Below are 57,671 nucleotides of genomic sequence, written 5' to 3'. Positions count from 1 at the left end.
CCAGTCACCTCAACATACTTACCCACTCTTTTAGCATTATGCGTATGATTAATGATCCAACAACCGAGTATGCTCGTCGGACTATTCGGTGGGCAAAGCTTCACAGTATCCTCAGTTCTCTTCTTCCCTTTGGCAATAATCGTCTTAGCCACAACTTGACGTAAATTTTTCAGTTTCCTTCCTCCTCCATTCGCTTCAACTTATCCTATGCGACAGGAGCCCAGAGAGTGAAAAAAATCTGCAGAAAATTTTTCTGCAGATTAGTCATATTTAACAACTTTCGTATGTTGTGTTTTTTACGTATGAACCTGTTTCGCCACGAAGCAAGTCTCCGCCCGTGGATTTAATGACATCATTCGTTACACCATTAGCAATTGTCATAGACACAAGTTGCAAAAGTGTGTTGACATCCGCTTGCGATTGTTGGAATTCTTGTACAATAGGAACTTCATCAATTTCACTTTGAATAGCTTGAATTTTTCCTTCAATAATTTTAAGCGCTTTTTCTTTGCCGTATTGTTGGAAATTAACAGCCTGCTTTTGTAAAGATTTTAAACTAGCAATATTTTCTCGAATTTTATTATTATTATTAATCTGTTCCTCAGCACGCTTGAAAAAATCAACTTGCTCTGTATTCGCAATCATAAGAGCAATTTCTTTTGCTTTTTCTACAATTTCATCTTTAGTATACTTTTTCTCCATTATACCATGACCTCTTTCTTTTCTACGACGCCGATAAATTCACCGTCGAGCGACCAAGTTTTTGCCGCTGTTATTTTAACATTAACAAGCTTTCCAACTACTGATTTAGGTGCTTTAAAATTAACTAACTTACTCTTTCTCGTATAACCAGAAAGAACTTCAGCGTTTTTCTTACTTTCACCTTCAACAAGTACTTCTAAAACTTGTCCTTCGAATTGTTTCATTGCCTTTGCTGAATATTCATTTACTAAATCATTTAGTCTTTGAAGACGTTCTTTCTTCACATCCATCGGGATATTATCCGCCATTTTAGCTGCCGGTGTGCCATCGCGCGGTGAATAAATATATGTGAAAGCCGTTTCAAAACCAACCTCTTCATATAAAGAAAGTGTATCTTCAAATTGTTGCTCTGTTTCATTCGGGAATCCTACGATGATATCCGTCGTTAAGGATACGTCGGGAATTGCAACTTTAATTTTACGAACCAGTTCAAGAAAATCTTCTCGCGTATAAATTCTACCCATGATTTTCAACATTTCTGTGGAACCAGACTGAACAGGTAAATGAATATGCTCCACTAGATTACCACCTTTGGCAAGCACTTCGATAAGATGATCATCAAAGTCACGTGGATGACTTGTCGTAAAGCGTACTCTAGGAATATCTATTTTACGAAGATCATTCATCAAATCGCCTAATTGATAATCCACATCATCTAAATCTTTACCATAGGCATTCACATTTTGTCCAAGGAGTGTAATTTCTTGATAACCTTCTGCGGCAAGCTGTCTAATTTCTTGTATAATATCAGCTGGTCTACGACTTCTTTCTTTCCCACGTGTGTATGGAACGATACAGTATGTACAAAACTTATCGCAACCGTACATAATATTGACCCATGCTTTTATTTTACCGTGTCGTACTTTCGGTAGGTTCTCGATAATATCGCCTTCTTTAGACCACACTTCGATGACCATTTCCTTCGACATATAAGCTTCGTGTATGATGTTCGGAAGTCTGTGAATATTATGTGTACCGAAAATCATGTCCACTTGGTCATAAGTTTGAAGTATTTTATTAACGACAGATTCTTCTTGTGACATACAACCACATACACCAATTAATATATCTGGATTTCGCTGTTTCAAAGGTTTTAAATGACCAAGTTCACCAAACACCTTGTTTTCCGCGTTTTCGCGAATTGCACAAGTATTTAATAAAATAATATTTGCGTCTTCAACAACATCGGTGGGCTCATAACCGAGACCAGTGAAAATTCCAGCCATAACTTCTGTATCATGTTCGTTCATTTGGCAACCGTAAGTTCTAATATAAAACTTCCGTCCATTACCCATGCCTCGAAACCGTTCCTCTATTTTAAAGTCATCAAAATAAGAAACTTCTTCTTTACCACGTTTTCTCGCTTTTTTGAGTGAAGGTGACGTGTTAACTGTTTCAAAGTATTGACTATAATCTTTTTCTTCCTGCTCGCTTGTGTTAGCTAAACTAGGCTTAATTAAACCTGCATTTAGACGCTGCTCTTCATTCATTATCAAAAATCACCTTTCCTTCAGTCTTTCGGGAACTATACCACATATTCTTTTATTATACTTAACCTACGTGCATGTGTACAAGGAGAGACCTTGTTTGTCGTTTGTTTGTCACAGTTTAACTGAATTCAGTAGAAGTCGAGGCGTGCTATAAGTGAAATCGCTGAGAGGGGGAAGTACGAAAAAGTCTGGACCCAATTAGCAACTTTTTTTAAAATTTTTGCAAATAAAAAACTACGAATTTTTATTCATCCGTAGTTTTTTAATTTATTTATCGTTAAATACAGCGCCTCGTGTACGTTTTTCTACAAGTAATTTCAACGCTGTCCGTCCTTCGCCGTTAATCGTAATATCAGTGAAAGCAGGTGAACAGCTAAGGTCTGCGCCACTTGGAGCAACGAAACCTCTTGCAATTGCGATGGCTTTAATCGCTTGGTTCAATGCCCCAGCCCCGACTGCTTGCATTTCCGCGTATCCTTGTTCCCGTATAACTGCAACTAGAGCGCCAGCAACCGAATTTGGATTCGAGCGAGATGATACTTTCAATGGATTCACCATGATTCCTCCTTGTTTTCCGATGTCTATGGAACGGTATAGTCCATAAACCATCCTATGATAAGGAGGTAGTATTTAGACGCGCATTAGCCTGCAAATGGATTATCATCATTGATCATAATGCGTTCGATGTGCAGAGCTTTCCCTGTTATGTCATCAAGTTCAACATACATTCCGTTCAATTGTGCACGACCATTTTTAGGAACCTCAAATCGCACGGGCATATTTGTCTGAAAACGATATATGACATCTTCTTTCTTCATGCCAAGTATTTCATCATACGGCCCTGTCATCCCCGCATCAGTTAAATAGGCTGTTCCACCAGGAAGTATTCGATCATCTGCTGTCTGGACATGTGTATGCGTCCCGACAACCACAGATGCTCTTCCATTTAGATGCCAGCCCATCGCAAGTTTTTCACTCGTTGCTTCAGCATGAAAATCGACAAACACAAGTGGTGAAACCTCAAGAGCTTCCTCAAGTAAATCATCTGCTTTTGCAAATGGGTCACCATGTGGCGGTAGAAAAGTTCTTCCGTGTAAATTAATAACCGACAACGTAACCCCATTTTTAGAGATAGTTGTCATGCCTTTTCCAGGTGCTTCATCTGAAAAGTTGGCAGGTCGAATTAAATAATCGGTTTCGTCAATAAAATCATATATTTCTTTTTGATCCCAAGTATGATTTCCCATCGTCATAACATCTACGCCAGCTCGCAGTAAATCATCAAAAATAGCCTTAGTAATGCCTCTACCCGAAGCAGCATTTTCACCATTTGCGATTACGACATCTGGACTATACTTTCTTTTTAAACGGGGTAAATAACGAGACACCATTTCACGTCCCGGTGAACCAACAATATCACCTATAAATACAATTTTCATAAAAAAACTCCTTTTCAATCTAAAAAGACTTCCGGACCGAAGTTCGCGGAAGTCCTGATATTATTTTGCGTAATCAACCGCACGCGTTTCGCGGATAACTGTTACTTTTATATGACCTGGATAATCTAATTCTTCTTCAATTCGTTTTCGAATATCTCTTGCCAATCGATGCGCAGTAATATCATCAATCACATCAGGACGAACGATAATTCTTACTTCGCGTCCAGCTTGAATAGCAAACGATTTCTCAACGCCTTCATATGATTCCGAAATTTCTTCAAGCTTTTGTAACCTACGAATATAGTTTTCTAACGTCTCGCTTCTTGCACCTGGTCTTGCAGCTGATAATGCATCCGCTGCTGCGACTAGCACCGCAATAACTGATGTTGCTTCTGTATCGCCGTGGTGAGAGGCAATACTATTAATGACAACAGGATGTTCTTTATATTTCGTACCTAGTTCTACACCGATTTCAACGTGGCTTCCTTCTACTTCATGATCAATTGCTTTACCAATATCATGTAGTAATCCGGCACGTCTTGCGAGTGTAACATCTTCTCCAAGTTCAGCAGCTAATAAACCTGTTAAATAAGCTACTTCTATTGAATGTTTAAGTACGTTTTGTCCATAACTAGTCCTGAAATGGAGTCTTCCAAGTATCTTGATTAGGTCTGGGTGAAGATTATGAACACCTATATCAAAAGTTGTTTGTTCTCCCTTTTCACGGATCAGTTCATCAACTTCACGTCTTGATTTATCAACCATTTCTTCGATACGTGCCGGATGTATCCGACCATCTTGCACAAGTTTCTCAAGAGCAAGCCTAGCAATTTCTCGGCGTACAGGATCAAATCCTGACAAAATAACTGCTTCTGGTGTATCGTCAATAATCAGGTCGATACCTGTTAATGTTTCAAGCGTCCGAATATTACGTCCTTCACGGCCAATTATACGGCCTTTCATTTCGTCATTCGGTAAGTTTACTACTGATACTGTCGTTTCGGCAACATGATCTGCTGCAAAACGTTGCACGGCAGTGGACAGGATTTCTCTTGCTTTTTTGTCCGACTCTTCTTTTGCTTGCAACTCTGATTCTTTCGTCATAACAGCAATATCTGTCGCAAGCTCTTTTTCAACTTCACTAAGAATTAACTGTCTAGCATCTTCTCTCGTAAGTAAAGATATTTTCTCAAGTTCCTCTTTTTGAACATTAACTAGTTCTTCCGCTTTGCGTTCCATCTGTTCCATATGCTGTTGTCTTCCGGTTAACGCTTCTTCCTTGCGCTCCAGACTCGCTTCCCTTTTGTTGAGAGCGTTCTCTTTGCGGTCCAAATTCTCTTCCCGCTGTAAATGACGGTTTTCCTGCTTTTGCAGTTCAGCACGTCTATCACGGATTTCAGATTCCGCATCAATTCTAAGTTTGTGAGTTTCATCCTTCGCTTCCAGCAGTACCTCTCTCTTCATAGCCTCCGCTTCTCTTTTCGCCTCTTCGACGATTGTTTCGGCTGAGTATCTGGCACCTGTCACTTTTGAATCGTTCACTTTCCTATTAACAAAATAGATAACAACGGCACCGACGATGAAACCGAGCAAAGCGGAGATGATAATTTCAAACCCTGACATCCTGGTCACCTCCTCCTGCTATTCTTTTCATTTTTTAGTCGGCACGTACATCAGCGTTCAATATACTGCCAAAATAATTTCATATATGGTATGCAATTATACAACTCCAATTGTATCTATGTAAAAATCAACTGTCAAGGTTTCGGAAGCACTGCTTTTCATTTAATTATTTGACAAAATAAAATTGGTTCATCCTCATAAGAGCATGAACCAATTCCTTTTAGCAATTATTTCTCTTTTTCAACGATTAGTTCAGACTCTATATCTTCAAGTTCAACTTTCTCGTCAACTACTAAAGCTTCTCCACCAAGACCAAATGATGCACGAATCTTACCATCAATTTCTGCTTTAATATCTGGATTTTCAATAAGGAATTGTTTCGCATTTTCACGTCCTTGGCCTAGTCGTTCACCTTCATATGAATACCAAGAACCACTTCTTTGAACAACTTCAGCTTCAGTACCTAAATCTACAATTTCACCTTCTTGTGAAATCCCTAAACCATACATAATATCCACTTCTGCTTGTTTAAAAGGAGGAGCTACTTTATTTTTCACGACTTTAATACGTGTTTTATTTCCAACGATGTCATTCCCTAGTTTTATTGCTTCTCCTCTACGTACTTCAAGTCGTACAGAAGCATAGAATTTAAGTGCACGTCCACCAGGGGTAACCTCTGGATTACCAAACATTACGCCAACTTTTTCACGAATTTGGTTAATAAAAATGGCGTTTGTTCTTGATTTATTAATTGCACCTGATAGTTTACGGAGTGCTTGAGACATTAAACGAGCTTGTAACCCTACGTGTGAAGCACCCATCTCGCCTTCTATTTCGGCCTTTGGTACTAACGCTGCAACTGAGTCAATAACAACAATATCAATTGCACCACTTCTAACGAGGGCTTCTGCAATTTCAAGTGCTTGTTCACCTGTATCCGGTTGTGATAATAGAAGCTCATCTATATTAACACCAAGTCTTTTTGCATATTCAGGGTCAAGTGCATGCTCTGCGTCTATAAATGCTGCTTGACCTCCTTCAGCCTGTGCTGCTGCTATTGCATGTAGTGCAACTGTCGTCTTACCAGAACTTTCAGGTCCATAAATCTCAACAACTCTTCCACGTGGATAGCCACCAACACCAAGTGCTATATCTAATGCAAGTGATCCACTTGAAGTTGTTAATATTGCACGATCAGTTTTCTCACCTAGTTTCATAACCGATCCTTTACCAAACTGTCTTTCTATTTGTTTCAATGCCATATCTAATGCCGCTTGACGATCTTTCAAAGATATTGCCTCCCTCGATATAAGTTCCTGTTTTTCTTTCTATCTTTACTATACCTCTTTATAATAAAATACACAACAAAAAAGCGAACGCTTATTCGATTAATTTTATGACTTTTGATTTTTAATTGATAAACGGCTTGATTTATAAGTTTTAAATGAGAATCTAATGTAATTTTTAATTTTCCTTTGTTCAATCAATTTCATAATTGGGTTATATTGCTACACCACCAAAATATATAGTTGAGTTGAAGCGTTCTCAAACTATATATTGCGTGGTTGTAGCAGATTAAGGTCATTATGAAATTGATTCTGTTAAGTATTTAATTAAATAATAAAGTGTAAAGCGAGCAGCTCTTAAACGATTTGTATTACGTGAGCCTGATAAAGCTAATTTATATGTTTTCGGCGACATGCCTTCCGCTACTATACCAATCCAAACTGTTCCAACTGGTTCACCATCATGTGCTGTAGGACCCGCTGCACCCGTAATTCCAACGCCAACAGATGTATGAAACTTTTTTCTGACCTGTACAGCAAGCGCTTCTGCACACTCACTACTAACAATGCCATATTTATCTAGTGTTTCTTTTGAAAGACCAAGCTGCTCGATTTTCGCTTCTTCATTATAGACGACAATCCCGCCCATAAGTGAAGAACCAATCCCCGGTTCATCTGCAAGTTCTGCCATAAAAAGACCTGCCGTCAAACTTTCGGCTGCCGCTAACGTCAAGCCATTTTTACTAAGAAGATCTGCCGTCTTTGATGATAATGTATCATCATCAATGCCGTAAATAAACTCACCAACGATTGAACGTATTTCAGTCTCTATCGGATCTATTAGCTCATTTGCTTCAACGTTACTACTAGCTTTTGCGGTTATTCTTAATGTGACTGCATCTGCAGTAGCAAGGGGCGCAACTGTTGGATTCGTTTGTCTCTCCAATATACTTTGAATACGATGTTCAAGTTCCGCCTCACCAATTCCATAAAACTTGAGTACACGTGAAATAATTACTTCTTCCTTGCCATTTACGCCCATTAGAAATGGTGTAACTTCATTTTCAAACATCGGCTTCAATTCATGAGGGGGGCCTGGAAGAAGAATATAATAAACACTATCCTTTTCTACCGCCATTCCTGGTGCCATTCCCGTAGAATTTTTAAGAACTAATGCATCTTTAAAAACAAGAGCCTGTTTTTTATTATTCTCAGTCATAGTTCTGCCACTACGTTTGAAATATTGCTCTATTTGTTCAAGTGCATCATTATTATAAAGAAGCTCCAAACCTATATGGCTAGCGATTGTTTCCTTCGTCATATCATCTTTCGTTGGCCCTAATCCACCAGAGAATATAAGCACATCAGCACGCTTTTCAGCATTCTTAATTACTTCTTCTAACCTACCTGGATTATCTCCAACAACTGTATGATAATGAACATCTGCGCCAATTTCAGCTAATCTTGAAGAAATAAATGTTGCATTGGTATTAGTTATTTGACCAAGAAGTATTTCAGACCCTACAGCAATAATTTCTACTTTCAAATTTTTCCCTCTCCTTACATGGATACTAATAATACTTTCCTGTTTTTATAAAAGTAATCCACACCTGACCAAATAGTGAAAACAAGTGCAATATAAAGCATAATTGTACCGAATGGAACACCTATTGATTCGAAATAAACATTATTTAATAATAACGAAACAATAGCAATTATTTGAGTTACGGTTTTTATTTTTCCTAGCTGATTAGCGGCAACAACTTCTCCGCCACCTGCTAGAATGAGTCGAAGACCGGTTACGGCAAACTCACGGCTAATTATTACGATGACTATCCACGAAGGCGCCGTTCCAAGTTCGACGAGTATTATAAATGCTGCAGAAACAAGCAATTTGTCCGCCAACGGATCAAGAAACTTCCCCATATTCGTGACAAGTTTATATTTCCTTGCAATATAGCCATCAAGCCAGTCTGTTACAGATGCAAATATGAATATTAAACCGCCAATTAAGTGCTCTATCTTCAGTTCGGTATTAATAAAAACAACATTTCCAAAGCCAAAATCAACGAGCATAAACATTACAAATACTGGTATAAGTAAGACACGAGATATAGTGATTTTATTTGGGAGATTCACTGTAAATACCATTCCTTTCAAAGAAAATAGTCATCTATATAGATGACTATTGCTCTTTCTTGTATTCAATAATAACATTTTGTGGAATACGATCTATAACATATTCAACTAACTCACCATTAACATAGATTTCTGCTGCTTTATAATTACCAACACGAATTCTAACTGAATCAGTATCCGTTGCATCAATTTCCACTTTATCCCCTGCGCCCATTGTATACGCACCAGTAGGAGCTGGCATAATTTCCTGTGAAGCCGAATTTAAAACACTCATCCAAGAAGCATCTGATGTACGAATTTCTATTTTAAACTCTTTTGCACCAGTCAATAAATACATTGAGTTTTGTCCATCTGTACTGCTACTTTGAAGTGCTTGTTCAACTTTTTCAGGTTCAGATTCAGGTTTAATATCTGCATCTGGTTGTTTTTCATTTTCATCTTTTCCAACTTCACTGTCCAATTCAGTATCAAGTTTTTGTTGGTCTTCTACTTTAATTTGTTCCTCGGGATTCGCTTCAGGCAACTTATTACCTGCTTGATTTGCATTCAAAAACCATATTACAACAATTGCCACTATAACAAACAACGCAAAAATAATCTTAGGCATCATTTTTGTAATTTCGCTTGATCTCCTGGCATTACTTCTTCTAAGCGTTGGTGAAGCTAGTTGTCGCTCTTCGTCTTCAGGTAAAATCGCCTCTGGACTTTCTTTATACAATAAAAGCATCTCATCCGAATCAAGACCGACAGCTTCTGAATACTGTTTTATGAAAGCCCGCACATAAAATGATCCTGGCATCATCCCGTATTCTTCATTTTCAATACTAGATAAATATCTTTTTTGTATTTTTGTTATAGACTGCAAATCATCCAACGTAAATCCTTTTGCTATTCTCGCCTCTTTAAGACGATCACCTAATCCGGTCATTTAAAACACCTACCTATCAAAGATTGAAGATATTGAACTCACCCATTGCACCCTGGTTAGCTTGGTTTTTCTCCATCATTTCGTATGTAATCTCTTGATCAGGATCAGTTCTGAGTTCAATGATGTAATCAAAATCTTCAATACTGTATTCTGAATGTTGTACAAATATATCTGGATGTTCGACTACTTTTATAGATGGAAGTCGCATCATTTCACGGACAAGTTGTAGATGTCGCTCATCCGATGCTTTTCTGGAAACAATACCATCAAGAATAAATATATTATTGCTTGAAAATTCATCTCCGGCAAGCGTATTTCTAACCGTTTGTTTAATCATTGTTGAAGAAAGGAATATCCACTTTTTATTTGCACAAACACTAGCTGCAACAACTGACTCAGTCTTCCCAACACGTGGCATTCCACGAATTCCAATTAATTTATGACCTTCTTCTTTAAATAGCTCAGCCATAAAATCGACAAGTATGCCGAGTTCACTACGAAGAAAATGGAAAGTTTTCCTTTCCTCAGCATCACGTAAAATATAACGACCATGTCGTACAGCTAATATATCACTTAATTTTGGTTCACGAATTTTGGTCAACTTAATCATATCCATTGTAGAGGCAATTTGTACAAAACGTTCGATTTGCGCATCATCCTCGGTGGTCAACAGCATTCCACGATGGCCTCCACTATCAGACCTAACAATACCACCATCTACACTGTTAATCATCGTTATATTAACGCGTAACATACCAAGTAAAGAAGCAATATCACCGAGAAGACCAGGTCGATTTATTTGAATTTCATATTCAAGATACCATTTACCCAATAACTTCACTCCTCCCATAAACATTAAGACGATCATAAAAACTACTTAGTTCCATACTATCGGATTAATGTCGTTAAGAAAAGGAATAATGGATGATTTTTCATTTTATATATGCCAACCGCCATTTACTTTCATTATTTCACCTGTCATATAGTCAGCCTTGCCATTTACAAGGAAATTGACTGCTTCGGCAACGTCTTGCGGAGTACCTTCTGTCATAAGTGGAATTTCATCCAGAACAAACTGTCGATCTTCCGGAGATATACTACTATTCATTCTCGTTTCAATCCACCCTGGTGCAACGGCATTCACTCGAATTCCTGAGTATGCGGCTTCTTTTGCATACGCTTTAACAAAAGCATGTTGCGCACCCTTAACAGCGGAATACATTACCTCACCAGCAGCACCAGTACTTCCCCAAATTGAACCTACGAAAACCACATATGAAGTACGATTACTTCGCAATTGCGATGAAACTAATCCAATAAATTCGGCTGGATTTTGCATATGTACTTTCCAAAGTGCATCCATGTCCGCAGATGTTGTTTCTGTTAATAACTTATACATCGATTGACCATTGGCAACGACTACAGCTTGCACAGTCTGAATTTTCTCAGCTAGTTTTGCTGCACCATTTACTTTCGATAAATCAGATTGAAGAATATTAAATTCTAATTCGGGGTAAGTTTTAACTAATTCAGATTGAAGGAGTTCTGCTTGTGCTTCATTTTCGTTAAAATGAATATAAATCGACCATCCGGTCAGGGCAAGTGTTTTACATATAGCTTGCCCTATTTCACCTGATGCACCAAGAACGACGGCTGTTTTATTTTGCTTCATTTTTATCTGCTGGTATAACTGTAAATACCGTATGGCCACAATCATCGCTAAATGTTTTAAAAGCCATTTGCAAGTCAGTCATAACAACCTTTTCTAATGTTGGTACGACATCAAATAAGTTCATATTATTAAACGCATAATGGGTAAATTGATTTGCAATAAACTCTATAGAATTTAATGACCGCATAAAGTGACCAATTTTCCGCTTTCTCAATCGATCAAGACTTTCTTCATTAATGGACCACGATTTTTCAGTATCTTTCATCGTTTGACGAATTGCCGCTTCAAGGGCTTCCGGTTTATCGGTATCAGATGCAATTAAAATAAATCCAAAACCATCTTCTAAAGAATAACTATAAGAAAATGATTCATCAATAAGTCCATCTTTATAGGCAGCAGTAAAGAACTCTGATGATCTTCCGAATAATATATCAAGCACAAGCTCGGATGCCGTTTCCTGCATCAGCATTTCTTCACCTGAAATAAACTCATTTGTACATTTCATTCCGAAGCTAAATTTAGGCTTAGTTACATCCATTTTCAAGAAACGAACTGGTGTTGCTGCCGTTTTCGGTTCATTTGGAAATTTACGTATAATTTCACTAGGTTCATCAAATTCTTTTTGATCTTGATTACTTTTAATAAACGCCATCATTTTTTCTGGATCAACAGAACCTACAACGAAAAGAACCATATTTGATGGATGATAAAATGTATTATAACATTCATATAAATGCTCTGCCGTAATATCAGTAATGGATTCAACGGTTCCCGCAATATCAATTCTTACAGGGTGTTCGTGGAACAAGTTTTCAATTGTTCCAAAATATAAACGCCAATCGGGTAGATCATCATACATTGTGATTTCCTGGGCAATAATTCCCTTTTCTTTCTCAACTGTTTCCTCAGTGAAATAAGGCTGCTGTACGAAATCTAATAGTATTTCCGTGTTTTCATACAATTTATCTGTCGCAGAGAATAGATAAGATGTTCTTGTAAAAGAAGTAAATGCATTTACAGATGCCCCATTAACGCTAAACTTTTGGAATACATCTCCTTCTTCTTTTTCAAACATTTTATGTTCTAGGAAATGAGCAACACCATCCGGTACTATGACAGCTTCTTTTTTACCTAGTGGAACAAATTCGCGGTCAACAGAACCATATTTCGTTGTAAAAGTCACATACGTTTTTGAAAACCCACGTTTCGGTAAAATATATACATCGAGGCCATTTTCAAGTTTTTCATTATATAGTACTTCCTGCAAATTATCGAATTGTACTTTCTTCACTAACAGCAGCCTCCTTTCCAGATAATAAATATACGATTTCCAAATTAATATTAGACGCCATTTCAATAACGTCTTCCTTCGTAACCGCTTCCCATTTCGCAATTATTTTATCCGCAGTGAAATGCTCATCTAATTCTTTATATTGGTCGAATATTTCAATTTGTCCTCTTGCTGAATCAAATGCACTTGTAATACTATTTTTCAACAATGCTATCGTTTGTTGAAGCTCTAAATCGCTTACATCTCCACTTTGCAGCACTTTAAGCTGTTCTTTAATTAAACTAACAGCTTTTTCTTCTAGTTCTGCATCTATACCCGCCATTACATAAATAAAACCGTAATGTGAAGAATAAGAACTAGATGCATAATAAGCCATACTTTCTTTTTCACGAACATTCATAAATAATTTACTATGAGCAAAACCACCAAATATTCCATTCGTTACTTGCATTTTTGAATAATCTGGATGATGAAACGTTATAGGTGTTGTAAAGCCCATATGAAGTTTCCCTTGTTTCATTGCTTGTTGTTCTCGTATTTGTTTAGGCTTAGCCAAAGGTATAGCTAATTCTGGTGTGAAAGCATTATTTTGACGGCTAGTACGCGGTTTAAAATCAAGTGCTTTTTTCATTTTATCTGCAATTTCTTCTTCATCGATATCACCAACAACATAAATATCAATTTCATCTTCGTTAATCATTGATTTATACGCTGCAAGAAGTTTTGCGTTTGTAAGTGCTTTAACATCCTCTTCTGTACCATCCGAGGAAGCTGAAACTGGAGAATTCGGTCGGATAATTTCTAGCATACGTTTTTGCGCATAGCTCGTCTTATCATCATACTGAGAACGAATTCTTTCAGTTACCGATTTCTTTTCACGTTCTACGATTTCAGTATTAAAACTGCCTTCTTCAAAATTCGGATCAAAAATAACAGTCTTAATCAGCTCAATGGTTTCGTCAATAACGCCACCATCTGTTAAATATTCATCGTTTACACTTTCAACATTTAAAGAGACAGTATGCGTATCTGCACGTTTAGATACATCTGTATAAAGCACAGTACCATACATATCATCTAGTTTGTTGCGTAATTTACTTTGTGTACGATACAATGCATTCGAATCTTGTAATATATTTGCCAAGACAGCACGAGCGGATGACTTTCCGTTCTCTAAATCACTTTTCCACTTTACTGAGAAGTTGACTGTCTTGAATTGATTGGACCTACGAACGTATAAATTGACACCTTGCTGTAAACTAATTTTATTGAACATCATATACACCTCTGTTTTTGTTAATATGCTTAATCCTCACTACACTATACATTTTATATCGTAGAACTTGCAAAGAAAAACCGCCTGAAGTATTTTAAAACGACACTTCAGGCAGTTGAAAAATTTATTTTATTAACGTTGTCCCTTAATATAAGGTTGTCCATTCGCTTTTGGTGCATTGGCTCTACCAATAAAACCAGCAAGCGCAAGTATTGTTAAAACGTAAGGTAGAATATGCAAATAAACGGTTGGTATATTTTGGACGAATGGAATTTGCGGAGCACTAATTGCCAACGCTTGAGCAAAGCCAAAGAACAATGCTGCTCCCATAGCACCAATAGGATGCCATTTACCAAAAATCATGGCAGCAAGCGCCATAAAACCTTGACCATTAATTGTAGCACTTCCAAAGTCATTCGTAGTTGTAATTGCATAAACAGCTCCGCCGATTCCTGCCAGCCCACCAGAAATAATTACTGCGATATAGCGGGTCTTTGTAACGTTAATCCCCATTGTATCCGCGGCCATTGGATGTTCTCCAACGGAACGAAGACGCAAACCAAATGGCGTTTTGTAAATAATAAACCAAGCTAACAATGCGACAGCAATCGCTAAAATTGACGTACCATAAACTGTTTTGAAAAACATTGGTCCTATAAAAGGGATGTCTTTTAATATAGGAAAATCAAAGCGTGGAATCTTTCTTTGAATTAAATCAGTTTGCCCTTTTCCATATATCATCTTCACAGAGAATAATGCGATTGCAATACCTAACATATTTATCGCTACACCAGATACAACTTGATCTGCACGAAAAGTAATCGAGGCAACCGCATGCATTATTGAAAAGATCGCCGAGAAAGCCATTGCGGCAAGAATTGCAAACCAAGGTGTCCAAGCTCCGAATGTATCTGAATAAAATAAGGTAAATACAATCCCAACAAATGCGCCCATTACCATAAGTCCTTCAAGCCCGATGTTAACAACTCCGGATCTTTCAGAAAATACGCCCCCGATTGCTGTAAAAATAAGAGGTGCTGCATAAGCGATTGTTACTGGAACGATAAAGTATAATATTTCAAGAAAGCTCATATCATTTCGCCTCCTTTTTCTTACTCATACGGTTTATCGCTACGCGAATGATATAGCCGGATGCGACAAAGAAAATGATGAGTGCAATTACAATTGAAACAATTTCAACAGGAATATTAGCAGCATTCGGCATATTATTTGAACCATATTTTAGTGACCCTAGTAGCGTTGCACCAAAGACAACACCCAGTGGCGTATTTGCCCCTAGTAATGCTACAGCAATTCCATCAAACCCGATGCCTGTAAATCCACCACTAATTGACATATTACCAAATGTCCCTAATGCTTGCATCGCTCCAGCAAGTCCAGCGAAGCCACCTGAAATAACCATTGAGAGAACAATGTTTTTATTGACATTCATACCAGCATATTGTGAAGCATGATCATTAAATCCTACTGATTTTAATTCATAACCTGTTTTCGTTTTCTCAAGTATAAACCACATAACAATTACCATCGCAAGCGCAACGAGTATACCGTAATGTAGTGTTGAATAATCGGTTAAGTTAGACAGAAATTCTGAACGAAGTGAAGCAGTTTGATGAACTTTTTCAGTTTTAAAACTTCCGCCTGAAACCGTTTTTATAAGTGCATTAACTACATGGAGTGCAATATAATTCATCATAATTGTGACGATAACTTCGTGGACACGCAATGTTGCTTTCAAAATCCCCGGTACAAGTCCCCATAAAGCACCTGCAACTGCAGCAGCAATTAAAGCCAACGGTAGATGTATAATTTTTGGTAATTCAACAATCATTCCTACATAGGCTGCAGCAAACCATCCAACCATTAATTGTCCTTCTACACCAATATTAAATAGACCTGTTCGAAATGCAAAAGCAACAGCAAGACCAGCAAGGATATAAGGACTAATCTGTCTAATTGTTTCGCCTATTGAATAAACATCACCAAATATTCCATTCCATAGCGCAATATATCCTTTTACTGGGTCATATCCACTAACTACCATAACGATAGCTCCTACTAGTAAACCTAATATTATAGAAATAACTGGAACTAGTAAATTAACAAATCTATTAGACATCCTTACTGTCACCTTCTTTCAAAACAACTTCTTCACCAACAACAATCATTTCATCTTTCGTATGACCCGCCATTAGTAGACCAAGTTCTGATTCCGTCGTTAGGGTCGGATCAACAATATCAATGATTTTTCCATCATAAATAACTGCCACTCGGTCAGAAACATTCATGACCTCGTCAAGTTCATAAGAGATTAGAAGAACTGCTTTTCCTTGATCTCTTTGTTCAATTAGTTTTTTGTGAATAAATTCAATTGCGCCAACATCTAACCCACGCGTTGGTAAGGCAGCAATCAATAATTCTGGATTGCGGTCTATTTCACGACCAATAATTAACTTTTGCTGATTACCACCAGACAGTGAACGTGCAAAGGCATGCTCTCCTTGTGTTCGTACGTCATACATCTCAATAATTTCATTCGCTTTTTTTGAAACAAGTGGATAATTCATAATGCCTCTTTTTGATATTGGTTCTTGATAATAAGTCTGTAATACTGCATTATAACCAACAGTGAAATCCAAAACAAGGCCGTGTTTATGCCTATCTTGTGGAATATGTCCGATACCAGTTTCCGTAATATAACGCGGAGATTTGCCCGTAACATCTTTATCATTAATCATGATTTTACCGTTTTTAATTTTTCGAAGTCCCGTAATCGCTTCTATTAGCTCTGATTGGCCGTTCCCGCTAATACCTGCAATACCTACAATTTCACCTCTCTTTACAGAAAGATTTAATTCTTTGACTTTATTAATGCCGCGGTTATCGTTAACGACTAAATTCTCAACTCTCAACACTTCTGTAGTTGGATGGGCTGGTCCTTTTTCTGTTTTAAAAGTAACTTGACGTCCAACCATTAGTGTCGCTAGTTCTTCAGGATTTGTTTCAGCTGTGGTAACTGTTCCAATTCCTTTTCCTTTTCTAATGACAGTAACGCGATCCGATACATCCATAATCTCTTGCAATTTATGAGTAATTAATATGATTGATTTTCCTTCTTTGATAAGCTTTTTCATTATTGATATCAGTTCTTTTATTTCTTGTGGTGTTAAAGAGGCTGTTGGTTCATCAAAAATCAGTATTTCTGCTCCTCGATAAAGCGTTTTCAAAATTTCTACACGTTGCTGCATACCAACTGAAATATCTTCAATCTTAGCATTCGGATCAACGTTTAATCCATATAACTTAGATATCTCCGCTACCTTTTTAGATGCACTTTTAATATTAACGACACCAAATCTTTTTGGTTCATTTCCCAAAATAATATTTTCGGTTACAGTTAAATTTTGAACAAGCATAAAGTGTTGATGGACCATTCCGATTCCAAGTTTATTCGCTACATTTGGATCAGTAATGTTTACTTTTTTTCCGCGCACAAGAATTTGCCCATCTTCTGGTTGATAAAGTCCAAAAAGAACGTTCATCAAAGTGGATTTCCCAGCACCATTTTCACCTAAAAGCGCATGTATTTCGCCCTTTTCTAATTGAATGGTTATGTTATCGTTCGCAACAAAGGTGCCGAATTCTTTTCTAATATTCAGCATTTCTATGACGTATTCCAATGAGTTCACTCCCTCATTCTGTATTCTTGTAAATATGATTATATAGATATTATCCAACTTACTAACACTGCATGTTCTACCAAACTACTAATATTTTGATTAACAGAAAGCGTTATCATTTTAATCGTCTACTCATAAATCTAGCAAAAAATTAATACAAGAAAGGATTTCGAATGCGAAAACCTTTCTTGTATTAACTTACATAATTGTTAAATAAAGGCCAGATAGTTCTGGCCTTTATAGATTGCTAATTTTTTATTACTTTTTAGGTTGTTCAGGAACTACAATTTCACCGCTTGCAATTTTATCCATAAACTCCTGGATTTGTTTAAGTGCTTCTTCTGATAATGCACCACGTGCATCTGCAAGTCCAACGCCTTCTTCAGCAAGACCGTAAACAATCGTTTCTCCGCCTGGGAATTCGCCTTTCATTGAAAGTTCAGAAATGCTTTCAACAGCAATATCTACACGCTTCATTGCTGAAGTTAATGTAATATTGTCGTCGCCAACTTGTCCTTCATCGTATTGATCTGAGTCAACACCAATAACCCAAACATTGGCTTCTTTGTCAGCAGTTTTTCTTTCTTTTGCTTCTGCAAATACACCATTACCCGTACCACCAGCAGCGTGGAAAATAACGTCAATGCCAGAAGAATACATTAAGTTAGCAGTTGCTTTACCAAGTTCAGCTTTGTCAAAAGCACCTGTATAAGTAGATTCTATTTCGATATCAGGATTAACAGCTTTAACACCTTCTTCAAAACCTGCTTGGAAACGTTCAATAACATTAATTTCCATACCACCAACAAAGCCTACTTTGTTAGACTTTGTTGTAAGTGCTGCAGCAACACCCGCCAAGTAGCCAGCTTCTTGGTCTTTAAACAAAATACTTGCAACGTTTGGCTGCTCAACAACACCATCAATAATTGCAAAGTGTGTATCTGGTTTTTGACTTGCAATTTCATCAACTGCGTCAGCAATAATAAAACCTACACCAAAGACTAAATCAAAATCACGACGGACTAAGTTATTTAGGTTAGGCGTGTAATCTGAATCATCTTCTGACTGAAGATAATCGAAGCCACCGTCGCCTTTTTCCATATTATTAGCTGCTCCAAAGTCTTGGATACCTTTCCAAGCAGATTGGTTAAATGATTTGTCATCTATTCCACCAACATCTGTAACCATTGCTACTGAAAAATCACCAGCTTCTTCAGGTTTTTCTTCAGGAGTCGTACCTGTTTCCTCTTCTACTTTATCTGTTTCTTTTTCTGTCTCATCGTCTTTTGCCTTATCCGCTCCACATGCGCCAAGTAACAAACCTAGTGCTAGTAAAAATGATAGTGCTAGTCCAAATTTAAATTTTTTCAATTTTGAACCTCCCCATTCTTTTTATATTAGTATGACGCGAATGCGCCTTATACCCTTTTCCGCATAACATGAAAATTGAATTTATCCGCTCGAAAATAATTCTTCGAGTACAGAACCATTTCTCCCTCTTCACTATAATGACGCTGTAAAAGTACAAGTAGAGGTACATCAAATCCACAACGTAAAATTGGAGATGCAATATCATCATAACCTAATGGCTCGATATATGTCATTGCTTGATCAATTCTTATTTCTCCCGATAGTTCAATTGCATCAAATATAGACATATTTAATAATTCATTAGATCCTACAGGAAAATTTTTGGATAGAATCTGGTCAACACAATAGACAACGGGATTACCGTCGGCAGTTCGGACTCTTTTTATCGTTACAAGTTCTTCATTATCTTTATCATTCAGGTCGAATTGCGTCATTTCCTCTACTGTTGGTTTTGTAATTGTAATATCCAAAAGTATCGTACCTGGCTCCATTCCCGCTTCTTGAATCATTGTAGAAACACTGGATAACTTTTCAATGCCAGAAGTGAATAATGGCTTTGGATTAACAAACATACCCATACCTTGATTTTGCACAATTACTTTTTCTGCCTCAAGTATTTGTAGTGCTCTGCGAATGATTAAACGTTCAACACCCAGTTCTTGAGCGAGTTCGTATTCAGTAGGAAATCGTTCGTTATCCTTAAATAAACCTAGCTTAATATCATTTTTTAAACGCTCAACAACTTGCGAACACAAATGGCTTTGATTCGCGTCTCCCATGTTTACTTCCCCGCCTCTAGATGATTAGACTTATAATTTCGGATATCGCTAAACACTATAACACTAACATTTACCAAAATAAACACTTAGCGAATATATTATTTTAATTACATTTAATATTATACCATAAATTACGACTGATTCTCTTTTAATAATTCAAATCATTATTATCTTTACTAACGAGAACTTGTCTCGGTCTACTTCCATCAGGAGGTCCAACAACACCTCTTGCCTCCATCTGATCTACAATTCGTGCTGCCCGTGAATAACCAACCCTAAAACGTCGTTGTAGCATTGATACGGAGGCTGTTTGCATTTCTACAACTAATTGAACTGCATCATCATACAATTCATCAGTCTCTTCATGCGGAGGCACTTCGACAATATCCGTCGGAATCATCTCCTCTTGATATTGCGCTTTTTGTTGTTCAATAACAAAATCAACAACAGCCTCCACTTCGCTATCCGATACAAATGCTCCTTGAATACGAATAGGCTTAGATTTACCGGCAGGAAGGTATAGCATATCCCCTCTACCTAATAATTTTTCTGCACCACCACTGTCTAATATCGTTCTTGAATCAATTGCAGAGGATACTGCAAATGCTATACGCGATGGAATATTTGCTTTAATAACACCGGTAATGACATCCACACTTGGTCTTTGTGTCGCAATTATTAAATGAATACCGGCTGCGCGTGCCATTTGAGCAAGTCTGGTAATTGAATCCTCAACATCACTTGATGCAACCATCATCAAATCTGCTAATTCATCAACAATTACCACTATATACGGCATATGCGGATGCTTTTCTTCATTTTCGACATTCCAACGATCAATATGCGCATTATAACCTTCAAGATTTCGTGTACCTGTATGAGAAAATAATTCATACCGGCGTTCCATCTCAGAAACAACCTTTTGAAGTGCCTGTGATGCTTTGCGCGGATCTGTTACTACAGGTGCCAAAAGATGAGGTACGCCATTGTATACGTTAAGCTCAACCATTTTAGGATCTATCATCATCATTTTCACTTCATGCGGTTTTGTTCTTAAGAGCAAACTAATAATAATACCGTTTATGCAAACACTTTTCCCACTACCTGTTGACCCTGCAATGAGCATATGTGGCATTTTATTCAATTCTGCCAAGATTGCTTGTCCTGTAACATCACGACCAAGGGAGATGAGTAGTTTCGCGTTTGGATTATCATTTTCTTTCGCTTCAATTACTTCTCTGAGACTCACTATTGCAATATCACTGTTAGGTACTTCTATACCAATTGCTGATTTACCTGGAATTGGCGCTTCAATTCGAATACCACTTGCAGCAAGCGCAAGCGCAATATCATCAGAGAGGCTTACAATGCGGCTAACTTTAACACCGACATCAGGTAGTACTTCATACTTTGTAACAGCTGGTCCTAAATGAACCTGTGTCACACGTGCTTTTACACCAAAACTAAGGAATGTACTTTCTAGTTTTTGTGCATTTGCTTGAATCGAGTCATATTCTGCCGACTGATCATTATGAGGCGTGTCAGTAAGTAAAGTTGATGGCGGTAAAATATAGGATTCATTTTCCTCTTCACCAGTGACACCAGTATATCCAGTTGTTTCTTCCGGACTTAGTGGTTCATCATTACTGACTGGTTTCTCAAGTACGGTTTCCACAGCTGCATTTCTTTCAATACGCTCACTGAATGCAGAGATGATTGGTTGAGACTGTGGTTCATCTTGGGGTACTATTTTATCATCAAGTGGCTCATTTAACTGCTCATTTTTTGTCTTAGAAGCGCTTTTCTTTGTTCGACTCGCACGTGTCGTCTTAACAGGTTTTTCCTTGCTTGTTTTACTGGCGATAGCCGATTTGATGGATTCATAAAACTTCGGTAAAGCTTCAGCTATATATGGCACAAGTGCTTTTCCGGTAAGGAGGACAATGCCTATTAATAGTAATAAAACGCCAGCTACTGTAGCACCAGAAGAGTCAAACATTGAATGGAACATAGCGAAAAGAAAAGCCCCGACCATACCACCGCCGAGCGCACCACTTCTTGACGAAATTCCATCATTAATCATAAGTACTTTCCACGTTTCCTTAAGAGCTGAATCCGACATTAGTACACGACTTTCATATAGCTCTTTGAATAGATAGACATGACTAAAAAGGGTGAAACTCGCAAGGATAAACAAGCAACCAACTAAGATTCTATTTTTCCAGCCACCCAATTTGCGCATTATCATAAAAATAAGCGCTTGGGTAATTAAGAGTAAAGGAACAGCACTATACCAGTTACCTAGTAAAAACATAGAAAAGGATGTCAGACTTCTACCTACAACACCAAATTCAAACATTATAATAATTGCTAAACCTATCATTGCTAAGCCAGTAACCTCGTATATTAAAGGATGGACGCCTAACGCCTTTTTTTTCTTGGCATTTTTTTTACCTCTTTGCTTTTTCTTTCTCGCCATTGGTCTCCCCCTTTCTTTAGAAAAAGGATTTCCAGCCGTTCAGACGGCAAGGAAATCCTTTGTTTTTGCTCAGATAACTATAAAACCTCGCACATGTAGATGACTTTTTAATTTAAGAATCCACGTCCAGACTCCAGCGCCTAGCCCCTCGAGGTCACAAACTACTTTGCCAGGTGCGAGGGATAGCGTTCAATCCCTCCTTGGTGGCTGAGGAACTGCCTCCTCGCAATGAATCTTGTGCTTGTCGGGGCTGAACAGGCGCTTGCGATTTTGATCTTATTAGTATTCCATAATAATCGGGATAATCATTGGTCTTCTCTTCGTCTGTTGGTATAAGTATGAACTAAGCGTATCCCTAATCTCTTGCTTTATACTTGTCCATTCAAACGACTTTTTAGCCACATGCTTCTCAACAATATTTTCAACAAGCAATTTTGATTCATTAAACAACTCTTCAGAATCGCGTACATAAACGAATCCTCGTGAAATAATCTCAGGACCTGAAGCAATTCTTTTCTGTTTACGACTTAATGTTATAACAACTGTAAAGATACCGTCCTGAGATAGGAGTTTACGATCGCGAAGAACGATATTCCCCACATCTCCAACACCGATACCATCGATTAAAACATTACCTGCTTGAACGCGTCCACTCATACGCATTTTGTTGTTTTTATATTCAACAACATCACCTTTATCAGCGATAAATACACTAGTCTTTGGTAAACCCGTCTGTTGCGCTAACTTCGAGTGCGCCATTAACATTCTATATTCACCTTGAATAGGTATAAAATATTTTGGTTGCATTAGATTCAACATTAACTTCAAATCTTCTTGACTACCATGACCAGAAACATGGACTTTCTTACTTGATGTCAGCACTGTTGCGCCATTTTTCGCTAAATCATTCATCGTTTGGTTCATCGATACTTCCATACCAGGTGATGGTGTAAATGTAATTAGAACAGTATCCGTCTCTTTAATACGGATATCTTTATGGTGTTTACGAACAATTTTCGAAAGCGCATCAAGCGGCTCTCCTTTATTACCAGTAACAATTATTACAACGTTTTCATCTTCATATTTATCAATATCACTAACTGGAATTACAATATCTTCTTCAATCGAAAGATAGCCTAAATTCACGCCTACTTCGAAATAACTTTCCAAACTTTTCCCAACTACAGCCACTTTTTTACCTGTTTCATGCGCTGTATCAAATACTTGTTGGATCCGAATAAAGTTAGAAGCATATAGTGCAACTAGAATTCTGCCTTCTGCACCATGAAATGTCTTAGATAAATGACTTTCTATAACAGATTCAGAAGTCGTGTATCCAGGTCGTTCTGCTTCTGATGAATCTGACATGAGGATAAATACGCCTTTTTCACCAAGTCCCGCCATTTTAGAAATATCAGGTCGATATTTCCCTTTCGCAGCTTGGTCAAACTTAAATTCACCAGTGTGAACAATTGCTCCTTCACTTGTATTGAAAACAATCCCAAGTGAATCTGGAATACTATGAGTAGTATTGAAAAACGTAACATATGTGCAGTCGAAATTCATACGACTCTTGTTTGTAACTTCAAAAAACTTCACTGTTGATGGAGCAGGCATTTCTTTTAAATGTTCTTTAGCCAAAGCGATTGTTAGTTTAGATCCGTAAATCGGCGGCTGTACTTTTTGTAATAAATAAGCAAGCGAGCCGATAGCATCTTCATGACCATGTGTTAAGAAAATTCCTTTAACGCGGTCTTTATTTTCTTCAATATACGTAATATCTGGAACGACGATATCAATTCCAAGCATTTCACTTTCTGGAAACATCAACCCTGCATCTACTATAAATAGTTCTTCATCAATTTCAATAACATACATTGCTTTCCCGATTTCTCCAACTCCACCGAGGGGGATAATCCTAATTACTTCGTTTTTTGTTCTCGTCACTTTTCTTCCTCCTAAATTCTAATTCCCGTTCATAACGACTAGGTTTCATTATACGGTACGAAACGATTCTGTACAAACAAAAAAAGCCGGTAGTATATACCGGCTTTTTTTAAGCATATATATCTTGGTTTTTTTTGAAGCTTTCCCACACTATATCAAATGTTTCGTTTGGCTCATCCAATCCAACTAATGGCAGCCTTACACCACCTGTATGAACCCCTAATTTCTTCAAAGCATACTTAACTAGTACAGGATTAGGCAAAGCAAATAAAGCTCTAAATAAAGGCAGCAAATTTCTATGCATAGCTGCTGCTTCTTTAGTACGCCCATCAAGGAATGCGTTGACCATCTTTTGCATTTCATTTCCAACGACATGCGCTGAAACGGAAACAATTCCGTCCCCACCAATTGCTAGTATAGGCAATGTTAAACCATCATCTCCACTATAAACAGAAAACCCATCATCCGTTTGACTAATAATGGCAGCCATCTGTTCCAAGTCGCCACTTGCTTCTTTTACAGCACGAATATTAGCAATCTTCGACAAGGCGATTGCCGTTTCACTAGACATATTAACAACAGAGCGGCCAGGTATATTGTATAAAAGAACAGGTAATCTAGTTACACCAGCTATAGTCGAAAAATGAGCATACAATCCCTTTTGATTCGGCTTATTGTAATAAGGAGTGACAAGCATGATGCCATCAGCTCCGAGTTCTTCAGCTGATTTTGTTAACTCAATAGACTCAGCTGTTGAATTAGTACCTGTTCCCGCAATAACCGGGATGCGCTTCTTCACCTTATCAATTGTAAAAGCAAGTAGCGCATTCTTTTCTTCTGATGTCAAAGTAGGAGATTCCCCAGTAGTACCAGAAATAATCAAAGAATCCGTTCCATTCGCTATTAGATGCTCTATCAAAATTGCTGTATGCTCATAATCAATATTACCATCAGATAAGAACGGTGTAACCATAGCGGTCGAAATTCGTCCTAGTTCCATAGTTAGTTGCCCTCTTTCATAGTCAATCAATTTCGCCTTGGCGTAATTGCGTCCAGATTTTTTTCGAGTTTACTCGAAAAACTCCCCTAAAAATCTGTGACATCCAGGAGGAATTGGACTTCATTCCTCCCTGGAGGCTTTACTTAATTCATCCGGGGTTTGAACCCCCACTGACAGAAAAAACGTTCGCATTCATCTCACCACTTATAGAAGTGGGAGACTTCTGCTGAATTCAGTTAAATAGTGTTCTTTTTCAGCAAATCCTCAGCAATTTGAACTGAATTTAACGCTGCACCTTTTAATAGATTATCAGATACTATCCACAAGTGAAATCCTGCTGGATGATCTGGATCTTTACGTACACGCCCAACAAATACATCATCTTTACCTTCAGCGAATAAAGGCATTGGGTACGACTGATTTGCTGGATCGTCTACAACGGTAACACCAGGTGCACCTTGAAGAATTTTATGGATATCTTCTACAGATACACCATTCTTTTCAACTTCAATATAAACTGATTCAGAATGTCCTGAAACGACTGGAATTCTAACGCATGTTGCAGCCACTTGGAGTTCTTTCATACCAAAAATCTTTTTTGTTTCATTTATCATTTTAAGTTCTTCAAGTGTATATCCAGATGAATCAAACGAATCGATTTGTGGAATCACATTGAATGCAATTGGATAATGATGTTTTGCACCAGCAGATGGTAATACTTTTGCTTCGATGGATTGACGATCCTCAAACTGCTTACTTTGATTATCAAGCTCATCAATTGCTTCAATTCCAGCGCCAGATACCGCTTGATAAGTTGAGACGATTACTCGCTTCAAACCAAACTTTTTGCGAATCGGTTCCAATGCAGTGACCATTTGAATCGTCGAGCAATTCGGATTTGCAATAATACCTACCCGCTCATTCAATAAATCTCCATTTACTTCTGGAACAATAAGTGGAATATTATCTACCATTCTAAACGCACTCGTATTATCAATGACCACTGCACCTCTTGCAACAGCTTCATTAGCAAACATTTTCGAAATTTCCCCACCCGCACTAAAAAAGGCGACGTCAATATTATTAAATGAATCTGCAGTTGTTTCTTCGACTATAAATTTCTTATCTTGTGCCGAAATCTCTAAGCCTGCTGATCTTTTTGAAGCTAATAACTTGATTGAACTTGCTGGAAAATTACGATCAAGTAATTTTTCTAAAATAGTCGTACCAACTGCACCCGTCGCTCCGACGATTGCCACTTTCACTGTCTTCATAAGAGTATCTTCCTTTCAGCATATAAAGTCTTTTATGGAAAGATTATATCATAAAATACAGCACCAATGTCGGAACCTACACATTCCTTATGAATTATTATGAGTGATTGTGAATTATTAATAGTGGTTGCAGTTGATTTTTTTGAAGCGCAGCGGCTGCAGAAGGGACCATTAGTGAGAAGTCCGAAATGAGTGAGTTTGGTTTTTTAAATGGATCATCCTGTCCAAAAGGGATAAAGAAGACATTTTTCATATTGAGTAGTTTCATAATATTAACACCATTTAAACCAAGTGCATCATTTGTTGAGATACCTAGAAGTACGGGATCTCCATTTCGAAGTGTTGCCTTTGCACCCATTAACACAGGTGAATCAGTCGAAGCATTTGCAAAACGACTGATTGAATTACCTGTCATAGGTGCAATAATCATAATATCTACAGGCGTTGATGGTCCAAACGGCTCTGCACCAACTATCGTCGAAATTACTTTTTCACCTGTTGCTTCTTCAATCTTAGCAATCCATTCTTCCCCTGTACCAAAACGTGTTGCTGCAGTAAGAACAGAGTGTGTAATAACCGGCACAACTGTGGCTCCCGCGTCTATTAAAGAATCTATAACAGGAATTATTTCTTCATACGTACAATGCGAGGCTGTAATACCTAGGCCTACTCTTTTTCCTTGTAACATGTACTTCCCCTTTCATCTTCGGTGTATCCGCTGGAGCGCATCTGCTAAAGCTGTTGCTGCATCAAGCGGAAAATACTTCCCCGGAAGTCCAGGGAGTAATGTATAGTATTCAGGCATCGACACGTCCGTTAGGCACCCGGGCGCCGATGCTAGATCGAAGATGAGTAAATTAGAGTCGTCAGTGGTTGATAACCACTTTGATGGAATTGTATTTATTAAACAACTATCTCTTTTATAATTCTCTATTGATTGAACTACTTCAAATCCTCGTGCTTTCGCTTCCCCATGTTGTGCATCTGCCCTCACAATGATTGTTATATGCCCTCCAAGTGATAAGAGTACATCAGCAACCATTTTCCCAACACGGCCATAACCTGCTATATAGAAGTGTTTCCCGGCTATCGTTCTCTGGGTTCTGGAATAATAAACAGAAATGAAAGCTTCTGCGGTTAAACGCGCATTTTCCCATATAAATAGTTCATCATGTAAATAATGATGAACTACCATTTTCTTTTGTTGAAACGGGTTTAACCATTTTTCTGACGTAACACCCATATATAATTGTGTGTCGTCTTTAATAAGTTCTAGAGGAAATTCCCCTTTCATTTGATGAATTGGAAAAACGATATTATCCGGCGCAAAGTTACTTAATACTTCTTTCAGTTCAATTGTTACCGAATCAGTTTTAAGAACAAGACAGTTATATCCGAGTTCAGACATAATTTCACTACTTGCTGCCATTCGATTATCTGTACCTATAAACAACCATTTGTCCTTAGTCATCCATATTCACCTCATGAATTGATGCTGTCCTCTTAAACAAAATTCGATGTTCCCCAACCAAAACAATTTCCGACCAAGGAATAAACTCTTCCGACGGCTCATTGCGATTTTTAAACGAAAAACGTCCACTTTGCTTTTTAATCTCGAATCCAATAATAGCGCCTGTTTTACCATCAAAAATAAGGTCCGTTTCTCCAAGTAAACCGTAACGAACCCCATCATTAACTTGAATCAATTCCTTTTGCGCAAGTTCTGAAAGTAGCATTGTCATTCTCCTTTCCTCTATTCTAGTGTATGAATAGACTCACAAAAGCTGACCTAGATTAATGATTAAAATCAGTATCCTTTACTATTCCCTTTGGCGATATTATTGAAATCGATTTTTTCCCATTAAAAATTTGTTCAGCAATATCAAGTATACCTTCTTTTTCCACACCATCGATTCGGGCCACTACTTCATCAATTGTGAGATGTGATCTCAAAAGCAGTTCATTATTCCCATTACGTGACATTCGGGATTCTGAATCTTCAAGACCTAATAAAAAACTACCCTTTACTTGCTCTTTTGCGTTACTAATTTCTTTTTCTGTTACACCTTTAGTAAGTAATAATTTGATTTCGGTGTCTATAGTACGATATAAATCTAATGTTTTTTCTGGAGAAGTTCCTCCGTAAATTACAAATGCTCCACAATTTGAATGGGATGAAAAAGTCGAATAAATTGAATAAGCAAGCCCACGTTCTTCTCGAACTTCTTGGAAAAGACGAGACGACATAGCCCCCCCTAGAATACTATCCAATATTACGAGATCATACATTCGTTTATCATTTGTCTCAAGTCCTGGAAATGCGATACAAATATGGGTTTGTTCAATATCTTTCTCTTTCAGCGTAAAACCGGCATGAAATTCAGGCTTAATTAAAGATTCGACTTTCCTCTCTTCACTACTTTCTTGGAATGAACCAAAGTAATCATCAATTAGTTGAATTAAGCTATTGTCATAATTCCCTGCAACTGAGATCACAATATTTTCTGGTCTATACATTCTATTCATAAACTTTTTAATTGCTTTCTTATCAAAAGTTGAAATCGTTTCTTCTGTTCCTAGTACAGGTCTTCCAACGGGCTGATTTGCATACATCAATGCCCAGAGTTGCTCATGTACATCATCATCGGGCGTATCTTCAACCGTCGCTATTTCCTCGAGAATTACAGACTTCTCTTTACCCATTTCAACTTCATCAAATTGAGAATTAAAAAACATATCCGCTATTATTGCAAGCGCTTTTTCTACATGATTATTAAGTACAGTAGCAAAATAGCAAGTCACTTCTTTTGAAGTAAAGGCATTTATATCACCGCCAATCCCATCAAATTCTTCTGCAATTGTTCTTGCACTTCGATTAATCGTCCCTTTAAATAACATATGTTCAATAAAATGAGCAAGTCCTTGTTCCCCATCAAGTTCATCACTTGAACCAGCATCTATCCAAACCCCAAGAGCAACTGATCGAATATGAGGCATCTTTTCATGTACGATTCTTACTCCATTTGAGCATGTGTATCTTTCTACCATTAAACGGTTTCCTCCCATAAAGTCAAATATATTCAAATGCTGATTATTACTAGATAAAACAAAAAACCTCTTTCTCCACTAACACAAAGTGAAGAGAGGTCTTAAATTTTAATACTTCTGATTTCTAATTAACTGAGTCAATTTCACAATAGGGAAATCAAGCGTGAAATCCGAACGACGTTAATTTTCGTTCCAGGCGGACGCTTTCCGTGGGCACGGCTTCAATCTCCTCGTCACTGCGTTCCTGCGGGGCTTTCTGCTCGTGCTGTTCCCACTGGAGTCGCCGCCTTCCACTACAATCAACTAACAATTAGTAATTAGTTCATTTGAAAGTTCGGAAAATTAGTTAGAATCAGTAATTATGAAATTGATTTAACTAGGTAAATTTTTTAATTAGTGTGGGTTTAATACCACACTAATTGAAAATCAACTTTATTATTGTCCTTCTTTTTCAGCAGCTTTTTTCTCTTCAATCAATACCGTTTTTCTTGAAAGATTAACACGGCCTTGATTATCGATTTCAATTACTTTTACAAACATTTCTTCGCCTAGTTTCAACACATCTTCGACAGCTTTTGTACGCTCTTCTGAGATTTCTGAAATATGGAGAAGACCATCTTTACCTGGGAATATTTCAAGGAAAGCGCCGAACTTTTCAATTCGTTTTACTTTCGCCATATAATATTCGCCAACTTCTGCTTCACGAACAATGTTTTCAATCATTTTCTTCGCTTTTTGATTCATCTCATTATCTGGAGAAGAGATGAAAATCGTTCCATCTTGTTCTGTATCAATTTTAACATTCGTTTCATCAATAATTTTATTGATTACTTTACCACCAGGTCCGATTACATCACGAATCTTATCAGGCTTAATCATAATTTTTATGATTTTTGGTGCGTATGCAGATAACTCTTCACTAGGACCTGAAATTGCTTCATTCATGTGTGCTAATATATGCAAACGTCCTTTTTTCGCCTGAGCAAGTGACTCGTCAAGTATTTGACGTGACAAGCCATCAATTTTAATATCCATTTGAAGTGCTGTAATACCTTTAGCAGTTCCTGCAACTTTAAAGTCCATGTCTCCAAGCGCATCTTCCATACCTTGAATATCAGAAAGGATGGAATAATTATCGCCTTTCTTAACAAGACCCATTGCAATACCAGCAACTGGAGATTTAAGTGGAACACCCGCATCTAACATAGCCATCGTAGATGAACAAATAGATGCTTGTGAAGATGAACCGTTTGATTCAAGTACTTCAGCTACAAGACGAATCGCATAAGGGAAATCTGTCTCGCTTGGAAGAACAGCTTCAAGCGCCTTTTCTCCAAGTGCTCCGTGACCAATTTCACGGCGACCAGGTCCACGAATAGGGCCTGTCTCACCAACACTAAAGTTAGGGAAGTTATAATGATGCATAAAACGTTTTGTTTCTTCAAGACCAATACCATCAATGATTTGTACTTCACCGAGTGCGCCAAGTGTACAAATACTTAACGTCTGTGTTTGACCGCGCGTGAAAAGACCCGAACCGTGTGCTCTTGGTAGTAAGCCAACATGAGATTCAAGTGGACGGATTTCTTCTGGATGACGACCATCTGGACGAACTTTTTCATCTGAAATTAGGCGACGTACTTCATCTTTAACCATTTCACCTAAGATTCCTTTTACTTGCTTTAATGTATCTTCGTCTGCTTCTTTTGCAGTGTAATGCTCTACTACTTCAGCTTTCACATCGCTAATAGCATCCTGACGTTCATGCTTTTCCTTCGTTTGAATCGCATCAATAAGCTTTGTAGAAAAAGCATCTTTGATTTCCTCTTTTAATACTGCATCTAATTCATAAAGCGGAATATGCATTTTCTCTTTTCCAACTTCAGCAATAATCATTTCTTGGAATTCAATTAGACGAATTATTTCAGTATGTCCGAACATAATTGCTTCCAAGATAACATCTTCTGTTACTTCAGATGCGCCTGCTTCAACCATATTAATTGCATCTTTCGTACCTGCAACAATTAGTTTTAGATTACTTAACTTAGACTGTGCTTGCGTAGGGTTAATTACAAACTCTCCGTCAATTTGTCCAACTTCAACTCCTGCAATCGGTCCTTCAAAAGGAATATCCGAAACAGATAGTGCTAAAGAAGAACCAATCATAGCAGCCATTTCAGGTGTACTATCATGATCTATTGATAAAACAAGTGATATAACTTGTACATCATTACGGAAACCGTCTGCAAACAAAGGACGGATTGGACGGTCAATAAGACGACTCGTTAAAACTGCTTTCTCAGATGGACGACCCTCACGTTTAATAAATCCACCCGGTATTTTCCCAGCAGCATATTGACGTTCTTCATAATTAACTGTTAAAGGAAAAAAATCAAGACCTCTTGGTGTTTTTGAAGCTGTTGCAGTCGATAATACTGTTGAGTCGCCATAACGAATAAGTACGGCACCGTTCGCTTGCTTTGCATATTGCCCTGTTTCAACAATCAATTGTCTACCTGCCCATTCGAGCGTATAGACCTTTTTTTGTACTGTCATTTTTGAACCCCTCTCCATCTTCCAGTTAACTGGACTGTGTGCATAGTATGTAGTTTTAGTGTATCAAAAAAGGCGCATTGAAGCTAATATGAAATCTAAAGCAACTAACACCTATATATATTTTTCACAACAAAAATAAAAAGCGGGCAAGGCCCGCTTTCAATTAGTTATCTTATTAACGGCGTAAGCCTAGTTTACTAATAAGATCACGATAACGCTGAACTTCGTTTTCGCGCATATACTTAAGTAATTTACGACGACGACCGATCATTTTCATTAGTCCACGACGTGAGTGGTGATCCTTCTTATGAGTAGATAAATGACCATTCAGGTTATTTATATCTTCAGTAAGAATAGCAATCTGAATATCTGCAGACCCTGTATCAGAATCATGCGTTTTATATTCAGCGATTAATTCGTGTTTACGCTCTTGTGTTATAGCCATTCTATTCACCTCCTATATTAAAATATCCCCAATTCCCTCGCACACGTTGGTGATTCGCAGTGCCAAGCAATGGTTCGTACTTATTCAGTACTTAATCATAATAACATGTGTATTGTTTAGAAGCAACATTTCAACTATGCAAAATTCAGTGGAAATCTTTTAGTATTTGTGCTGCTTGCTCTCTATCTTTCCCTATCTGAGCAATGAGCGCATTAAATGATTCAAACTTTTTCTCTTCTCTAATGTGCTCAATCCAATCAACTACAACTTTTTTATCATATAGATCACCATCAAAATTTAAAACATGTACTTCAACCATAGCTTTTCTTATCTCCGGATTATTGAATGTAGGTTTAACTCCGACATTACAAACACCATTAAAAGTTATTCCGTCTACTGTAAACCTTACTGCGTAGACCCCAATCGCTGGCAATATTGACCCTTCTGCTGGCATAACATTTGCAGTTGGGAATCCTAGTTCCCGACCTTTTTTCGCACCATGAACGACCTCGCCAATAGTCCTGAACTTTCTACCTAACAGTATAGATGCATTTTCCACATCTCCTTCTGAAAGAAGTTCTCGAATTCGAGTTGACGAAATTTTATCCTTACTATCAGTTACTTTACCTACGATAGTTGTACTAAACTTCCCATCAGATAAGCGTTCCATATCTGACATAGTCCCAGCGCCCTTGGAACCAAATGTAAAATCGAATCCAGCCGCGACATGCTTAACACCAAGTCGAACAATAAATGTGTTAACAAACTCTGCAGGTGTTAATGCGGCCAATGTCATGTCAAACTTCACAACAAATAATGCATCAACACCCATTAAACTTAATAGTCTACTTTTTTCTTCGAAAGGTGTTATATACCCTACCTTATTTTTCCCATCACCAAGTATATGAGAAGGGTGTGGATCAAATGTCATTACTGCCAAATCAAAACCAAGTTCATCAGCATTCTTTTTTGCTTGTTTAATCACTTCATAATGACCTTTATGTAATCCGTCAAAGAAACCAATCGCAAGAGAATAACTTTTATCGTTTTTAGTCGATATACTTTCGGGATAGTGTAGTTTAAAAACTTCCAACTTCATCCCCTCCTTACTTGTTTGCTGGAAACATTTTTTCGGGTTTCATTAACCCAGATTTTGTCGGGTGTAATTTATAGATGGCTATCGCTTTACCATACTTTGTAAATACAATCGTCGCATCATTATGTAGTAATTCGTGTGCTGGTAATACTTGACCATGCGAAACCTTTTCATATAATTCATCTTCTATTTCAAGAGAATTAAAATCCGTAAGTGCATCTTCCAATGGTCGAATAACAGTATTTAGTTGTTCTTTTTCTTTTAGCTCAGTAAGTTCTGCCAATGTATAACAATTCTCTTGACGGAAAGTTCCAGAAGCAGTTCGAACGAGCGACGACATATGCGCAGGATAACCTAAAAGTTCTCCAATTTGCACGGCTAGTGTTCTTATATAAGTACCTTTTCCACAAGCAATTCGAATTGGAAATGTGATTTCAATTCCCTCGTACAATTCAACCGAATCAAGTAAGTCAATTCTATTTATCGTTACAATTCTTTCAGGTCTTTCAACCTCTATTCCTTTTCTTGCATATTCATATAACTTTTTACCATTCACTTTAACAGCTGAATACATCGGAGGGATTTGCACAATATCTCCAGTTAATTTTTTTAGCGCACTTTCTATTTCACTTCGTTTAATCAATTTAATAGATTCATCCGAAAGAACAACTTCACCGTCAGCATCTTCCGTTTCTGTTGAAATTCCTATTGAGATAGTCGCTTCGTATTCTTTCCCGGTATCTGTTATATATTCTGCTACTTTTGTTGCCTGCCCAATACAAATAGGCAAAACCCCTTCTACACTTGGATCCAATGTGCCTGTATGTCCAACCTTTTTTGTGCCAAGAATTTTACGCAATTTATATACACAATCATGCGATGTCATTCCTTTTTCTTTCCAGAGCGGAAGTATACCGTTCATTTTAAAACTCCTTTGTTATTATATATGTAAATGGAGGAAGTCGGAAAGTCCTTTTGGACACCAACTTCCTCCACTCTTTTATTCATTAAGATCTGTTTTAACTTGAGAAAGCAAAGATTCAATTCTGCTTCCGTAAGCAACAGATTCATCAAATTTGAATTCGATCTCAGGTGTTTTACGAAGCCTGATACGCTTTCCAATTTCAGTACGAATAAATCCTTTTGCCTTATCTAACCCTTTTAACGTTGCTTCTTTTTCTGAATCGTTACCTAGGACAGAAATATAAATTGTTGCATTCTGGAGATCCCCAGTAACTTCAACGTCAGTAACGGTCACAAAACCAATTCTTGGATCCTTCACTCGTTGGTGAATAATATCACCGAGCTCTTTTTTCATCTGTTCCGAAACACGGTTTACACGTTTTGACATGGTTATTCACCCCAATTTCTACTCAGTAATAATCGATTAATTGCTCTGTCATTTCCCATTCTGGATTTGATTCCAGTAATCGAATCGCTCGCCTAACTTCACGTTCTGCTGCCGCTTTCGATGATGCCGTGGCAACAAGCGCAATTGTTGCACGTTGCCAGACATCCTGGTGATCGATTTCAGCAACTGAGACATTATAGGCATTTTTCGTCCTATCAGTCATGCTCTTTAAAACCGATCGTTTATCTTTTAGTGAAGCAGCCATTGGAATGAAGAACGTGCATTCCGCATAGACAATCATACACGCTTAATTTCTTCCATAATATAAGCTTCAATTATGTCGCCTTCATGAATATCATCAAAGTTCTTAATTGTAATACCACATTCGTAACCTTTCGCAACTTCTTTTGCATCGTCTTTGAAGCGTTTTAACGCATCAACTTCTCCTTCGAAAATGACGATACTATCTCGAATAACACGAACGCTTGAATTACGTGAAATTTTACCTTCTGTTACATAGCTTCCCGCAATTGTACCAATTTTAGAAACTTTAATCGTCGCACGAACTTCAGCTTGACCAATAACTTTTTCTTCATACTCGGGATCAAGCATCCCTTTCATTGCTAATTCGATTTCTTCAATCACTTGATAGATGACACGGTGTTGACGAATATCAACGCCTTCTTCTTCTGCTGCACGCTTAGCGTTCACATCAGGACGAACGTTAAAACCGATAACGATTGCATTTGATGCTGATGCTAGTGAAATATCAGATTCATTAATTGCGCCTGCGCCTGTGTGAATAATTTTAACGTTGACACCTTCAACATCAATTTTCATGAGTGATGCTGCCATCGCTTCAACTGTTCCTTGAACATCTGCCTTAACAATTAAATTCAATTCTTTCATTTCACCTTGACTCATTTGATCGAACAGATTATCAAGTGTCACGCGTGTCTTCTCTCCGCGCATCTCTTGAATTGCTTCGCCAGCTCGTTTTTCACCAATTTGACGTGCAGTTTTCTCGTCTTCAAAGACTACGAAACGATCTCCAGCTTTTGGCACATCACTAAGTCCAGTAATTTCTACTGGTGTTGATGGATCCGCTGATTGCACACGACGTCCAACATCACTCATCATTGCACGGACACGACCAAATGTATTACCTACAACAATTGGGTCACCTACATGTAATGTTCCATCTTGTACAAGTAGCGTTGCAACAGAACCGCGACCACGGTCTAGTTCAGCCTCAATTACTGTTCCACGTGCAAGTACTTTTGGATCTGCTTTTAATTCAGCTACTTCAGCAACTAGAAGGACCATTTCTAGCAATGTGTCAATACCATCACCAGTTAATGCAGAAATCGGAACAAATATTGCATCGCCGCCCCATTCCTCAGCAACAAGGCCATGTTCAGTTAGCTCTTGCATAACTCGTTCAGGATTTGCAGATGGCTTATCCATTTTATTTACTGCTACGATAATTGGAACTTCCGCTGCCTGTGCGTGATTAATCGCTTCAACCGTTTGTGGCATAACGCCATCATCCGCTGCTACAACTAGGATTGTAATATCGGTAACTTTCGCACCACGTGCACGCATCGTCGTAAACGCAGCATGTCCTGGTGTATCAAGAAACGTCATTTTCTTGCCTTTTTCCTCGATTTGGTAAGCACCAATATGTTGTGTAATGCCGCCCGCTTCGCCTTGTGTTACTTTTGTATGTCTAATCGAGTCTAGAAGTGTCGTTTTACCATGGTCAACGTGACCCATAATTGTTACAACAGGAGGACGTTCGATTAAGGTTTCAGATGTTGTCGCTATTTCGCCTTTAGGTAATTCTGGCTCATCGAAATAAGTTTCAAGATCAGTTTTGTCAATACGAATTTCCTCTTCAACATCTACACCATAATCAGAACAGATTAATTCAATCGTATCTTTATCAAGTTCTTCATTAATTGTTACCATAACACCGACCATAAATAACTTTTTGATTAATTCAGAAGGCTCTTTTCCTAGCTTCTGTGCAAGTTCACCTACAGAAAGTGACTCGTAAAACGTAATCATATCAGGCAATGGCTTTTGTACTTTTGGAATCGGATTAGCTGGACGGTATCTTCTTCTACCTTGATTTATACCACGAGCCGGTGGGCGTCCACCGCGTCGCCCTGGACCAGCGCTGCGCCCTTGACCACCTTGACCTTGACTTGACGAAGGTCTTCCAGAAGTAGCTCCTCCTTGTGCAGGACGTGCTGCCGGACGACTTTGTCCAGTTGCCGGTCCGCCACTTGCTGCTGGACGATTTTGATTACTTTGACCTGTTGTTGATGTAGGTCTTCCACTTTGAGCAGGTTTTTTATAACCTGTTGAACCAGTAGAATTTTGACCGCTTGAAGTTGAAGTTTTTGCTCCACCTTGTGTACCTGAACTATATTGAGTTTTAGGTTTAGTAGACGCTTGTTTAGTCGGAGCTGGCGTTTCTTTAAATTCAGTCTTTATACCGAAAGATTTATCCAACTTACCAATCGCATCTGCATCAATTATCGCCATATGACTATTAACAATAATATCTGATTTTGCAAGTTCATCGACAATTTCTCTACTTGATTTCTTTGCTTGTCTAGCGTATTCATGCACTCGTATTTTCGTCATTCGCTCACCCCTGGTTGTATTCGTTGAGGAGCTCGGACAGTTTGCGGGAAAATCCCGCATCCGTTATCGCTATGACAACCCGCGATTCTTTCCCTATCGCGTGCCCGAGGTCTTCTCTACTCCCGAAGACATGCTTCTCAACGTTATAAAACGTACATTTATCCGTAATTTTCTTTTGTGTATTAGCAGATGCATCACCTGGAATAATGACAAGGCGCGCTTTTCCAGCTTGTATTTCGCGTACCACGAATTCTTCACCTGTTGTAATCATTCTTGCGCGCGCTGCCAAACCAAGCAACTGTAATATCTTCTTGGATTCGTTCATTTTAATGCTTCCCTACGAACCGCATGTAGAAGTTCATCATAAACTTCCGCCGGTACAGCGGTTTTAAGTTGACTTTCAATCGAACGATTACGGCGGGCAGTTTCGACTGCCTCTTCGGATTTTGACACATACGTCCCGCGGCCTGATTTTTTGCCAGTGAGATCAACTGAAACTTCCCCTTCTTTCGAGCGTACAATGCGAATCATTTCTTTTTTTGAAAGCATTTCGCCTGTTGCAGCGCATCTACGCAAAGGTACTTTTTTCAAATTCGACATGTGTAATCATCCTTCCTTCTCATTCTTCGATTGTATCTGTATATAAATCAATTTCTTCATCTTCTAAGTCGTCAGGAATTATCCCATCACTTGTTATAAAAACTTCAGCACCAGCAGGTGGATATATACCTAATTCACGTGCATCTTCTTCACTTTTTATATCAATTTTCCAACCTGTTAATTTTGCTGCAAGTCTAGCATTTTGTCCTCGTTTACCAATTGCTAGCGAGAGTTGATAGTCAGGTACAACAACTGTAGTAGACCTCTTCTCCTCGTTTACTTGAACATCAAGAACTTTAGAAGGGCTTAATGCATTCGCAACAAAAACAACTGGATCTTCAGACCATTCAACGATATCAACTTTTTCACCATTTAATTCATTAGAGATTGATTGAACACGTGCACCTCTTGCACCAACACATGAACCTATTGGATCTACTTCATCATTATTAGTAAAGACTGAAATTTTCGATCGATCCCCTGCTTCACGAGCAATTGTTTTAATTTCAACAATACCGTCATAAATTTCAGGAACTTCTAATTCAAATAATCTGCGAAGTAGTCCTGGATGTGCTCTAGAAACAAACACTTGAGGACCACGTGATGTACGCTCAACTTTTGTAATATATACTTTGATACGATCATGCGGTTTATATGTCTCTGTCTGTATTTGTTCGCCTATTGGTAGCACGGCTTCGATTTTTCCTAAGCCTACGTACAAGTTTCTTGCATCAAGTCGTTCAACGATACCATTTACAACATCGTCTTCACGATCAACATACTCCTCATAAATCATACCTCGTTCAGCTTCACGTACGCGCTGTGTAACGACTTGCTTTGCTGTTTGCGCTGCAATTCGTCCAAAATCCTTAGGCGTAACTTCTTCCTCAACAACATCGCCCAACTCATAAGCCGGGTTCAATTTATGTGCATCTTCTAAAGATATCTGAAGCCGATCATCTTCCATTTCTTCTACAACATCTTTTCTTGCATAAACTTTCATTGTGCCACTTTTAGAATTTAGGTCAACTCTAACATTTTGAGCTTGATTAAAATTTCGTTTATATGCTGTTACAAGCGCTGCCTCAATCGCTTCTAGTAAAACTTCTCTAGAAATCCCTTTCTGCTTCTCAAGGGCGGTTAGTGCATCGAGTAGATTACTACTCATTTCCATCACTCCTATAGTCAATTATGCAGAAAAGTCAATTGCCAATCGTGCCAATGCAATTTTTTCCTTACCAATCAAGACTTTAATTTTCCTTGTCTTAATGCGGACTTCAACCTCAGCACCATCAGCACTGTATGAAATCAAATGTCCTTCAAATTCTTTCATTCCATCGATTGGTGCATAAGTTTTAATAAAAACATATTGCCCTATCGCTTCTTCAAAATCTGCTTCTTTATTTAACGGTCGTTCAGCACCAGGTGAGGATACCTCGAGATAATAATTTTGCGTGATCGGATCGGTCCGGTCAAGCTCTTCGCTAAGCCTTGCGCTAACTAGCGCACACTGATCAATATCAATATCCCTCTTCGGTGTGTCTACGTATACTCGAAGAAACCAATCTTCTCCGTCTTTCACAAATTCTACGTCGACAAGCTCCAATTCCAAATCAGCAACGATTGGATTGACTAGCTCCTCAATGACCTCAGTAATATTATTCATCTTTTCCCTCCCCAAATCACAATAAAATAGTATAGAACAACAGAAAAGAGCGGGAATTCCCACTCTCTCTGCACAAGACTATTACAAAAGTTGTACCCATCATACCATACGACTACTGTTGTTGCAAACAATGCACTAGAACAACGAAAGCTGGTTCGCTTCTGGCATACCTTCTAAACAGCCAAGTGAATCCATATATTCAATAACTGTTTTGGAGACTCGTCCTCGCTGCTGTAAGTCTTCTTTTGATAAAAACTCACCATCTTTTCTCGCTTCCACGACTGAATTAGCTACGTTTGTACCAAGTGAAGGAATTGCGTTAAATGGTGGAATCAATGTGTTTCCATCAATCAAAAACGTTACTGCATCAGATTTATACAAGTCTGGCTTCACAATTGAAAAGCCACGTTCACTCATCTCAAGAGCTATTTCCAATACAGTTAATAGGTTTTTCTCTTTCGGAGTAGAATCGAGTCCTTTAGCATTAATTTCCTGGATATGCGCTCGAAGTGAAGCCGAACCTTTAGTCATCGTCAACAAATCAAAATCCGCTGCCCTAACCGAAAAGTAAGCTGAGTAATAAAGAATTGGATGATGCACTTTAAAATATGCAATACGAAGTGCCATTAATACATATGCAGCTGCATGGGCTTTCGGGAACATATATTTAATCTTTTTACACGAATCGATATACCAACCAGGGACTCCTTGTTCAACCATTGCTGCTTCAAACTCTGGTGAAAGACCCCTTCCTTTTCGTACAGACTCCATAATACTAAATGCCGTTGCTGGTTTCAGCCCTTGATAAATCAAATAGACCATTATATCATCACGACATCCGATTACGTCGGACAACACACATGTTTTATTTTTGATTAATTCTTGTGCGTTGCCTATCCACACATCCGTACCATGAGATAATCCCGAAATCTGTATGAGCTCTGAAAATGTAGAAGGTTTTGTTTCTTCCAACATTTGTCTGACGAAACGGGTTCCGAATTCAGGGACACCAAGCGTTCCTGTTTTACAACCAATTTGTTCTGGCGTGACGCCAAGTGATTCAGTTCCACTAAACAACTTCATAACACCTTCATCATCGGGAGGAATCGTCAGCGGATCAATACCTGATAAATCTTCCAACATTTTAATCATTGTAGGATCATCGTGACCCAGAATATCAAGCTTCAACAAGTTATTTTCAATTGAATGGAAATCAAAATGCGTCGTCATCCATGCAGAGTTTAAATCATTTGCTGGAAATTGGACAGGTGTGAAATCAAAAATATCCATCGTATCCGGAACAACGATAATTCCGCCGGGATGCTGACCCGTATTTCGTTTCACTCCAGAACAACCTAATACAAGACGATCAATTTCTGCCCCGCGTAAACTTAACCCATTGTCATTCATATACCCTCTCACATAACCATAAGCTGTTCGTTCGGCTACCGTTCCAATTGTACCCGCCCGGTAAACGAACTTCTCTCCGAATAGCTCTTTTGTGTAGTTGTGGGCTTTCGCTTGGTAATCTCCACTGAAGTTTAAGTCGATATCTGGCACTTTATCTCCTTCAAACCCAAGGAAAGTTTCAAACGGAATATCTTGTCCATCTTTTTTAAAGGCTGTTTCGCAAGTAGGACAATCTTTATCAGGTAAATCGTAACCTGAACTAACAGATCCATCCGTAAAAAACTCTGCTTGTTTACAAGTCGGACATACATAATGTGGTGCCAACGGGTTTACTTCAGTAATTTCCATCATCGTCGCAACAAGTGATGAACCTACAGAACCACGCGATCCAACTAAATATCCATCATCCAATGATCTTTTTACAAGCTTGTGTGAAATAAGGTAAACAACAGAAAAACCATTCCCTATAATTGAGGCGAGTTCTTTTTCTACTCTTTCTACAACAATTTCCGGAAGGTTTTCGCCATATATTTTATGTGCCATCGAATAAGTTAATTCTTTTACTTCTTCTTCTGCACCTTCAATTTTAGGTGTATATAAATCATCCTTAATCGCCTTCACATCACCAATTCGCTCTAAAATAGCACGCGGGTTATCAATAACGATTTCTTCAGCGACTTTCTCTCCTAAAAAAGAGAACTCTTCAAGCATTTCATCTGTTGTTCTAAAGTGAACAGCGGGCAAAGAATGCCTATTTAGGGGATTTGCTCCACCTTGTGAACGTACAAGTACTTCCCGGAACTTCTGATCAGTTTCATTTAGATAATGCACATTACCTGTTGCACAAACCGGTAGACCTACTGTTTTACCCAATTTTATTAACTTCCTCATAATATCTTCCATATTCCACTCATCGCGAATTAATTCCATGTCAACAAGATGTGAATAAACTGGTTTCGGATGAATTTCAAGATAATCATAAAACTTAGCAATTTCTTCAACTTCTTCTGGTGATTTTTGCATCAATCCATTAAAAACTTCACCATTCGAACAACCCGACCCAATTAACAAACCTTTACGATGCTTAACAAGTAAAGAACGTGGGATTCGCGGAACACGAAAGAAATAATTCATATGCGAATAAGAGACAAGTTTAAATAAATTCTTTAAACCTTCATCACTAGTAACTAATAGCGTACAGTGTGTTGGACGTGAGCGTTTATACGTATCTCCTTCACCAATATGTTTATTAAAATCATCTAAATAATGAATATCCATTTCTTCGGCTTCAGCTAATAAACGCAAGAACAGATATCCTGTTGCCTCTGCATCATAAATAGCACGGTGATGCTGTGTTAGATCTATATTATACTTTTTCGCAAGCGTATTTAGTCGATGATTTCCCATTTCAGGATGAAGTAATCGGGCGAGTTCTAGCGTGTCTATTACTGGGTATGAAACATGTGGTAACCCTGATTGCTTACTCGCTTCATAAAAGAAGCCCATATCAAAAGAAGCATTATGAGCAACAAGAATTGAGTCACCTATCCAATCACTAAAATCTTTTACAACTTCAGCAATTTCAGGTGCATTCTGTACCATATCATCAGTAATACCCGTTAAATTTGTCGTGATAGCTGAAAGTGGATGATGTGGATTTGAGAATCGTTCAAACTTATCTATAACTTCCCCGTTACGTATTTTAACAGCTGCTAGCTCGATTATTTTATTATAAACCGCAGAAAGTCCGGTAGTTTCAACATCAAATACAACATATGTATCTTCATCAAGCTTGCGGTGCTGCTCATCATAAACAATAGGAACTCCGTCATCTACAAGATTCGCTTCCATACCAAAAATTACTTTAATCCCGTGTTTCTTTCCAGCTGAGTTAGCATCAGGAAATGATTGCACGTTCGCATGATCTGTAATTGCTATTGCCGGATGACCCCATTTAGCAGCTTGTTCAACAAGTGCAGCGGGCGTAACAACAGCATCCATTTGACTCATTGTCGTATGCGCGTGAAGTTCAATTCTTTTCCGATTTTCCGGTGCATTATCTTTCCTTATAACTGGTGAGACTTCCATAATATCCTGAGCCATCATAATTAAATCACGTACGAAAGTATCATTTTGGATACCACCACGTGCGCGTACCCAAGTACCTTTTTTCAACGTTTCCATATATTTTCCATCTTCTTCATTACGGGAAAACATTTTAACAATAATTGAGTCCGTATAATCTGTAATTTTAATTGTCATTATAGAACGGCCGCTTCTTAACTCTCTAACTTCCGCATCGAAAATAAACCCTTCTATTGCGACACGTCGTTCTTCATCTTGAATTTCACGTATTTCCATCATTGGTTCATTAGATTTGATTGGCGTACCTAACTGGAAAGGTCCAGATGGCATATCCCCTGTTTCTTTCCGCGACTTTTCTCTATTTTGCATATCTACTAACGCTTTTTTAGCCATATCTTGCTCTTCTACTTGGCGTTGTAATAGAAATGCTTTTTGAGCCTCTTCCGTACCATTATCTCCTTCTGTCAATTTAAAATCGATAATAGGACGAGAAAAACCACATGAAATGAATACTTCCGAAATGAGTGAAGCATATTTCCCTTTCATCGTCTGAAGCTCCATATCATTCATGCAAAGTAGCGTCATTTTTTCACCTGTTACAATAGGCATTTGATTAGTAAGTCTCTCCCTAATCGGTGGGGACATGTCCCTTAACTCTTCCAATACGAATGGCCAGTACTGCACAATTAATTGTTCATCGTTAATTGTCTCTGAACTATTAATTTGTAACCTAATCGTTGCAATTGCCGAGAAAGCCTCATTTATTCGCTGAGAAAAAATAGTAAAGACATCTACTGGAAGGGGTTTGTCCATTTTTATATTAAATTGCCATACTTTTGATTTTCGGTGAATGCTCACTCGCTGCAATAAAGCATTTTCAAAATGAACTGCGAACTCATCATTAGTCATATTGATTTGCTGTAAAAGAAGTTGTAATTTCACCACTCCATCATGATTTGTGTCCATAAGCGTCCTCCTTTTTTCATTTTATTAAAAAAGAAAGGAAGCGCTAAAATTCAGCCTCCCATTCTTGCTCCTACTTAGCCCCAAAAAATTCTTGTAGCTTTTCAGTAATTTCTTCAATTTTCCATTCTGTTGTTTCACCCGTTTTACGGAATTTCACTTCAACGATTCCTTCTGCAGCTTTCTTCCCAATTGTTAAGCGAATCGGTAAACCAATTAAATCAGAATCTGCAAATTTCACACCTGCACGTTCAGCTCTATCATCGAATAGAACGTTAAATTTATAAGACTCTAATAGTTTATATAAATTCTCTGCTAGTTCTTTTTGGTCTTCGTTTTTTAAATTAATTGGGACTAAATGAATATCGAATGGCGCAAGATTCATCGGCCACTTCAACCCATTTTCATCATTATATTGTTCAGCAACTGCTGCCATTATTCTAGATACACCTATTCCGTAACATCCCATTATATAAGGCTTAGAGCGACCATTTTCATCAAGGAACGTTCCTTCCATAGGCTCGCTATAAGTTGTACCCAGTTTAAAAATGTGACCGACTTCTATCCCTTTGGCAAACTTAATTGTTCCTTCGCCGTCCGGTGTTAAATCGCCTTCTTCAATAAAACGTAGGTCCGCATACTTATCTACCGCAAAATCACGTTCTGGGTTAACATTAATAAGATGGAATCCATCTTCATTAGCCCCTGTCACGCCGTTTACGATTGCTGCAACCGCATTATCAGCAATAACCTTTACACCGACTGGGAGCTTAACTGGACCGATTGAACCTACTTCACAGGATAGAAGTTCGCGTACATCGCCTTCATATGCAAATTCAACTTCAGTTGCACCTAGTAAGTTTTTCAACTTTATATCATTTATTTCATGATCACCACGTCCAAGTACAACTATTAATTCATCATCCGCTTTAAATATTAACGTTTTAATACAACTCTTCACGTCAACTTCTAAAAACGTTGCGACTTCCTCAATTGTATGTTTATTAGGCGTTTCTACTTTCTCAATTTCCCCTAATGGTTCATCAGACTTTTCATAATCATTTCGAACTTCAGCCATTTCGATATTCGCAGCAAATGAAGTCGTTTCACTATAAGCAATTGTGTCTTCACCAATTTCAGATAAAGCCATAAATTCATGAGTTCCTGAACCACCGATTGATCCTGCATCTGCGATTACTGCACGAAAATCAAGTCCGAGTCTTGTAAATATATTTGTATAGGCCTGTTTCATCTGTTGGTACTTTTCATCGAGACTCTCTTCATTTGAATGAAAAGAATAAGCGTCTTTCATAATGAACTCCCGGCCTCTTAACAAGCCGAAACGTGGACGCTGTTCGTCTCTAAATTTCGTTTGAATTTGATACATCGTAAGGGGAAGTTGCTTATAAGATTTCACTTCGCCTCGAATAAGCGCTGTAATAATTTCCTCATGTGTTGCGCCAAGAGCAAACTCTCTCCCATGACGATCTTTTAAACGGAAAAGTTCAGGCCCGTAATTATACCATCTTTCTGTTTCCTGCCAAAGTTCAGCTTGTTGTAGAGCTGGCATCAGTACTTCAACTGCATCAATTGCTTCCATTTCCTCTTTAATTATTACTTGAATATTATCAAGCACTCTTTTACCTAGTGGCAGAAACGAATAAACACCGCTCGTAACTCGGCGTATAAATCCTGCACGTAGTAAAAGTTGATGGGATATAATTTCCGCATCAGAAGGCACCTCACGCATTGTTGGCATGAATGTTAGTGTTTGTTTCATATATAGATTCCACCTCATAATATTTTTTTATATTGTCAGGATACCAGCAATCTTATCAAGTTTTATCTAGAAAAAGAAGCGCTGTATATCATTCCATGTTACAACGACCATAAGAACCATGAGAAGTACGATTCCTACAAAATGAACCATTCCTTCTTTTTTTCGATCGACTGGTTTACCGCGTATCGCTTCAAATAGGAAGAATAATAATCTACCACCATCAAGTGCAGGTAGTGGTAGTAAATTCATAATCCCTAGATTAATACTTAGTATTCCAGCCCAATGCATCAAGTTGTATATCCCAAACTTGGCAACTTCTTCAGTTGCTTTGTAAATTCCAACGGGACCAGATAATGCATCAATCGTGAATTGTCCTGTGACAAGCATACCGAGTAACTCAGCAATCTTCTTAAACCAGAACCATGTCTGTTCAGCACCAAATACGACAGCTTTGACTGGCCCTTTTTCAATCGGACTCGTATAAAGTACACCGATTTGCCCAAATTCTCGTCCCGCTTTTTTAAGTTTCGCCGGAACTACATCAAGATTGACTAGCTCTCCACCACGTTCAACTACAAAATTAAGTGGAACCCCTGGACTTTCTTGAATAATTTCAGCAAATTCAGTCCAACTCGAAATTGCAGTACCGTCAACTTCTTTAACGTAGTCTCCAGCTTTCATCCCAGCACTCTGTGCAGCACCCGTGGATTGTACTTCTGTAATTATAGGTTCATTCGTCGGAACACCTTGAAGTAATCCGATTGTCAAAAAGATGAAAAATGCTAAGATAAAGTTAAAAAGAGGTCCAGCAAAAATCGTCAGTGTACGGCTAATCAGCGGTTTAGATTCAAACTGCCTATCATACGGCGCGATAATTGTTTCTTGCCCCTTTTCAATGATAACCGCATCTCTAGATACGTTGTACCGAACTAGTTCGCCTTCATCATCATAACCCTCAACAAATAACTCTTTTTCAAAATCTGAAGACTCGACCTCCATAAACATAATAGAAGGATCGGAATTGTTTTGATTCAAATAAACTTTTTTTACTTCTCCAGAGTCATCAATATATAAACCAATTCGATAACCTGGTTTCAATTCTACTGTGTCAAAATCTTCACCAGCCATCCGAACATATCCACCTAGTGGAAGAAGGCGAACTGTGTATAATGTTTCACCTTTGGTAATCCCGATAATTTTTGGTCCAAAACCTATTGCAAATTCACGCACCATAATACCAGCTTTTTTCGCGAACAGAAAATGCCCAAGTTCATGAAAAAAGACAAGCGAGCCGAAAACGACTATAAATGAAAGTACGGTCTCCATAAAAAACCACCTTTACTGGCTCAATGACCATTTTTTTGGCCTGGCCGGAAATAAAAAACGTTTACTTTAACATAGCGTGTACTAATTTTCGAACGTTATTATCAATATCTACAATTGTTTGAAGATCTGGCGAGTGAATTGTTTTATGTGATTCCATTATATGCTCTACTATATCATCAATTCGAAGAAAAGGTATTCTCCCTTGCATAAATAAACCAACTGCTACTTCATTGGCAGCATTCATCGCAGCAGGCATTGTTCCGCCTTCTTTCCCTGCAGCATACGCAAGTGCAAGCGCCTTGAAACGAGTATAGTCCATTTTTTCAAAATGAAGCTGCCCAATTTCCTCAAGTCGGAGTGGAGTAGACCGTTTTAATTCTATGCGATCTGGATAAGTTAATGCATATTGAATTGGTACCCTCATATCTGGAGAGCCAAGCTGCGCCATGACACTTGTGTCAATAAATTCCACCATAGAATGAATAATACTTTCACGATGTAATAGTACGTCAATTTTTTCATAAGGAATATCAAATAAATGATGCGCCTCAATTACTTCAAGTCCTTTGTTCATCATCGTAGCAGAATCAATCGTTAATTTATTACCCATAGACCAATTCGGATGAGCAAGTGCCTCTTGAACTGTAACATGCTCAAGCTGCTTTCGCGTCAAATCCCTGAAGCTCCCACCTGAAGCAGTTAATATTAATTTTGAAATTTGTTTCGGATTCTCCCCGTTTAACGCTTGAAATAAGGCAGAATGCTCACTGTCTACTGGAAGAAGTGACACTCCTTTTTTACGCGCAGCTTCTATAACAATATCTCCTGCGGCAACAAGTGTTTCTTTATTAGCGATTGCAATTGTTATTCCTGCTTCAATTGCTTCCAACGTAGGTTTAAGACCAACACTTCCACTTACAGCATTTAGTAAAATATCCGCTCCTGTATGCGCAGCGACTACTATTAATCCTTCATTGCCATAAACAAATTTGATGGCTGGAAACTCGCCTTTTAAGATTTCCATATCTTCACGTCTCATTACAGAAATAGTTGTAGGTTTATAAGCAATGGCTAATTCCCTAACTTTATCTACATTTAAACCAGCAGAAAATGAAACGAGCTCGAACAATTCTGGATTTGCCTCTATAATATCAATTGTTTGTATTCCTATAGAACCTGTCGCGCCCAATAGACTTATTTTCTTTCTCATTCTAAAACCTCTTTCATTATGTTACGAATTTAAGGAAATGAAGAAGCGGTAACACGAAAAGGAGACTATCGAATCGATCTAGAATTCCCCCGTGCCCCGGTAGCAGTTTTCCTGAATCCTTCACATTATAATGCCGCTTTAGTGCAGACTCAACTAAATCGCCTAACTGGCCAACCGTAGATGCGACAATCGTAACCGCAATTAAGATTATATAGGAAGATGCTATTGGGTAAAAGTATTGAAAGACACATGCAAAAACAATAGCCGAAAGGAGGCCACCCACAAACCCTTCAATTGTTTTATTAGGAGATATTTCGGGCCACAATTTACGTTTCCCTATTTTTCGTCCGATGAAATATGCCCCTGAATCCGTGGTCCAAATCACCATTAACGCATATACAACAAATTCTATTCCAATTGCTCTTGTTTCGATTAGATAATAAAATCCTATTCCTACGTATAATACTGCTAGTGTTGAAAATGCTGCATGATCGAATGTAAAGCGATTTTTAACAACGACAGTGTACAACAATAGGATTAAAATACTTGCGAATGCCATTTCAATTTTTGTGTATCCAACTACACCATATAAATAATCAGCCCAATTTGATGGCATAAGAATAGCTATGAGAGCAATCCAAGTAATAAAACCGGAAACAGAAAGTATTTTTATATCATTCATACGCAGTAACTCAAATAGACCAATAGTAGCTATTAAAAATATCGCAATTGTAAATGGCAGTTTGCCGTAGATTACAAGCGGAATAAAAAATGCAAATGCAAATATAGCGGTTATTATTCTTTGCTTCAAACTTCGTCGTCCCCTTCCACACTACCGAAACGTCTACTTCTCGATTGAAACTCTTTTATCTCACTAAGCATGCATTGTTCATCAAAATCAGGCCACAATACATCAGTAAATGAGAACTCAGAATATGCTAGTTGCCACAACATAAAATTGGAAAGACGCACTTCGCCACTCGTTCGAATAAGTAAATCAGGTTCCGGTAAATGCGACGTCATTAAATGAGCATCCATTAATGATTCATTAATATCAGTAATTTTTATTTCACCATCAATTGCAAGTTGTGTAATTTCTTTAACACTTTCAATAAGTTCTAAGCGACTCCCATAATTCATCGCAAAATTCAGTGTCATACCATCATTATCAGCAGTTGCTTCCATCGCACTTTGAATAGCTTGTTTCGTATGATTAGGCAAAAGATCAAAATTACCAATCATCTCTACCTTGACGTTTTGCTCGATTAGTTCGGGGAGGTACGTACTAAGAAACTCTCCTGGTAGCTTCATCAGAAAATCAATTTCGAGTTTCGGTCGTTTCCAATTTTCCGTTGAAAACGCATATAAAGTTAGTACTTTTATTCCAAGCTTACTTGATATACGCGTAATTTTCCGAACAGTTTTCATGCCTTCGTGATGACCAGCGATTCTTGGTAAGTTACGACTCTTCGCCCATCTCCCATTACCATCCATTATTATTGCTACATGTGCAGGGATATGTTTGCTTTTCACAGTTTCAATCTGCTCCGCTAATTCTTTATCAAGTACTAAGGTTTTCTTTCGCATGAGTTTTCCCAGCATATTTTCCCTCCACTCCGCTACTTTTCAGAGCAAATACAGTCTAACATTTCTTAAGACCATTAAAATCATATTATAGCATATTTTAAAAGCGTTAGCGCTCTGAAGATTTGTCTCTACGCTCTATTTTCTATTTAAAAAAAGACGTCCTGAAATTAGGACGTCCCGGAAATTAAAATGTTCTTTATTATAAATAATTTTAATCTTCAATTCGAGATGGTTCCTAATTCTTCGTTGTTTAGCCCTTATAATATCGGTAACAGCAACCTAACTAAAGCACGTATACCAAAAAGAATTAAAGATAGGACAAACTATAACCTAATATAAAACATCTATACTTTATCTCAGACTTCCAAAATTTCGATTTCTTTATTTTTAGCCGTTTCATCAATTTTAAGAATATAAGCATCGGTTAACTTTTGGATTTCATCACCATTACGATGAAGTTCATCTTCCGTTATTTCACCGTTCTTTTCAAGTTTCTTAAAATCTTCATTGCTATCACGTCGAACGTTGCGAATTACAACTTTCGAGTTTTCAGCTTCTTTTTTAACAAGCTTCACAATATCTTTGCGGCGATCTTCAGTCAATGCAGGTATTGCAAGACGAATGATAGTTCCATCATTTGATGGTGTAATACCAATATCAGATTTTAGTATAGCTTTTTCAATATCACCTAATGTTGTTTTGTCATATGGTTGGATAACGAGAAGGCGAGCTTCAGGGACTGATATCCCAGCCATCTGATTAATAGGAGTAGGCGCACCGTAATAATCAACTGTAAGTCTATCAAGTAGTGAAGCATTAGCACGTCCAGCTCGGATTGAAGCTAATTCTCTTGTGAAAGCTCCAATTGCATTGTCCATTCTTTCTTTCGCTTGTTCCATAACTTCGTTTGGCATTACAAATTCCTCCTGACAACCGTCCCGATTGGTTCACCAAGTACGGCTCTTTTTATATTACCAGTCTCCATAATAGAGAATACAACTAGTGGTATATCATTATCCATACACAAAGTTGAAGCAGTCGAATCCATTACTTCAAGTCCATCACTAATTACTTTTAAAAATGACAATTCAGTATACTTAACCGCAGAACTATCTTTCATTGGATCTGCTGAATAGACACCATCTACATTATTTTTCGCCATTAGAATTACATCAGCTTCAATCTCAGCTGCTCTTAATGCCGCAGTCGTATCCGTTGAAAAATACGGATTACCCGTACCCGCAGCGAATATAACGACGCGTTTTTTCTCAAGATGTCTTATTGCTTTCCGTCTTATGTACGGTTCTGCAACCTGTCTCATTTCAATTGAAGACGACACGCGCGTTTCAACCCCAAGTTTTTCGAGGGAATCTTGAAGGGCTAGTGAGTTCATAACAGTTGCAAGCATTCCCATATAATCGGCTGTTGCTCTATCCATACCCATTTCACTACCTACTTTACCACGCCAAATGTTCCCGCCACCGACGACGATAGCTACTTCGACATCAAGTTCGACAACTTCTTTAATTTGCTCAGCGACAGTTTTGATAATCTCAGGGGATAGTCCAAAGCCTAATTCACCAGCAAGTGCTTCACCGCTTATTTTCAAAACAATTCTTTTATATTTTGGCATGCTTAATTTCGGCCTCCATTATTCGGATTTTCTCGAAAAAGAGGGAACACCACATGTGTGCTCCCCATTTAGTTGAAACTTATTTCCCTTGTACTTGATTCATAACTTCATCTGCAAAGTTTTCTTCGCGTTTTTCAATTCCTTCGCCAACTGCATAGCGAATAAACTCTTTCAATGTGCCGCCAGTAGATTTAACAAATTCGCCGACCTTTTGATCAGAGTTTTTAACAAATGCCTGATCAAGAATACAAATGTCTTCAAAGAATTTACCGATTCGGCCTTCTACCATTTTAGCTACGATATTTTCAGGTTTTCCTTCATTTAAAGCTTGTTCAGTAAGTACTTTTCTTTCACGATCAACTTCCTCTTCAGAAACCTGATCACGCGATACGTATTTCGGATTAAGTGCTGCAACGTGCATCGCAATATCTTTTGCAGCTTCTTCATCAGAAGATCCTTCTAATAACACAAGAACACCAATACGGCCACCCATGTGTAGATATGGACCAAATGCATCATTATCTGTTTTAGTACGAATTTCAAAGCGACGAAGTGTTAACTTTTCGCCAATTTTCGCAACTGCATTTGAGATATGTTGATCAACAGTCAAACCATTCTCAAGTTTCGAGTTGTTAGCTTCTTCAATTGTAGCCGGCTTAACATTTAGAAGATGTTCTCCTAACTCTTTTACAAGTGTTTGGAAACCTTCGTTTTTAGCAACGAAATCTGTTTCAGCATTCACTTCAAGAATAACGGCTTCATTGCCATCGATATGAACAGATGTAATACCTTCTGCTGCAATACGATCTGCTTTTTTCGCGGCGCTAGAAAGACCTTTTTCACGTAAAAAGTCGATTGCAGCATCCATTTCACCATTTACTTCAGTAAGTGCTTTTTTACAATCCATCATTCCTGCACCTGTTTTTTCGCGTAGTTCTTTCACCATTTGAGCTGTTATTTTTATTGTCATTATTTTCATTCCTCCAATATATGTCATCAATTCCTAAAAAAAGACGATAAGGGGGTTGGCCGCTTATCGTCTTCCATTAGGGGGTTGTTCAAAAAGGACTTACTTTTAAATTGTCTATTGACATTTAATTTCCCTTAGGAAGTGGCGCCCTTATTCTACTTTGGACTTTTCATCCACTCTTTAAAAATTATTCTACTGATACTGGTGCAGCTGCTACTGCTTCAACAGGTGCTTCTTCTTCATCTTCTTCACCTTGTCTTGCTTCAAGTAAAGCGTCTGCCATTTTGCTTGTTAATAAACGAACTGCGCGAATCGCATCATCATTCGCAGGAATGATATAGTCGATTTCATCTGGATCACAGTTTGTATCAACAATTCCAACGATTGGAATGTGTAACTTGATAGCTTCTGCTACAGCGATACGTTCTTTACGTGGGTCAACCACATAAAGTACATCTGGTAAAGCTTTCATATTTCGGATACCACCGAGGAATTTCTCTAATTTATCATGCTCTTTATTCAATTGACCAACTTCTTTTTTAGGTAGAACTGCAAATGTTCCGTCTTCTTCCATACGTTCAATTTGTTTCATACGAGAAACACTTTTTTGAATCGTAGAGAAGTTTGTCAACGTACCACCGAGCCAACGTTGGTTAATATAATACATTCCCGCACGTTCCGCTTCTTCTTTAATCGCATCTTGTGCTTGTTTTTTTGTACCAACAAAAAGTACTTTTCCACCGTCTTCGCCAACTTGACGCATAAATGCATATGCTTCTTCAAGTAATTTTACTGTTTTTTGAAGATCGATGATGTAAATGCCGTTACGTTCAACAAAAATAAATTTCTTCATTTTTGGATTCCAACGACGTGTTTGGTGTCCGAAATGAACACCTGCTTCTAATAATTGCTTCATTGAGACTACTGCCATGTCTATTCCTCCTGTTTTGGTTGGATTCCTCCGTACAGTTCATCCAAAAGAACGACCTCTCGGCACCGTTTCCTTTGTCCATGTACGTGTGTAGTAATACCACTTGGTAATATAGCATATAATAATTATTTTAGCAACTATATTTATCTAAACTTCAAAATGAGTTCTACTTCTGTTCTTCCTTTGCCGAGCGTTTTTGCAATCTCTTCAATCGTATATCCTGAATCATAAAGCTGTATGGAACGTTTTCTGTCATCGACTTCGGTTGTCACCTGTTCAATATCTTGTTTTATAAGAGTCGTTGCACCATATGATTTTAATACATGTTTAATTGGTGTAATAGGTTTCCTAATAGGTATAGCGTCAATTTCAACTTCATTTAGCGCAGTATTAGTATTAGTTTTTGACAACTCAGCAGTTTGACTTTTAATCAAATTACTTTGTCTTTCTTCTTGTTTCATAAGCTGTTTAATAAGCCTGTCATTTTCATCTTTTAATTCAGCTAAATATGCACCTATTGAATCATCCATCTCTCTCATCAACTTACTTTGTCGAAGCTCTAAATCGTCAAATTTTGATACTTTGGCATTGAGTAGAGCAATAAAATAAAAACTAATCAATAGTGCGACGAATAAAAATAATACAGCAATCATTAGCATTGTCATTACCCCATAAAGTCAACAAATGCACCTTTAAAAGGATGCACAGTTTCCATTTCCTCTTCATTATGTTGATCTTTATTGTTCTTTCGACCTTCTTCACGATCTTTTTTTTCACGTGTTGTTTTAGATAACTCTTCAGCTTCTAGAACGGTTTCACGACTTTTCAGTGTTTGTCGCTCCATTAGTACATTTGCTTGATCTTGATTTAATTGAGATTGTTGTTGTTTTTGTTCAGCAACTTTACCTGCATCGAATGTTTTGGGTATCGCAATTTGGAGTTCGATTCCTTTTAAGCTCATAATATCCCTCCATCGATTACTTCTGGCGCCAATAAATTCCTTAATTTAAATAATGCTCTAGAATGAATTTGAGATATCCTGGAAGTTGATAAGTTCAATATTACGCCTATTTCAGTTAGCGTTAATTCATCTGTATAAAAAAGATTTAGCACAAGTTGTTCGTTATCATTTAATTCTTTAATTTTAATAACTAGCTCTTTTACTAATTCACCCATTATGGTCATTTGCTCAGGTGTTTTAGAATGATTGTCCTTTAAAATAAATGGACTCTGGCTTTCGTCTTCATCATCTTGTAATTTATTATCAATTGAAAGTACGTTGGAAAAATACTGTTCATGCATCGTTTGGTAAACTTCTCCAACGCTTAAGCCCATATGATCGGCAACTTCTTCAGCTGTTGGATGACGCATAATTGATTGTTCAAGTTTTTCGATTTCTATTTTTAACTTCTTCGACTTATCTCTTGACGAACGTGGGAGCCAATCTTCTTTACGTAGGCCATCAATTATTGTACCTCTAATTCGAAATGAGGCGTACGTGTCAAACTTCAAGTCTCTTCCTGGGTCAAATTTCGTTAATGCATCAAATAAGCCCTGTAGTCCGAGACTCATTATATCGTCTCTAGAAACATTTCGCGGTAATCCAGAACTAATTCGTTGTACGTGATATGAAACAAGCGGCTTATACTTTTTCACAAGCATATCCCCGGCTTCTGGGTCACGATTCGAAGTCCAGCGCTCCCAATATGTAACTTCTTTTGTCTGATTTTGTTTTGACATCGAATTCCTCACTCCTTGATGATTCCGATATACCTTCCCACCATTATAGCAAATTTTGTCGAAAAATGAAGACGCTATAAAAATCTATTAGATAAAAAAAGACGTCTGAAGATTCCAGCCGCCGTTCCTTCATATTTCAACCGTTCCTTTATTGACCGTTCTAATAGACAGTATTGATGTCTCTGGGTCAAATTCTATCGTCCGACCATTGGACCCGCCAGTATCTTCGGCAATAATAGGGATAGCTAAACGCTTCAGTTCATTTTTAACTGCTTCGATATTACGTGGACCGATCCGAATCGTATCATTAGAACCGAATTGAAACATTTGCGCACCACCTGCTATCTTTGCTTTTAAAGACATTGGTCGCACACCTTCTGCTTTAAGTAATTCTATTAGGGCAAATACGCCGGTATCAGCAAACTTCGATACATTAATCCTTTTGGACCTGTCAAGACTAGAATCTGGCAACATCACATGCAACATACCTGCAATTTTCTTTGTTTCATCGTATAGAATTACACCTACACAAGACCCTAGGCCCGTTGTACGTATCGTTCCCGTATTTTTCACAATATTCATGTCTGCAATACCTACTCTGACTACTTCTTTCACCGTAATCATTTTAAAGCACGCCTAGTGATCGGAATATTGTTAAGTATGAAGTTGGATCAGGTAATAAGAAAAAATGACCGTTCATACTTTCGATACCTTCCGCACTTTCTTCTGAAATTTGTGTATTAATAACGATAACCTCATCACTCTCATAAGATACTTCAATTAAACCAAAGCTAACAATTGCTCCTACCATATCAATACTTAAGGATGGTACAGTTGGCTGTATTTTTAAGCCCGTGAAATCAGATAATGAGGATAAATAAGATCCAGATAAAATATTGCCAAGTTCTTGCATCGCTGAAATTCCAATCTCAGGTATAGATGAAGAATTAAAATCGAATGTAGCATCTCCGATAAGCTTTTGGATAAAGCGATTCGCACTTTCAATAGACAAAATGAAGAACATGCTACCAGTAAGATCCCCCTCAACACGAAGAAAAATACCGACAACCTCTTCTTCCGCGCCTCCGGCAAGATCAAACATTTCATCAAATGATACTAGTTCTACACTAGGTACTTTCATATCAATTTTCCGATCAAGTAATTGTGAAAGTGATGTTGCCGCGTGTGCAGCCCCTATATTACCAATTTCCTTTAATACATCTAGATGCATATCCGTTATCGGAATTTCACTGCTCATTCTACGACCACCCGTTTTACTGGTTCTAATACTTTCTGCAAATCTAACATTACAAACAGACGACTATCAATTTTTGCAACACCAGAAATAAATTCAGATTGAACAGAACCTACAACATCCGGCTGTGGCCCAATTGCATCGCGCGGTATATCTAATACATCATTTGCACCATCGACGATTAAGCCGACATTATACTCTTCAAGTGATACAATAATTATTCTTGTACTATCATCAACCTCTTTTAATTCTAAGCCGAATCTTGCGCGCAAATCAATAATCGGTGTAACTATTCCTCTAAGGTTAGTAACCCCTTTAACGTAAGAAGGGGTATTCGGAACACGAGTAATTGAAATCAGACGTTCGATCCCTTGGACTACATCAACTTCAATTGCATATTCTTTTTCAACCAATTCAAAAATGATTACTTTTAATTCATTTCCCTCTACTATCTCAGTCATATTTATCACTCCCGACTATTTAATCAATGAGTTACAATCAACAATAAGTGCAACTTGCCCATCTCCAAGAATTGTCGCTCCAGATATTGCAAAGACACTCGTTAAATAGTTTCCAAGTGCTTTTAGAACAATTTCTTGTTGCCCAATAAATGAATCTACTAATAGTCCAGCAAGTTTTTCACCTTTACGAACGATGACTACAGATTGATGCTCAATAGCACCTGTTTGTTCTTCAGGCATTTTAAAGATTTCTTTCAAGTTAAGAAGCGGTATGATATTTCCTCGAAAATCTATTACTTTTTGATTATGTGCATTCATAATATCTGACGTTCTAATAATTGCAGTTTCAATAATAGATGTTAAAGGAATTGCATAAACTTCTTTTTCTAAATTAACAAGCATGACTGAAATAATTGACAATGTTAACGGCAATTGGACCTGGAATA

General features: G+C 37.9%; 55 protein-coding genes (2 of these 55 running past the window's edge). All 55 read right to left on the bottom strand.

Annotation, left to right across the window (positions count from 1 at the left end; all coding sequences use genetic code 11):
* Positions 1 to 152, bottom strand: the 5' end (the start) of a protein-coding gene (cotE, locus tag AC3RV6_RS05260; protein WP_489748410.1) for an outer spore coat protein CotE. 409 nt of this gene lie to the left of the window's left edge; only the first 152 of its 561 coding nucleotides appear in the window; it begins with the start codon at positions 150 to 152; its stop codon lies off the left edge, out of view.
* Positions 153 to 270: 118 nt separating this feature from the next.
* Entirely contained in the window at positions 271 to 702 is a 432-nt protein-coding gene (locus AC3RV6_RS05255) for a YlbF/YmcA family competence regulator (RefSeq protein WP_489748409.1), read from the bottom strand.
* Positions 702 to 2,252: a tRNA (N6-isopentenyl adenosine(37)-C2)-methylthiotransferase MiaB gene (gene miaB, locus AC3RV6_RS05250; protein WP_489748408.1), complete on the bottom strand. Its 1,551-nt coding sequence runs from the start codon at positions 2,250 to 2,252 to the stop codon at positions 702 to 704. Before miaB ends, AC3RV6_RS05255 begins: the two co-directional genes overlap by 1 nt.
* Positions 2,253 to 2,519: 267 nt before the next feature.
* Entirely contained in the window at positions 2,520 to 2,807 is a 288-nt protein-coding gene (locus tag AC3RV6_RS05245) for a stage V sporulation protein S (protein WP_489748407.1), read from the bottom strand.
* Positions 2,808 to 2,893: 86 nt separating this feature from the next.
* Positions 2,894 to 3,691, bottom strand: a complete 798-nt coding sequence (locus AC3RV6_RS05240) for a TIGR00282 family metallophosphoesterase (RefSeq protein WP_489748406.1) — start codon at positions 3,689 to 3,691, stop codon at positions 2,894 to 2,896.
* Between the two features lie 60 nt (positions 3,692 to 3,751).
* Positions 3,752 to 5,314, bottom strand: a complete 1,563-nt coding sequence (gene rny, locus AC3RV6_RS05235) for a ribonuclease Y (RefSeq protein ID WP_489748405.1) — start codon at positions 5,312 to 5,314, stop codon at positions 3,752 to 3,754.
* Between the two features lie 227 nt (positions 5,315 to 5,541).
* Complete coding sequence (gene recA / locus AC3RV6_RS05230) at positions 5,542 to 6,603, bottom strand: recombinase RecA (protein WP_489748404.1); 1,062 nt, start codon at positions 6,601 to 6,603, stop codon at positions 5,542 to 5,544.
* A 295-nt stretch (positions 6,604 to 6,898) separates the two neighbouring features.
* On the bottom strand, positions 6,899 to 8,146 hold the full coding sequence (locus AC3RV6_RS05225; RefSeq protein ID WP_489748403.1) for a competence/damage-inducible protein A: 1,248 nt from the start codon (positions 8,144 to 8,146) through the stop codon (positions 6,899 to 6,901).
* Between the two features lie 14 nt (positions 8,147 to 8,160).
* The gene (gene pgsA / locus AC3RV6_RS05220) at positions 8,161 to 8,739 is read right to left on the bottom strand and encodes a CDP-diacylglycerol--glycerol-3-phosphate 3-phosphatidyltransferase (RefSeq protein WP_489748402.1); all 579 of its coding nucleotides are present in this window, start codon (positions 8,737 to 8,739) and stop codon (positions 8,161 to 8,163) included.
* 46 nt (positions 8,740 to 8,785) lie between these two features.
* Positions 8,786 to 9,667: a helix-turn-helix domain-containing protein gene (locus AC3RV6_RS05215; RefSeq protein ID WP_489748401.1), complete on the bottom strand. Its 882-nt coding sequence runs from the start codon at positions 9,665 to 9,667 to the stop codon at positions 8,786 to 8,788.
* A 16-nt stretch (positions 9,668 to 9,683) separates the two neighbouring features.
* Positions 9,684 to 10,499 (bottom strand): DUF3388 domain-containing protein, encoded by an 816-nt coding sequence (locus tag AC3RV6_RS05210; RefSeq protein ID WP_489748400.1) that lies wholly within the window; start codon positions 10,497 to 10,499, stop codon positions 9,684 to 9,686.
* Between the two features lie 105 nt (positions 10,500 to 10,604).
* Positions 10,605 to 11,339, bottom strand: coding sequence for an elongation factor P 5-aminopentanone reductase (ymfI, locus tag AC3RV6_RS05205; RefSeq protein WP_489748399.1), 735 nt, complete (start codon positions 11,337 to 11,339; stop codon positions 10,605 to 10,607).
* Positions 11,326 to 12,630 carry an EF-P 5-aminopentanol modification-associated protein YfmH gene (gene yfmH / locus AC3RV6_RS05200; RefSeq protein WP_489748398.1) on the bottom strand — a complete coding sequence of 435 codons (1,305 nt, stop codon included), beginning with the start codon at positions 12,628 to 12,630 and terminating at the stop codon, positions 11,326 to 11,328. Before yfmH ends, ymfI begins: the two co-directional genes overlap by 14 nt.
* Positions 12,608 to 13,906: an EF-P 5-aminopentanol modification-associated protein YfmF gene (gene yfmF / locus AC3RV6_RS05195; RefSeq protein ID WP_489748397.1), complete on the bottom strand. Its 1,299-nt coding sequence runs from the start codon at positions 13,904 to 13,906 to the stop codon at positions 12,608 to 12,610. Before yfmF ends, yfmH begins: the two co-directional genes overlap by 23 nt.
* 132 nt (positions 13,907 to 14,038) lie before the next feature.
* Entirely contained in the window at positions 14,039 to 14,998 is a 960-nt protein-coding gene (locus AC3RV6_RS05190; RefSeq protein ID WP_489748396.1) for an ABC transporter permease, read from the bottom strand.
* 1 nt (position 14,999) lies between these two features.
* Complete coding sequence (locus AC3RV6_RS05185; protein WP_489748395.1) at positions 15,000 to 16,046, bottom strand: ABC transporter permease; 1,047 nt, start codon at positions 16,044 to 16,046, stop codon at positions 15,000 to 15,002.
* Entirely contained in the window at positions 16,039 to 17,607 is a 1,569-nt protein-coding gene (locus AC3RV6_RS05180; RefSeq protein ID WP_489748394.1) for an ABC transporter ATP-binding protein, read from the bottom strand. Before AC3RV6_RS05180 ends, AC3RV6_RS05185 begins: the two co-directional genes overlap by 8 nt.
* A 258-nt stretch (positions 17,608 to 17,865) precedes the next feature.
* Positions 17,866 to 18,978, bottom strand: a complete 1,113-nt coding sequence (locus AC3RV6_RS05175) for a BMP family lipoprotein (RefSeq protein ID WP_489748393.1) — start codon at positions 18,976 to 18,978, stop codon at positions 17,866 to 17,868.
* 47 nt (positions 18,979 to 19,025) lie between these two features.
* Entirely contained in the window at positions 19,026 to 19,757 is a 732-nt protein-coding gene (locus AC3RV6_RS05170; protein ID WP_489748392.1) for a GntR family transcriptional regulator, read from the bottom strand.
* A gap of 148 nt (positions 19,758 to 19,905) precedes the next feature.
* Positions 19,906 to 22,236 (bottom strand): DNA translocase FtsK, encoded by a 2,331-nt coding sequence (locus tag AC3RV6_RS05165; RefSeq protein WP_489748391.1) that lies wholly within the window; start codon positions 22,234 to 22,236, stop codon positions 19,906 to 19,908.
* Positions 22,237 to 22,515: 279 nt separating this feature from the next.
* Positions 22,516 to 24,183 carry a ribonuclease J gene (locus AC3RV6_RS05160; RefSeq protein WP_489748390.1) on the bottom strand — a complete coding sequence of 556 codons (1,668 nt, stop codon included), beginning with the start codon at positions 24,181 to 24,183 and terminating at the stop codon, positions 22,516 to 22,518.
* Between the two features lie 109 nt (positions 24,184 to 24,292).
* On the bottom strand, positions 24,293 to 25,183 hold the full coding sequence (dapA, locus tag AC3RV6_RS05155) for a 4-hydroxy-tetrahydrodipicolinate synthase (protein WP_489748389.1): 891 nt from the start codon (positions 25,181 to 25,183) through the stop codon (positions 24,293 to 24,295).
* Positions 25,184 to 25,419: 236 nt separating this feature from the next.
* Positions 25,420 to 26,457, bottom strand: a complete 1,038-nt coding sequence (locus AC3RV6_RS05150) for an aspartate-semialdehyde dehydrogenase (RefSeq protein WP_489748388.1) — start codon at positions 26,455 to 26,457, stop codon at positions 25,420 to 25,422.
* A 97-nt stretch (positions 26,458 to 26,554) separates the two neighbouring features.
* Complete coding sequence (locus AC3RV6_RS05145; RefSeq protein ID WP_489748387.1) at positions 26,555 to 27,145, bottom strand: dipicolinate synthase subunit B; 591 nt, start codon at positions 27,143 to 27,145, stop codon at positions 26,555 to 26,557.
* A gap of 12 nt (positions 27,146 to 27,157) precedes the next feature.
* The gene (locus tag AC3RV6_RS05140; protein WP_489748386.1) at positions 27,158 to 27,928 is read right to left on the bottom strand and encodes a dipicolinate synthase subunit A; all 771 of its coding nucleotides are present in this window, start codon (positions 27,926 to 27,928) and stop codon (positions 27,158 to 27,160) included.
* Positions 27,921 to 28,199 (bottom strand): YlmC/YmxH family sporulation protein, encoded by a 279-nt coding sequence (locus AC3RV6_RS05135; protein WP_489748385.1) that lies wholly within the window; start codon positions 28,197 to 28,199, stop codon positions 27,921 to 27,923. Before AC3RV6_RS05135 ends, AC3RV6_RS05140 begins: the two co-directional genes overlap by 8 nt.
* Before the next feature lie 52 nt (positions 28,200 to 28,251).
* Entirely contained in the window at positions 28,252 to 29,505 is a 1,254-nt protein-coding gene (locus tag AC3RV6_RS05130; RefSeq protein ID WP_489748384.1) for a M16 family metallopeptidase, read from the bottom strand.
* A 435-nt stretch (positions 29,506 to 29,940) separates the two neighbouring features.
* Entirely contained in the window at positions 29,941 to 32,061 is a 2,121-nt protein-coding gene (gene pnp / locus AC3RV6_RS05125; RefSeq protein ID WP_489748383.1) for a polyribonucleotide nucleotidyltransferase, read from the bottom strand.
* Between the two features lie 175 nt (positions 32,062 to 32,236).
* On the bottom strand, positions 32,237 to 32,506 hold the full coding sequence (rpsO, locus tag AC3RV6_RS05120) for a 30S ribosomal protein S15 (RefSeq protein ID WP_489748382.1): 270 nt from the start codon (positions 32,504 to 32,506) through the stop codon (positions 32,237 to 32,239).
* A gap of 145 nt (positions 32,507 to 32,651) precedes the next feature.
* Positions 32,652 to 33,599, bottom strand: coding sequence for a bifunctional riboflavin kinase/FAD synthetase (locus AC3RV6_RS05115; RefSeq protein ID WP_489748381.1), 948 nt, complete (start codon positions 33,597 to 33,599; stop codon positions 32,652 to 32,654).
* A 13-nt stretch (positions 33,600 to 33,612) separates the two neighbouring features.
* The gene (gene truB, locus AC3RV6_RS05110) at positions 33,613 to 34,524 is read right to left on the bottom strand and encodes a tRNA pseudouridine(55) synthase TruB (RefSeq protein WP_489748380.1); all 912 of its coding nucleotides are present in this window, start codon (positions 34,522 to 34,524) and stop codon (positions 33,613 to 33,615) included.
* A 78-nt stretch (positions 34,525 to 34,602) separates the two neighbouring features.
* Positions 34,603 to 34,953 carry a 30S ribosome-binding factor RbfA gene (gene rbfA, locus AC3RV6_RS05105; RefSeq protein ID WP_489748379.1) on the bottom strand — a complete coding sequence of 117 codons (351 nt, stop codon included), beginning with the start codon at positions 34,951 to 34,953 and terminating at the stop codon, positions 34,603 to 34,605.
* Between the two features lie 22 nt (positions 34,954 to 34,975).
* Entirely contained in the window at positions 34,976 to 35,254 is a 279-nt protein-coding gene (locus AC3RV6_RS05100) for a DUF503 domain-containing protein (protein WP_489748378.1), read from the bottom strand.
* Positions 35,251 to 37,608, bottom strand: a complete 2,358-nt coding sequence (infB, locus tag AC3RV6_RS05095; RefSeq protein WP_489748377.1) for a translation initiation factor IF-2 — start codon at positions 37,606 to 37,608, stop codon at positions 35,251 to 35,253. The genes AC3RV6_RS05100 and infB overlap by 4 nt, the downstream gene beginning before the upstream one ends.
* A gap of 4 nt (positions 37,609 to 37,612) precedes the next feature.
* Positions 37,613 to 37,933 (bottom strand): YlxQ family RNA-binding protein, encoded by a 321-nt coding sequence (locus AC3RV6_RS05090; protein WP_489748376.1) that lies wholly within the window; start codon positions 37,931 to 37,933, stop codon positions 37,613 to 37,615.
* Positions 37,930 to 38,208: an RNase P modulator RnpM gene (rnpM, locus tag AC3RV6_RS05085; protein ID WP_489748375.1), complete on the bottom strand. Its 279-nt coding sequence runs from the start codon at positions 38,206 to 38,208 to the stop codon at positions 37,930 to 37,932. The genes AC3RV6_RS05090 and rnpM overlap by 4 nt, the downstream gene beginning before the upstream one ends.
* Before the next feature lie 19 nt (positions 38,209 to 38,227).
* On the bottom strand, positions 38,228 to 39,376 hold the full coding sequence (nusA, locus tag AC3RV6_RS05080) for a transcription termination factor NusA (RefSeq protein WP_489748374.1): 1,149 nt from the start codon (positions 39,374 to 39,376) through the stop codon (positions 38,228 to 38,230).
* 21 nt (positions 39,377 to 39,397) lie between these two features.
* Positions 39,398 to 39,874: a ribosome maturation factor RimP gene (rimP, locus tag AC3RV6_RS05075; RefSeq protein WP_489748373.1), complete on the bottom strand. Its 477-nt coding sequence runs from the start codon at positions 39,872 to 39,874 to the stop codon at positions 39,398 to 39,400.
* Positions 39,875 to 40,009: 135 nt separating this feature from the next.
* Positions 40,010 to 44,335 carry a PolC-type DNA polymerase III gene (locus AC3RV6_RS05070; RefSeq protein ID WP_489748372.1) on the bottom strand — a complete coding sequence of 1,442 codons (4,326 nt, stop codon included), beginning with the start codon at positions 44,333 to 44,335 and terminating at the stop codon, positions 40,010 to 40,012.
* Between the two features lie 70 nt (positions 44,336 to 44,405).
* On the bottom strand, positions 44,406 to 46,112 hold the full coding sequence (locus AC3RV6_RS05065) for a proline--tRNA ligase (protein ID WP_489748371.1): 1,707 nt from the start codon (positions 46,110 to 46,112) through the stop codon (positions 44,406 to 44,408).
* A 66-nt stretch (positions 46,113 to 46,178) separates the two neighbouring features.
* Positions 46,179 to 47,438 carry an RIP metalloprotease RseP gene (gene rseP / locus AC3RV6_RS05060; RefSeq protein WP_489748370.1) on the bottom strand — a complete coding sequence of 420 codons (1,260 nt, stop codon included), beginning with the start codon at positions 47,436 to 47,438 and terminating at the stop codon, positions 46,179 to 46,181.
* A gap of 61 nt (positions 47,439 to 47,499) precedes the next feature.
* On the bottom strand, positions 47,500 to 48,648 hold the full coding sequence (locus AC3RV6_RS05055; RefSeq protein ID WP_489748369.1) for a 1-deoxy-D-xylulose-5-phosphate reductoisomerase: 1,149 nt from the start codon (positions 48,646 to 48,648) through the stop codon (positions 47,500 to 47,502).
* A 16-nt stretch (positions 48,649 to 48,664) separates the two neighbouring features.
* Positions 48,665 to 49,459 (bottom strand): phosphatidate cytidylyltransferase, encoded by a 795-nt coding sequence (locus tag AC3RV6_RS05050; protein ID WP_489748368.1) that lies wholly within the window; start codon positions 49,457 to 49,459, stop codon positions 48,665 to 48,667.
* Positions 49,456 to 50,250: an undecaprenyl pyrophosphate synthase gene (uppS, locus tag AC3RV6_RS05045; protein WP_489748367.1), complete on the bottom strand. Its 795-nt coding sequence runs from the start codon at positions 50,248 to 50,250 to the stop codon at positions 49,456 to 49,458. Before uppS ends, AC3RV6_RS05050 begins: the two co-directional genes overlap by 4 nt.
* Positions 50,251 to 50,591: 341 nt before the next feature.
* Positions 50,592 to 51,149 carry a ribosome recycling factor gene (gene frr, locus AC3RV6_RS05040; RefSeq protein ID WP_489748366.1) on the bottom strand — a complete coding sequence of 186 codons (558 nt, stop codon included), beginning with the start codon at positions 51,147 to 51,149 and terminating at the stop codon, positions 50,592 to 50,594.
* Positions 51,149 to 51,868 carry a UMP kinase gene (pyrH, locus tag AC3RV6_RS05035; RefSeq protein ID WP_489748365.1) on the bottom strand — a complete coding sequence of 240 codons (720 nt, stop codon included), beginning with the start codon at positions 51,866 to 51,868 and terminating at the stop codon, positions 51,149 to 51,151. The genes frr and pyrH overlap by 1 nt, the downstream gene beginning before the upstream one ends.
* 79 nt (positions 51,869 to 51,947) lie before the next feature.
* Positions 51,948 to 52,832, bottom strand: coding sequence for a translation elongation factor Ts (gene tsf, locus AC3RV6_RS05030; RefSeq protein WP_489749192.1), 885 nt, complete (start codon positions 52,830 to 52,832; stop codon positions 51,948 to 51,950).
* Positions 52,833 to 53,025: 193 nt separating this feature from the next.
* Positions 53,026 to 53,769 carry a 30S ribosomal protein S2 gene (gene rpsB, locus AC3RV6_RS05025; protein ID WP_489748364.1) on the bottom strand — a complete coding sequence of 248 codons (744 nt, stop codon included), beginning with the start codon at positions 53,767 to 53,769 and terminating at the stop codon, positions 53,026 to 53,028.
* A 143-nt stretch (positions 53,770 to 53,912) separates the two neighbouring features.
* A complete protein-coding gene (locus AC3RV6_RS05020; RefSeq protein WP_489748363.1) occupies positions 53,913 to 54,428 on the bottom strand; it encodes a hypothetical protein in 516 nt (171 codons plus the stop codon).
* A gap of 5 nt (positions 54,429 to 54,433) precedes the next feature.
* Positions 54,434 to 54,730: a hypothetical protein gene (locus AC3RV6_RS05015; RefSeq protein WP_489748362.1), complete on the bottom strand. Its 297-nt coding sequence runs from the start codon at positions 54,728 to 54,730 to the stop codon at positions 54,434 to 54,436.
* The gene (locus AC3RV6_RS05010; protein ID WP_489748361.1) at positions 54,727 to 55,509 is read right to left on the bottom strand and encodes a FliA/WhiG family RNA polymerase sigma factor; all 783 of its coding nucleotides are present in this window, start codon (positions 55,507 to 55,509) and stop codon (positions 54,727 to 54,729) included. Before AC3RV6_RS05010 ends, AC3RV6_RS05015 begins: the two co-directional genes overlap by 4 nt.
* Before the next feature lie 129 nt (positions 55,510 to 55,638).
* Entirely contained in the window at positions 55,639 to 56,133 is a 495-nt protein-coding gene (locus tag AC3RV6_RS05005; protein ID WP_489748360.1) for a chemotaxis protein CheD, read from the bottom strand.
* A gap of 1 nt (position 56,134) precedes the next feature.
* Positions 56,135 to 56,767: a chemotaxis protein CheC gene (locus tag AC3RV6_RS05000; protein WP_489748359.1), complete on the bottom strand. Its 633-nt coding sequence runs from the start codon at positions 56,765 to 56,767 to the stop codon at positions 56,135 to 56,137.
* Entirely contained in the window at positions 56,764 to 57,225 is a 462-nt protein-coding gene (locus AC3RV6_RS04995; protein WP_489748358.1) for a chemotaxis protein CheW, read from the bottom strand. The genes AC3RV6_RS05000 and AC3RV6_RS04995 overlap by 4 nt, the downstream gene beginning before the upstream one ends.
* Positions 57,226 to 57,240: 15 nt before the next feature.
* A protein-coding gene (locus AC3RV6_RS04990; RefSeq protein WP_489748357.1) for a chemotaxis protein CheW crosses the window boundary here: on the bottom strand, positions 57,241 to 57,671 show its 3' end. The gene runs 1,624 nt beyond the window's last position; the window shows 431 of its 2,055 coding nt (coding positions 1,625-2,055); its start codon lies beyond the right edge, outside the window; it ends in the stop codon at positions 57,241 to 57,243.

Source organism: Sporosarcina sp. So3-204, from assembly GCF_058068165.1.
The sequence above is the reverse complement of the archived record's forward strand: the minus strand, read 5'-3'. Positions and strand labels throughout refer to the sequence as shown.

What these genes read in the sequence shown, in the direction of transcription:
- rimP (WP_489748373.1), bottom strand. Translation starts at nt 39,874, where the DNA reads ATGAATAATATTACTGAGGTCATTGAGGAGCTAGTCAATCCAATCGTT.
- rny (WP_489748405.1), bottom strand. Translation starts at nt 5,314, where the DNA reads ATGTCAGGGTTTGAAATTATCATCTCCGCTTTGCTCGGTTTCATCGTC.
- AC3RV6_RS05055 (WP_489748369.1), bottom strand. Translation starts at nt 48,648, where the DNA reads ATGAGAAAGAAAATAAGTCTATTGGGCGCGACAGGTTCTATAGGAATA.
- AC3RV6_RS05010 (WP_489748361.1), bottom strand. Translation starts at nt 55,509, where the DNA reads ATGTCAAAACAAAATCAGACAAAAGAAGTTACATATTGGGAGCGCTGG.
- AC3RV6_RS05090 (WP_489748376.1), bottom strand. Translation starts at nt 37,933, where the DNA reads ATGAACGAATCCAAGAAGATATTACAGTTGCTTGGTTTGGCAGCGCGC.
- uppS (WP_489748367.1), bottom strand. Translation starts at nt 50,250, where the DNA reads ATGCTGGGAAAACTCATGCGAAAGAAAACCTTAGTACTTGATAAAGAA.
- AC3RV6_RS05005 (WP_489748360.1), bottom strand. Translation starts at nt 56,133, where the DNA reads ATGATTACGGTGAAAGAAGTAGTCAGAGTAGGTATTGCAGACATGAAT.
- dapA (WP_489748389.1), bottom strand. Translation starts at nt 25,183, where the DNA reads ATGGAACTAGGACGAATTTCGACCGCTATGGTTACACCGTTCTTATCT.
- AC3RV6_RS05065 (WP_489748371.1), bottom strand. Translation starts at nt 46,112, where the DNA reads ATGAAACAAACACTAACATTCATGCCAACAATGCGTGAGGTGCCTTCT.
- yfmF (WP_489748397.1), bottom strand. Translation starts at nt 13,906, where the DNA reads ATGTTCAATAAAATTAGTTTACAGCAAGGTGTCAATTTATACGTTCGT.
- AC3RV6_RS05130 (WP_489748384.1), bottom strand. Translation starts at nt 29,505, where the DNA reads ATGGTAGAAAGATACACATGCTCAAATGGAGTAAGAATCGTACATGAA.
- rbfA (WP_489748379.1), bottom strand. Translation starts at nt 34,953, where the DNA reads ATGTCAAAACGTGTAAACCGTGTTTCGGAACAGATGAAAAAAGAGCTC.
- AC3RV6_RS05170 (WP_489748392.1), bottom strand. Translation starts at nt 19,757, where the DNA reads ATGGGAGACGCGAATCAAAGCCATTTGTGTTCGCAAGTTGTTGAGCGT.
- AC3RV6_RS05215 (WP_489748401.1), bottom strand. Translation starts at nt 9,667, where the DNA reads ATGACCGGATTAGGTGATCGTCTTAAAGAGGCGAGAATAGCAAAAGGA.
- AC3RV6_RS05150 (WP_489748388.1), bottom strand. Translation starts at nt 26,457, where the DNA reads ATGAAGACAGTGAAAGTGGCAATCGTCGGAGCGACGGGTGCAGTTGGT.
- rseP (WP_489748370.1), bottom strand. Translation starts at nt 47,438, where the DNA reads ATGGAGACCGTACTTTCATTTATAGTCGTTTTCGGCTCGCTTGTCTTT.
- AC3RV6_RS05100 (WP_489748378.1), bottom strand. Translation starts at nt 35,254, where the DNA reads ATGATTGTCTATGCGGAATGCACGTTCTTCATTCCAATGGCTGCTTCA.
- AC3RV6_RS05000 (WP_489748359.1), bottom strand. Translation starts at nt 56,767, where the DNA reads ATGAGCAGTGAAATTCCGATAACGGATATGCATCTAGATGTATTAAAG.
- rnpM (WP_489748375.1), bottom strand. Translation starts at nt 38,208, where the DNA reads ATGTCGAATTTGAAAAAAGTACCTTTGCGTAGATGCGCTGCAACAGGC.
- AC3RV6_RS05020 (WP_489748363.1), bottom strand. Translation starts at nt 54,428, where the DNA reads ATGCTAATGATTGCTGTATTATTTTTATTCGTCGCACTATTGATTAGT.
- truB (WP_489748380.1), bottom strand. Translation starts at nt 34,524, where the DNA reads ATGAACGGTATACTTCCGCTCTGGAAAGAAAAAGGAATGACATCGCAT.
- AC3RV6_RS04995 (WP_489748358.1), bottom strand. Translation starts at nt 57,225, where the DNA reads ATGACTGAGATAGTAGAGGGAAATGAATTAAAAGTAATCATTTTTGAA.
- AC3RV6_RS05145 (WP_489748387.1), bottom strand. Translation starts at nt 27,145, where the DNA reads ATGTTACAAGGAAAAAGAGTAGGCCTAGGTATTACAGCCTCGCATTGT.
- nusA (WP_489748374.1), bottom strand. Translation starts at nt 39,376, where the DNA reads ATGAGTAGTAATCTACTCGATGCACTAACCGCCCTTGAGAAGCAGAAA.
- pnp (WP_489748383.1), bottom strand. Translation starts at nt 32,061, where the DNA reads ATGACAGTACAAAAAAAGGTCTATACGCTCGAATGGGCAGGTAGACAA.
- AC3RV6_RS05165 (WP_489748391.1), bottom strand. Translation starts at nt 22,236, where the DNA reads ATGGCGAGAAAGAAAAAGCAAAGAGGTAAAAAAAATGCCAAGAAAAAA.
- AC3RV6_RS05255 (WP_489748409.1), bottom strand. Translation starts at nt 702, where the DNA reads ATGGAGAAAAAGTATACTAAAGATGAAATTGTAGAAAAAGCAAAAGAA.
- pyrH (WP_489748365.1), bottom strand. Translation starts at nt 51,868, where the DNA reads ATGCCAAAATATAAAAGAATTGTTTTGAAAATAAGCGGTGAAGCACTT.
- AC3RV6_RS05135 (WP_489748385.1), bottom strand. Translation starts at nt 28,199, where the DNA reads ATGACAATGCTACTTTCAGAACTTGCGCAAAAGGAATTGATTCAAGTT.
- rpsB (WP_489748364.1), bottom strand. Translation starts at nt 53,769, where the DNA reads ATGGCAGTAGTCTCAATGAAGCAATTATTAGAAGCAGGTGTTCATTTC.
- AC3RV6_RS05070 (WP_489748372.1), bottom strand. Translation starts at nt 44,335, where the DNA reads ATGGACACAAATCATGATGGAGTGGTGAAATTACAACTTCTTTTACAG.
- AC3RV6_RS05240 (WP_489748406.1), bottom strand. Translation starts at nt 3,691, where the DNA reads ATGAAAATTGTATTTATAGGTGATATTGTTGGTTCACCGGGACGTGAA.
- AC3RV6_RS05185 (WP_489748395.1), bottom strand. Translation starts at nt 16,046, where the DNA reads ATGTCTAATAGATTTGTTAATTTACTAGTTCCAGTTATTTCTATAATA.
- AC3RV6_RS05015 (WP_489748362.1), bottom strand. Translation starts at nt 54,730, where the DNA reads ATGAGCTTAAAAGGAATCGAACTCCAAATTGCGATACCCAAAACATTC.
- AC3RV6_RS05140 (WP_489748386.1), bottom strand. Translation starts at nt 27,928, where the DNA reads ATGACTAAGGACAAATGGTTGTTTATAGGTACAGATAATCGAATGGCA.
- AC3RV6_RS05190 (WP_489748396.1), bottom strand. Translation starts at nt 14,998, where the DNA reads ATGAGCTTTCTTGAAATATTATACTTTATCGTTCCAGTAACAATCGCT.
- infB (WP_489748377.1), bottom strand. Translation starts at nt 37,608, where the DNA reads ATGACGAAAATACGAGTGCATGAATACGCTAGACAAGCAAAGAAATCA.
- ymfI (WP_489748399.1), bottom strand. Translation starts at nt 11,339, where the DNA reads ATGAAGCAAAATAAAACAGCCGTCGTTCTTGGTGCATCAGGTGAAATA.
- rpsO (WP_489748382.1), bottom strand. Translation starts at nt 32,506, where the DNA reads ATGGCTATAACACAAGAGCGTAAACACGAATTAATCGCTGAATATAAA.
- frr (WP_489748366.1), bottom strand. Translation starts at nt 51,149, where the DNA reads ATGCCAAACGAAGTTATGGAACAAGCGAAAGAAAGAATGGACAATGCA.
- miaB (WP_489748408.1), bottom strand. Translation starts at nt 2,252, where the DNA reads ATGAATGAAGAGCAGCGTCTAAATGCAGGTTTAATTAAGCCTAGTTTA.